General features: G+C 72.3%; 45 protein-coding genes, 2 tRNA genes and 2 pseudogenes (1 of these 49 running past the window's edge). 20 read left to right on the forward strand and 29 right to left on the reverse strand.

Annotated features, from left to right (window positions below; genetic code table 11):
- On the forward strand, window positions 1–949 hold the 3' portion of the coding sequence (locus ACFZB9_RS08075; protein WP_391444738.1) for a glycosyltransferase. 266 nt of this gene lie to the left of the window's left edge; the window shows 949 of its 1215 coding nt (coding positions 267–1215); its start codon lies off the left edge, out of view; it ends in the stop codon at window positions 947–949.
- A 136-nt stretch (window positions 950–1085) separates the two neighbouring features.
- On the opposite strand, the gene ACFZB9_RS08080 is transcribed toward ACFZB9_RS08075, so the two are convergent.
- Window positions 1086–2012 (reverse strand): SURF1 family protein, encoded by a 927-nt coding sequence (locus tag ACFZB9_RS08080; RefSeq protein WP_391444740.1) that lies wholly within the window; start codon window positions 2010–2012, stop codon window positions 1086–1088.
- 110 nt (window positions 2013–2122) lie between these two features.
- Entirely contained in the window at window positions 2123–2704 is a 582-nt protein-coding gene (locus ACFZB9_RS08085; protein WP_391444742.1) for a TetR/AcrR family transcriptional regulator, read from the reverse strand.
- A 131-nt stretch (window positions 2705–2835) separates the two neighbouring features.
- On the opposite strand from ACFZB9_RS08085, the gene ACFZB9_RS08090 reads away from it, so the two are divergent.
- Window positions 2836–3987 carry a serine hydrolase domain-containing protein gene (locus ACFZB9_RS08090; RefSeq protein WP_391444744.1) on the forward strand — a complete coding sequence of 384 codons (1152 nt, stop codon included), beginning with the start codon at window positions 2836–2838 and terminating at the stop codon, window positions 3985–3987.
- A gap of 323 nt (window positions 3988–4310) precedes the next feature.
- Here ACFZB9_RS08090 and ACFZB9_RS08095 read toward each other — a convergent pair.
- Window positions 4311–4399: transfer RNA gene (locus ACFZB9_RS08095), tRNA-Gln, on the reverse strand.
- 264 nt (window positions 4400–4663) lie between these two features.
- Here ACFZB9_RS08095 and ACFZB9_RS08100 point away from each other — a divergent pair.
- Together ACFZB9_RS08100 and ACFZB9_RS08105 are read left to right on the forward strand one after the other, a co-directional pair.
- Window positions 4664–5029, forward strand: a complete 366-nt coding sequence (locus tag ACFZB9_RS08100) for a hypothetical protein (protein WP_391444746.1) — start codon at window positions 4664–4666, stop codon at window positions 5027–5029.
- A 154-nt stretch (window positions 5030–5183) separates the two neighbouring features.
- Window positions 5184–5705, forward strand: a complete 522-nt coding sequence (locus ACFZB9_RS08105; protein ID WP_391444748.1) for a hypothetical protein — start codon at window positions 5184–5186, stop codon at window positions 5703–5705.
- A 141-nt stretch (window positions 5706–5846) separates the two neighbouring features.
- On the opposite strand, the gene ACFZB9_RS08110 is transcribed toward ACFZB9_RS08105, so the two are convergent.
- From ACFZB9_RS08110 to ACFZB9_RS08140, 7 genes and pseudogenes are all read right to left on the reverse strand, one after another.
- The gene (locus ACFZB9_RS08110; RefSeq protein WP_391444750.1) at window positions 5847–7199 is read right to left on the reverse strand and encodes a DUF4157 domain-containing protein; all 1353 of its coding nucleotides are present in this window, start codon (window positions 7197–7199) and stop codon (window positions 5847–5849) included.
- A 411-nt stretch (window positions 7200–7610) separates the two neighbouring features.
- Entirely contained in the window at window positions 7611–8216 is a 606-nt protein-coding gene (locus ACFZB9_RS08115) for an SGNH/GDSL hydrolase family protein (RefSeq protein ID WP_391444752.1), read from the reverse strand.
- 291 nt (window positions 8217–8507) lie between these two features.
- Window positions 8508–9014: a hypothetical protein gene (locus tag ACFZB9_RS08120; protein ID WP_391444754.1), complete on the reverse strand. Its 507-nt coding sequence runs from the start codon at window positions 9012–9014 to the stop codon at window positions 8508–8510.
- A gap of 37 nt (window positions 9015–9051) precedes the next feature.
- Window positions 9052–11055 (reverse strand): annotated as a pseudogene (locus ACFZB9_RS08125) (galactose oxidase-like domain-containing protein); the annotation flags it as partial.
- A gap of 180 nt (window positions 11056–11235) precedes the next feature.
- Window positions 11236–12840: an ArnT family glycosyltransferase gene (locus ACFZB9_RS08130; RefSeq protein ID WP_391444756.1), complete on the reverse strand. Its 1605-nt coding sequence runs from the start codon at window positions 12838–12840 to the stop codon at window positions 11236–11238.
- A gap of 158 nt (window positions 12841–12998) precedes the next feature.
- Window positions 12999–14189 (reverse strand): glycosyltransferase, encoded by a 1191-nt coding sequence (locus tag ACFZB9_RS08135; RefSeq protein WP_391444758.1) that lies wholly within the window; start codon window positions 14187–14189, stop codon window positions 12999–13001.
- 324 nt (window positions 14190–14513) lie between these two features.
- Window positions 14514–15383, reverse strand: a complete 870-nt coding sequence (locus ACFZB9_RS08140; protein WP_391444760.1) for an SDR family NAD(P)-dependent oxidoreductase — start codon at window positions 15381–15383, stop codon at window positions 14514–14516.
- A 58-nt stretch (window positions 15384–15441) separates the two neighbouring features.
- Here ACFZB9_RS08140 and ACFZB9_RS08145 point away from each other — a divergent pair, with 58 nt between their 5' ends.
- A complete protein-coding gene (locus ACFZB9_RS08145) occupies window positions 15442–16116 on the forward strand; it encodes a TetR family transcriptional regulator (protein WP_391444762.1) in 675 nt (224 codons plus the stop codon).
- A gap of 79 nt (window positions 16117–16195) precedes the next feature.
- Complete coding sequence (locus tag ACFZB9_RS08150; protein WP_391444764.1) at window positions 16196–16960, forward strand: YqjF family protein; 765 nt, start codon at window positions 16196–16198, stop codon at window positions 16958–16960.
- Between the two features lie 74 nt (window positions 16961–17034).
- On the opposite strand, the gene ACFZB9_RS08155 is transcribed toward ACFZB9_RS08150, so the two are convergent.
- Window positions 17035–17823, reverse strand: coding sequence for a hypothetical protein (locus ACFZB9_RS08155; RefSeq protein ID WP_391444766.1), 789 nt, complete (start codon window positions 17821–17823; stop codon window positions 17035–17037).
- Window positions 17807–19036, reverse strand: a complete 1230-nt coding sequence (locus ACFZB9_RS08160) for a hypothetical protein (RefSeq protein WP_391444768.1) — start codon at window positions 19034–19036, stop codon at window positions 17807–17809. Before ACFZB9_RS08160 ends, ACFZB9_RS08155 begins: the two co-directional genes overlap by 17 nt.
- A 385-nt stretch (window positions 19037–19421) precedes the next feature.
- Here ACFZB9_RS08160 and ACFZB9_RS08165 point away from each other — a divergent pair, with 385 nt between their 5' ends.
- The gene (locus tag ACFZB9_RS08165) at window positions 19422–20969 is read left to right on the forward strand and encodes a Na+/H+ antiporter (protein ID WP_391445187.1); all 1548 of its coding nucleotides are present in this window, start codon (window positions 19422–19424) and stop codon (window positions 20967–20969) included.
- Window positions 20970–21143: 174 nt separating this feature from the next.
- Here the strand turns inward: ACFZB9_RS08165 and ACFZB9_RS08170 are convergent, their stop codons facing one another.
- A complete protein-coding gene (locus tag ACFZB9_RS08170; RefSeq protein WP_391444770.1) occupies window positions 21144–21335 on the reverse strand; it encodes a thiomuracin/GE37468 family thiazolyl RiPP peptide in 192 nt (63 codons plus the stop codon).
- Between the two features lie 244 nt (window positions 21336–21579).
- Between ACFZB9_RS08170 and ACFZB9_RS08175 the strand changes: the two genes are divergently transcribed.
- The 8 genes from ACFZB9_RS08175 to ACFZB9_RS08210 are packed head-to-tail and all read left to right on the forward strand — an operon-like array spanning window position 21580 to window position 34068.
- Window positions 21580–22608: a hypothetical protein gene (locus tag ACFZB9_RS08175; protein ID WP_391444772.1), complete on the forward strand. Its 1029-nt coding sequence runs from the start codon at window positions 21580–21582 to the stop codon at window positions 22606–22608.
- Complete coding sequence (locus tag ACFZB9_RS08180; RefSeq protein ID WP_391444774.1) at window positions 22605–24032, forward strand: hypothetical protein; 1428 nt, start codon at window positions 22605–22607, stop codon at window positions 24030–24032. The genes ACFZB9_RS08175 and ACFZB9_RS08180 overlap by 4 nt, the downstream gene beginning before the upstream one ends.
- Window positions 24032–26938: a hypothetical protein gene (locus tag ACFZB9_RS08185; protein ID WP_391444776.1), complete on the forward strand. Its 2907-nt coding sequence runs from the start codon at window positions 24032–24034 to the stop codon at window positions 26936–26938. Before ACFZB9_RS08180 ends, ACFZB9_RS08185 begins: the two co-directional genes overlap by 1 nt.
- A complete protein-coding gene (locus ACFZB9_RS08190) occupies window positions 26932–27915 on the forward strand; it encodes a lantibiotic dehydratase C-terminal domain-containing protein (RefSeq protein ID WP_391444777.1) in 984 nt (327 codons plus the stop codon). Before ACFZB9_RS08185 ends, ACFZB9_RS08190 begins: the two co-directional genes overlap by 7 nt.
- A 19-nt stretch (window positions 27916–27934) precedes the next feature.
- On the forward strand, window positions 27935–29128 hold the full coding sequence (locus tag ACFZB9_RS08195; RefSeq protein WP_391444779.1) for a thiopeptide maturation pyridine synthase: 1194 nt from the start codon (window positions 27935–27937) through the stop codon (window positions 29126–29128).
- Window positions 29125–30504, forward strand: coding sequence for a nitroreductase family protein (locus tag ACFZB9_RS08200; protein ID WP_391444781.1), 1380 nt, complete (start codon window positions 29125–29127; stop codon window positions 30502–30504). Before ACFZB9_RS08195 ends, ACFZB9_RS08200 begins: the two co-directional genes overlap by 4 nt.
- Window positions 30501–31985: a hypothetical protein gene (locus tag ACFZB9_RS08205; protein WP_391444783.1), complete on the forward strand. Its 1485-nt coding sequence runs from the start codon at window positions 30501–30503 to the stop codon at window positions 31983–31985. Before ACFZB9_RS08200 ends, ACFZB9_RS08205 begins: the two co-directional genes overlap by 4 nt.
- Window positions 31978–34068: a TOMM precursor leader peptide-binding protein gene (locus tag ACFZB9_RS08210; protein ID WP_391444785.1), complete on the forward strand. Its 2091-nt coding sequence runs from the start codon at window positions 31978–31980 to the stop codon at window positions 34066–34068. The genes ACFZB9_RS08205 and ACFZB9_RS08210 overlap by 8 nt, the downstream gene beginning before the upstream one ends.
- 61 nt (window positions 34069–34129) lie before the next feature.
- Here ACFZB9_RS08210 and ACFZB9_RS08215 read toward each other — a convergent pair whose 3' ends face one another.
- Entirely contained in the window at window positions 34130–35581 is a 1452-nt protein-coding gene (locus tag ACFZB9_RS08215; protein ID WP_391445188.1) for an amidase, read from the reverse strand.
- 556 nt (window positions 35582–36137) lie between these two features.
- Between ACFZB9_RS08215 and ACFZB9_RS08220 the strand changes: the two genes are divergently transcribed.
- Window positions 36138–36695, forward strand: a complete 558-nt coding sequence (locus ACFZB9_RS08220; protein WP_391444787.1) for a GNAT family N-acetyltransferase — start codon at window positions 36138–36140, stop codon at window positions 36693–36695.
- A gap of 258 nt (window positions 36696–36953) precedes the next feature.
- On the opposite strand, the pseudogene ACFZB9_RS08225 reads toward ACFZB9_RS08220, so the two are convergent.
- The 3 genes and pseudogenes from ACFZB9_RS08225 to ACFZB9_RS08235 form a co-directional block, all read right to left on the reverse strand.
- A pseudogene (locus ACFZB9_RS08225) lies at window positions 36954–37298 on the reverse strand (dienelactone hydrolase family protein); the annotation flags it as partial.
- A gap of 275 nt (window positions 37299–37573) precedes the next feature.
- Window positions 37574–37662: transfer RNA gene (locus tag ACFZB9_RS08230), tRNA-Gln, on the reverse strand.
- 177 nt (window positions 37663–37839) lie between these two features.
- Window positions 37840–38841, reverse strand: a complete 1002-nt coding sequence (locus tag ACFZB9_RS08235) for an NUDIX hydrolase (protein ID WP_391444789.1) — start codon at window positions 38839–38841, stop codon at window positions 37840–37842.
- A gap of 190 nt (window positions 38842–39031) precedes the next feature.
- Here ACFZB9_RS08235 and ACFZB9_RS08240 point away from each other — a divergent pair, with 190 nt between their 5' ends.
- Genes ACFZB9_RS08240 through ACFZB9_RS08250 form a run of 3 tightly spaced genes read left to right on the forward strand, consistent with a single transcriptional unit; the run spans window position 39032 to window position 43292 of the window.
- Entirely contained in the window at window positions 39032–39319 is a 288-nt protein-coding gene (locus tag ACFZB9_RS08240; protein WP_391444790.1) for a hypothetical protein, read from the forward strand.
- Window positions 39316–41934: an AAA family ATPase gene (locus tag ACFZB9_RS08245; protein WP_391444792.1), complete on the forward strand. Its 2619-nt coding sequence runs from the start codon at window positions 39316–39318 to the stop codon at window positions 41932–41934. The genes ACFZB9_RS08240 and ACFZB9_RS08245 overlap by 4 nt, the downstream gene beginning before the upstream one ends.
- Window positions 41931–43292, forward strand: a complete 1362-nt coding sequence (locus ACFZB9_RS08250) for a protein kinase (protein ID WP_391444794.1) — start codon at window positions 41931–41933, stop codon at window positions 43290–43292. The genes ACFZB9_RS08245 and ACFZB9_RS08250 overlap by 4 nt, the downstream gene beginning before the upstream one ends.
- A 79-nt stretch (window positions 43293–43371) precedes the next feature.
- Here ACFZB9_RS08250 and ACFZB9_RS08255 read toward each other — a convergent pair whose 3' ends face one another.
- From ACFZB9_RS08255 to ACFZB9_RS08270, 4 genes are all read right to left on the reverse strand, one after another.
- Window positions 43372–43587: a carotenoid oxygenase family protein gene (locus ACFZB9_RS08255; protein WP_391444796.1), complete on the reverse strand. Its 216-nt coding sequence runs from the start codon at window positions 43585–43587 to the stop codon at window positions 43372–43374.
- A 12-nt stretch (window positions 43588–43599) separates the two neighbouring features.
- Entirely contained in the window at window positions 43600–44580 is a 981-nt protein-coding gene (locus ACFZB9_RS08260; RefSeq protein ID WP_391444797.1) for an alpha/beta fold hydrolase, read from the reverse strand.
- Window positions 44581–44758: 178 nt separating this feature from the next.
- Window positions 44759–47368 carry a collagenase gene (locus ACFZB9_RS08265; RefSeq protein ID WP_391444799.1) on the reverse strand — a complete coding sequence of 870 codons (2610 nt, stop codon included), beginning with the start codon at window positions 47366–47368 and terminating at the stop codon, window positions 44759–44761.
- Window positions 47369–47509: 141 nt separating this feature from the next.
- On the reverse strand, window positions 47510–48466 hold the full coding sequence (locus tag ACFZB9_RS08270) for a LysR family transcriptional regulator (protein WP_391444801.1): 957 nt from the start codon (window positions 48464–48466) through the stop codon (window positions 47510–47512).
- 175 nt (window positions 48467–48641) lie between these two features.
- Between ACFZB9_RS08270 and ACFZB9_RS08275 the strand changes: the two genes are divergently transcribed.
- The gene (locus ACFZB9_RS08275) at window positions 48642–50267 is read left to right on the forward strand and encodes an alpha/beta hydrolase (protein WP_391444803.1); all 1626 of its coding nucleotides are present in this window, start codon (window positions 48642–48644) and stop codon (window positions 50265–50267) included.
- A 96-nt stretch (window positions 50268–50363) separates the two neighbouring features.
- Here ACFZB9_RS08275 and ACFZB9_RS08280 read toward each other — a convergent pair whose 3' ends face one another.
- The 8 genes from ACFZB9_RS08280 to ACFZB9_RS08315 form a co-directional block, all read right to left on the reverse strand.
- Window positions 50364–50912: a methyltransferase family protein gene (locus ACFZB9_RS08280; protein ID WP_391444804.1), complete on the reverse strand. Its 549-nt coding sequence runs from the start codon at window positions 50910–50912 to the stop codon at window positions 50364–50366.
- Window positions 50913–51042: 130 nt separating this feature from the next.
- On the reverse strand, window positions 51043–51807 hold the full coding sequence (locus tag ACFZB9_RS08285) for a class I SAM-dependent methyltransferase (protein ID WP_391444806.1): 765 nt from the start codon (window positions 51805–51807) through the stop codon (window positions 51043–51045).
- A 94-nt stretch (window positions 51808–51901) separates the two neighbouring features.
- Entirely contained in the window at window positions 51902–52330 is a 429-nt protein-coding gene (locus ACFZB9_RS08290; protein WP_391444808.1) for a Fur family transcriptional regulator, read from the reverse strand.
- A gap of 96 nt (window positions 52331–52426) precedes the next feature.
- Complete coding sequence (locus ACFZB9_RS08295; RefSeq protein WP_391444810.1) at window positions 52427–53392, reverse strand: metal ABC transporter solute-binding protein, Zn/Mn family; 966 nt, start codon at window positions 53390–53392, stop codon at window positions 52427–52429.
- Window positions 53393–53647: 255 nt separating this feature from the next.
- Window positions 53648–53818, reverse strand: coding sequence for a 50S ribosomal protein L32 (rpmF, locus tag ACFZB9_RS08300; protein WP_391444812.1), 171 nt, complete (start codon window positions 53816–53818; stop codon window positions 53648–53650).
- 108 nt (window positions 53819–53926) lie between these two features.
- Entirely contained in the window at window positions 53927–55174 is a 1248-nt protein-coding gene (locus ACFZB9_RS08305; RefSeq protein WP_391444814.1) for a GTP-binding protein, read from the reverse strand.
- Window positions 55171–55434: a 30S ribosomal protein S18 gene (rpsR, locus tag ACFZB9_RS08310; RefSeq protein ID WP_391444816.1), complete on the reverse strand. Its 264-nt coding sequence runs from the start codon at window positions 55432–55434 to the stop codon at window positions 55171–55173. Before rpsR ends, ACFZB9_RS08305 begins: the two co-directional genes overlap by 4 nt.
- Before the next feature lie 36 nt (window positions 55435–55470).
- Window positions 55471–56682, reverse strand: a complete 1212-nt coding sequence (locus ACFZB9_RS08315) for a CobW family GTP-binding protein (RefSeq protein WP_391444817.1) — start codon at window positions 56680–56682, stop codon at window positions 55471–55473.
- Window positions 56683–56766 lie beyond the last annotated feature (84 nt).

Here is a 56766-nt window from a genome sequence, read left to right on the forward strand (position 1 = left end):
GGAGGCCGTCGCGGGCGGAGCCGACCTGCTGCTCACCGCCTTCGGCCCGTCGGCGCTCAGCCAGGCGGCAGGGGATGCGTTCGGCGTACCGGTGGTCGGCACCTACCTCGCCCCTGCCTTCGCCACCAGGGAGTTCCCGCTGGTCGGCGGCCGGGGCGCCGAGGACCTGGGGCCGGAGGGCAATCTCGCCGCCGGCCAGGCGCTGCTGAGGGACGGGGAGGCACTTGTCGCGGGCGTCGCGACCCGGCTGCGCGACCGCCTCGGCCTGCCCACCACGATCGCCTCGCCGCTGCTGGGGCGTACCCGGCCGGTCCTGCACGGTTTCAGTCCCCTGGTGGTGCCGCGCCCGGCGGACTGGCCCTCGGGGGTCGATGTGGCCGGCTACTGGTGGCCTGCCCGGCCGCAGGGCTGGCAGCCCCCGGCCGACGTCGTCGACTTCCTCCAGGCCGGTCCGGCTCCGGTGTTCATCGGCTTCGGCAGCATGGCACCGGGCGAGGGCGAACGGCTCGGCGAACTGGTGGCCGCAGCGGTGCGGCGGGCGGGTGTGCGCGCCGTGGTGCAGGCGGGCTGGGCCGGGTTGGGAGGAACGGGCGACGACATCCTGGCCGTCGGCGACCTGCCCCATGACTGGCTCTTCCCCCGGATGGCCGCCGTCGTCCACCATGCCGGGGCCGGCACCAGCGGAGCCGGCCTGCGGGCCGGGGTCCCCGCCGTACCGGTGCCCGTGATGGCCGACCAGCCGTTCTGGGCGGCCCGCCTGCACCATCTGGGCGTCGCCCCTCGGGTGCTGCCGTTCTCCGACCTCACCGCGGAGCACCTCGCCACCGCGATCACGGCCACCCGGGCGGAGACCGTCCGACGCCGGGCCGCCGACCTGGCCCGGCAGTTGGCGGCCGAGGACGGCGCCGCTCCGGTACTCGCGCTCATCGACGAAGGATTCGGGCGTTAGCGGAGCGGCCCCGAGCGTCCGGCGTCCCGCCGTCCCCGGCAGCGGGAAGACCTTGGGCGCGGGTACGCCGAGGCCCTGTGGCGGCACGGGTGGGGTGCCGGCACAGGGCCTCGGTGTGTGGCCGGCGCGGGTGCGGCTAGCGCGGGGCGGGGTCCGGCTCGGCGGCCGGGACCGGGGCCTCGTCGGTGTCCGGGGCGCGGTCCCGGTCGGTGTCGGGGCCGAGGCCGGGGCCGTCCGTCGGATCGTCCGGGGTCGGGCCGGCCGCGGCGGCGGCTTCGTCGGCGGCCTGCTTCTCGCGGGCCTCGCGGATGTCGCGGCGGAGCAGGACGACCCAGCCGGTCGGGATCAGCGCGGCGAACAGCCACCACTGGACCGCGTACGGCAGGTGGACGCCCTGGCCGACCACCGCGTCGTCGTTGGTGGTGGTGACGTTGGGCGACGGCACGTGCTCGGCCTCGTCGGCGGCCGGCGGGGTGGGGCTGGTGGAGACCAGCTCCAGGTAGCCCGCGACCACCGGCTGCTTCAGGCGCGTGGCCTGCTCGCCACTGTTGATCCGCATGAACATCCGGGCCGGCAGGCCGCTGAGCTCGCGGCGGAAGGTCTCGTCGGGCCGCAGCCGGCCGGTCACGGTCAGCTCGCCGGAGGGGGCCGGTGGCACCGCCGGGTAGCTGGTGGCGTCGCCCGGCGAGGCGACCCAGCCGCGGTTGACCAGCACCAGGTCGCCCGAGCCGGTGACCAGCGGGGTGATCAGGTAGTAGCCGACCGTGTCACCGGCGGCATCGGTGCGCTGGCGGACCACGAACTCGCCCGCCGTGTCGTAGTGCCCGGTCGCGGTGACCGGGTGGTACGTCTCCGCGGTGGGCACGGTCCCGCCCGGGTGCGAGATGACGTCCATCGCGACCGGTGGCGCCTTCATCGCGGTGGAGGTCACGGCGTTCTGCCGGTTGGTCTGCTCGTAGCGGTGGTACTGCCACCGCCCGAGCAGGACCATCGCCGGGATGATCGCGAAGAAGACGAGGGTCAGGGCCACCCAGCGCCGGGTCATGAGGATACGGAACAGCACCGGGTGACCGTATCTCGCTTTACCTCTCCGTCACGCACCGGCCCCGACACCGTGTACCGCACCGGCCCCGACTCGGCGTACCGCACCGGTGATGCGGGGAGCCGGAGTGCCTATCGTCGTTCGGCACCCGGCTCTCGGGCGGGCAGGCCGCGGAGAAGCGTGTCGAGGAACAGGTCGAAGCGGGGTGTGCTGTCGCCGAGGTCGAGGGGGTGTTCCTGGACGGCGAGCCAGCCGGCGGTGGAGGTGATGAAGATGTACCAGCTCTGCTCGGCCAGGTCCGGGGGGACTCCGGCGTCGGTGAAGGCGGTGATGACGCTGCCGCGGAGCCGCCCGAAGGTGCGGGTGGTGTGGCGGTGCGGTCGCGAGATGCGGGTGGCGTAGCCGGGCAGGGCCAGGAACTGGTCGTGCATGCCCCAGGCGAGGTGCGCGAGCCAGGGCCGCCAGTCACCGTCGGGTGGGCCCTCGGCGGGAAGGATGCGCTCGACCATGACCTCGTTGATGGTGTCGAACAGCTCGTCGCGGTTCTTGACCCAGCGGTAGAGCGCGGCGTGGGTGACCCCGAGGCGGGCGGCGAGCTCCCGCATGGTCAGGGTGTCGAGGTTCCCGGCCGAGATGGCGGCGTCGACGATTTGCTCGCGGCTGATCTGCGCGGGGCGTCCCCGGCGTGAACGGGTTGTCGGGGCATCGGCCATGGCCAGGACTATACGGATCCGGCCGGCCGGATCTCGCTGCGACCATTTAAGTGACCAATGGTAACTAATGCTGCTACGCTCGAAATCGACCCGAGAAAGCACCTGGCGCACTGGAACCGGAGGAAGCGATCATGGACACAAACATGGTGCAAGGTACGGTGGTTGACGGGTTCGAGCCCGTGCGCGAGGAGTTCGCCGCGGTCGCGGCCGAAGAGGGCGGCGACTACGCGGCGCAGCTCGTGGCCTACCGGCACGGGGAGCGGGTCGTCGACCTGTGGACGGGCCCTGCGGTCACCGCGGATTCACTGTTCGGCGCGTACTCCGCCTCCAAGGGCGCCACACATCTGGTCGTCGCCTCGCTCGTCCAGGACGGCGTACTGGACCTGGAGCGGACGGTCGGCCACTACTGGCCGCAGTTCGCGGTCGAGGGCAAGGGGGACCTGATGCTGCGCGACCTGCTGGCGCACCGGGCCGGCCTGGTCGGCGCGGACGCGGGGTTCACGATCGAGGAACTCGCCGACGACCGGATCGTCGCCGAGCGCCTCGGTGCGCAGCGCCCGTACTGGCGGCCGGGCACCGCGTTCGGTTACCACGCGCTGGTCATGGGGGCGCTCAGCGGCGAGGTGGTGCGCCGCGCCACCGGGCGCAGCGTCCAGGAGCTGTTCACCGAGCGCGTGCGCGACGCGTACGGAGTCGACTTCCACCTCGGACTGCCGCAGGAGCAGGAGTCCCGGTTCCTCAGTGCCCTGCCGATGCTGGCGACTCCCGAGCGGGTGGCCGCGCTGGCGGCGTCCGCGAGCAGCCCGAACAGCCTGTCCGGCATCGCCTTCAACCGCAATCACCCGCAGAACCCAGGGGTGTGGGAGCTGCCGAACTTCCAGCTGGTCCGGGCCTTGGGAACGGCCTCGTTCGGTGGGGTGGCCTCGGCACGCGGTCTGGCCCGGATGTACGCGGTCACGATCGGTTCGGTGGACGGCGCGGCCCCGCTGCTCAAGCCGGAGACCCTCGCGATGGCCGGGCAGATCCAGTCCGTCGGCCACGACGTGGTCCTCGGTGCGCAGAAGGCGTTCACCATCGGGTTCCACGCCACCTCCGAGTACTACCCCCAGCTCGGTCAGGGCTCGTTCGGCCACAGCGGCGCGGGCGGCCAGCAGGCCTTCGCCGACCCGCGCCACGGCATCGCCTACGGGTACACCCGTCGGCGCACTCCTTTCCCCGCCGCCGCCGGACCGGAGAACGACCGCCTGATCCGCGCCCTGTACGGGGCCGCCGCCGCACGCTGACTGTCCGCTGCTCACGGCCCACTGCTGACGGCCCACTACGGACGGCCCACCCGCCACAACCTCGGCGCGACCTACCGGCAGGCCAAACGCACCAACGACGCCATGACGGCACTCGAAGCCCTCAACACATTCAGGCGCGACCAGCCTTCGAGTTCGACGCGCAACCCGAAGCCGCCGAGAGCTACCGACAACGCGCTACCCGCAACGGCTTCCGCATATGAAGGCAGGCCACGGCCGGCACAGCAGCACCGACGCCTCAACGCCACTGGCTCCACGCCGTGACACGAGCTGTGGTCGGCGCACGCCCGAGTAATGCTGCCAGGCGGAGAAGGCAGGATTCGAACCTGCGTGGGCTTGCGCCCGACCGGGACCAGAGCCCCGGTCCCCGATCAACCACTCCGGGCACCTCTCCTCGGGACCGACCCGCCTCGCTTGCTGCGGTCCGTCCCTGTGCCACCAACTGTCGCCCACCATCCTGACCCGACGCTGACCCGCACCTGACGCCCGGCACGGTCGGACAGCTCCACTCCAACGACGGCGTCCTCCGTGACGCACGCGAGCTCCACATCGAGTACTGCGGCCAGTGGGACTCATGATCCGACAGACAGGACCCCACCGAGGGTCCGGAACGAGCGGTCAGCCGGCAGTGACGACGGACGCTGGTGATGTTCGGGCTGTGGCACCGTACGAGGAGGCCGATGTCATCTTCCACGGCGGTGAGATCGTGCCCGTCACCGCTGACGCCCGGCAGTCCACTGCCGGCCCCGAGGTGGTGGCCGTCAAGGACGGTGTCATCGTCCACGTCAGCGGCCACCGCCGGCTCCAAGGCCGCCAGCGCGGTCACCAGCTCCCCTGCCACCGCGGCGGCCTGCCGCAACGTGACGGTCCGCTCGACCGGTCCGGCGTGCGTCGCCACCCGGGCCAGCACGCGTGCGGCGCGCTGCGCCTCGGATTCGACCCGTGGGCCGAGCGCGGGGACGGGCCGCCCACCTCGGGACTCACGGAAGACCGCGACAGCAGGATGACCGGCGACCGGCGATGAGCCCATGGTTGAAGTACTCTGCCAGGGACACGCCAAACGAAACCTGCCGAACAGGCGAAGGAGGGCGGCAGCGGGTCGCCGGGGATCTGCCGCTCGAAGCAGCGACCGGGCCCCGCCCGTCCGATCCGGACCACGACAGTGACATCATGCGCCGGTGTTCTATCCAGACCTCACGCCGTACAGCTATGCGAACCACGGCCGGGACTCCTTCACCGACATGACGACCGGCTACCGGTCCGTCAGCTTCACCGCCCCCTACCAGCGGACCAACATCGGCTGGCTCGACGCGAAGGAGCCCTGGCCCGCCGGATCAGTCCCGGCGGCCTTCGCCGAGAAGCTGCAGGCCGTCCTTGCGGTCCAGGCCGTCAACGAGTGCCTCGGCCATCACGACTGCGACCTCTGCCCGGACGACCCACCGGCGGACCGGCAGACCTGGCGGCGGCCGGGCCACCTCCGCGCGTGCAGTGGAACCGGTGAGATCCGGGTGCCGGCGCAACCGGGAGGATCCGCCTTCGCCGCCCCGAGGCTGATCGGGCACTACGTGCTGGACCACGGCTACCGGCCCCCGCAGGAGTTCATCGACGCGGTGCTGGCCTTCGACCTGGACTGTCCCGCGGAGCCCGGGTGGGCCCGGTTCCCCTGGATACCGTCGGACGCGGAGGTCTCCGACGGGTGAGCCCGGGCCGGGGCTTGAGAGTGGTGGGCTCGCACGGTGAGGTGCCGCGCACAGGGCGTCCGAGCCGGCTCGGCTGACCTGACGGCGAACGCCGTGCGGGGGTGTCCGAGCGTGTCCGAAACCCGGCCCACGATCCGGGCGCTACACGGCCGGGTTGACCGGCTGTGGCACCGCCGCCGGGACGAGGTCCTGCGGCCGGGCCGGGTTGAGCGCGACAGTGAGCGGGTCGGTGCCGTGGAAGTACTGCTGCTGCCAGAACCCGTGGAAGGAGCGGCCCTCGTTGCCGACCGTGTAGATGCGGGCGGAGGCGGTGCTGTTGCCGGGCGCGGACCACACCTCAAGGGTCACGCAGTCGTTGCCGTCCCGGCCGACCACGGCGGCGGCGTGGTACGGGCTCATCTCCTCGTCCTCCGGGGTGTGCTGGGCGAGGATCACGAACGCCTGGCCCGCCTGCGGGGAGGCCGCGTGGTTGGACGGGCCCACGAAGCGGCGGGCCTGGGCGATGTTGGCCCCCTCCGACCGGCCGAACTTCTCCGAGCGGCTGCCCGCGCCCCACTGCACCTCGATGCGGCTGTGCTCGCTCGCCCCGGAGGCCAGCTCCCCGGCCCGGTTGTTGATCAGCTCCTCGGCGGCGTGCAGGCAGTCCTTCAGGACGAACCGGCCGATCTGGTACGGCTCGTACACCGCCCCGTTCACCTGCTGGGCCTGGAGGTTCTGCACCTGGCGCAGCACCGGCGCGACAAACTCGCCCTGCCGGATCCAGACCGTGGGGCCGTCGACGGTGACCGCGTACCTGCCGCTCTCCGAGACCCTCAGCCCACTGGCCGCGTCGTCCGCGTAGCGCTGCACATCGTTGGTCCGCCGGGCAACGGCGGTCTCGGTGGAGCGGGTGCGTGGGGCGGGGAGGCGGGCGGGGGCCGCTGCGGACATCACCCGGTGGGCGTTGGCCTCGGCAGCGCGCTCGAAGGCGTCCATGGGGTCGGAGACCCGCAGGCCGGAGCCGTTGTCCGTGCCCGCGACCTGCCCCGAGCGCTGCTGGACGACATGGGTGAGCTCGTGCGCGAGGGTGTGCTTGTCGCCGCCGCCCGCCCCGATCACGACATGGCTGCCCGAGGTGTAGGCGCGGGCGCCGATCTCGCTCGCGGAGCGCTGGGCAGCCGGGCCGGAGTGCACCCGTACATCGCTGAAGTCGGCGCCGCCGAAGCGGGATTCCATCTCGCCGCGCAGCCGCTCGTCCAACGGGCGGCCGGGAGAGCGCAGCACCTCGTGCACGCCGGAGGCGCGCTGCACCGGCCGGCCGTGACCGTCCGGGACCGGTACGCCGGTCTGTTCGCCGACCTGTTCGTCGCGTGAGCGCGCGATCCTGCGGGCGACCACGGCATTGCCCACCGTACGCTGCAGGCCCAGCAGTTGGCCGGCCGCGGCCGGGTGCTGCGCCCGGACCGTCGTGCTCTGCGCCGTCTCGGTCCTGTCCGTCTGCCTCTGCGCGCGCATGACGCCCCTTCCGGGAAGTCGTGGACATAGTCCCGTCCACTATGACCCACCCGCTCCCGGCGCGGAAGGGCGTTGACCGCGAAGGGGATTGACGGAGCGCAGGTGACGCGTCCGCCCCGCCCGCGTGGTGCTGTGCGGGCGGGGCGGAGCCGTACAGTTACCGGCGCGAGCCGATCACCACATCAGGTTGCAGCGTTGGTGGCGGTGTCGGCGTTCACCGTGAGCTGGACCGAACGGGTGTCGTTCCAGGCTGCGTTCAGTCTTTCGCCCAGGGACGACCTACCGGTCAGCGGGCTTGCTCGGGCAACTCTGCCCGCTCCGGGGGCGGCTCGGCAATATCCACAGCGATGGGAGAAGCCGTCACCCCTGGCCGCCTCACCGTGCGCGGGCTCTTCACCCCCGATGTCAGTCTCAGATGTCGGTGAGTTCGCCCAGGCCCAGGGTGCGAAGCGTGTGGTCGGCCATGTGCCGGTGGCCGACGGCGTTGGGGTGTGCGGGGTCGTCGAGCCACGGGATGGGGTCGCTGTCGGAGAAGCGGGCCAGCCAGTACGCCTCGTGGTCCACGAGCAGGGCGCCGGTGTCCGCGGCGATCTCGCGCACGGCCTGGCAGTAGGCGGGCAGTTCGGCCCGGGCGGCGCGGCCGGCCAGGCTGACCAGGACGGGCGTGTGCAGCACGATCTGTGCGCCACCGGCCCTGGCGATGATCGCACTCATCGACTCGCGGAATTCGGCGAGGCCCGCCAGTCCGGCGCGGGCGTCATTGGTGCCCAGCGAGATGGACAGGACGTCGGGGTCGAACCGGCCGATGAGGTGGTCGTAGGCGGCCAGGACGTCCTTGGCGCGCCAGGCAGACACGCCAGTGTTGACGACGATGTCGGTCAGCCGGTCGAGCTGCCAGCGGACCCGCTCGTGGACGTGCTCCACCCAGCCCCGGGCGCCGTGGGTGTGCAGGACCGCCTGGGTGATGCTGTCACCGGTCATGACCCAGGTCATCGGCCCGCTGGAGAGTTCGACCATGTGACTATCACCCTAAGAGTTCCGTGTCCGACTGCGACGTTCTGCACAACAACGAGAAGTTGATCATATGAACCGCTGCTCCGGTAGTGTCGCCGAGCCGCTCGGCTGGCCCTCGGCTGGTCCTCGGCTGGTCCCAACTCGCCCGACGCATCGCCTGACGCCCCGCCAGGCCGTCACGGCGAGGGGTGCCCCCGGCGACAACGCCCGGGGGCACCCCTCGTCCGGTTCGGGATCGCGACCGGCCCAGCCGCCAGCCCAGCCGCCGGCCCAGCCGCCGACTCAGCCGCCGACTCAGCCGCCGGCTCCCGCATCTCCGGGGTCGCAGGCGGTGCCGTCGTGGTTGGTGTCCAGTGAGAGCCGGTCGCGGCCGTGCACGGCCAGCGGCGGGTAGCCGTGCGCGAGCAGCCAGCGGCAGCCGGCGCCCGGGGCGGTGCCTGCCGCGGCCGGGAAGGTCCACGGGACGCAGACGTTGATGTCGCCGTAGGCGTGGTCGCAGCCGTCGGCGGTGGCCGGGACGGGCGTGCTGTCGGCCTGCGGGGGCGGCTGCTTCGCCGGGTCGTTCAGGCCCTGGGCGAAGTTCATGACGTGCGGGGCGGGCCGCTGCTGCGGCCCCTGTTGCTGGGCCGCACCCGCCGGCGCGGCACCGGTCAGCACCGTGCCCGACGGCGCCGGGTGGGACCGGGCGGTGGTGGCGGGCAGCGTCAGGGCCAGGGTCAGTCCTGCGGCGGCGGTGCCCAACGCCGCCAGCGCGACGGTCAGCGGGCCGGCGGCGCGGCGGCGCGGGGTCCTGGTGGTCACACGGTTCTCCTTTCCGTGAGAGGGGGTGGCGTCACATCAGGTGGATCCACTGCGCGACCGACGGCACGCCGTTCGCGTTGACCGCGAAGAGCATGTAGTACCCGGGCGGCGCGAGGTTGGGGTTGCTGGTCACGTTGAGGTTGACGCTGCCGTCCCCGTTGACGCTCAGCGGCAGGTCGACGAAGCGCTGGTTGGGGTCGGAGGAGTGCGTGACGGCGGCCGGGCGGATCAGCTCGGCGCGCACGATCGGCGCGTCCACCGTGATGTGCTGGCTGGACCCGTAGGACCACATGGTGTTGGCGACGCCGGTGATCTGCGGGCGGGCGCCGTGGTAGAGGTAGGGCGGAGTGTAGAGCGAGACGTGCATGTCGAAGCTGCCGTTGCCCGGGTTGTCGCCCACCGTCATCACCCGGCCGTCGGGCAGCAGGAAGGACGCGGAGTGGTAGGTCCGCGGGATCGGGTCGGTGGCCATCGCGGGCGTGAAGGTGTTGGTGGCCGGGTCGAACATGGAGGCCTCGAAGACCGGGTCGGCCCGGTTGTGCAGGCCGCCGTTGGTCTCGAAGACCTGGCCGTTGGGGAGCAGCACGGTGGAGACGTACATCTTGCCCTGGGCTCCGGTCTCCATGCTGCCGTCGCTCATCGTGCCCTGCGGCAGCAGCGGGCCGGGGGTGTAGGCGGGGCTGGCGGCCTTGAGGTCGATGATGTCGGTCTGCCGCCCGGCGTCCACGTTGGTGACGATGTTGCCGCCGCCCACGGTGAGCACGCGCTGGTCCTGGGCGGGCGGGAGCAGGACGCTCATCGACTGGTCGCGGGTGTCCTTGCTCTGCAGCCCGGGGACGTCGGTGATGGTGTTGGCGTTGTAGTCGTAGATCGAGGCGCCGCTGCCGGGGGTGCCGTTGCCGAAGACGTGGCTGCCGGTGTAGAAGAGCCGCCCGTCCTGCATCAGCACCATCGAGGGGTACAGGCCCCAGAAGTTCCAGCTCTGGTGCACCTTCCAGGTCGGCTGCCAGGCCTGTGCGGCGGTGGAGTACAGCTCGGTGGTGACGCTGCCGCTGGAGTCGCCGCGCAGGCCGCCGAAGCTGATGATGTCGCCGTCGCCCATCTCGGTGGCCGAGGGGTACCAGTGCCCGTCGTTCATGTCGTTGGTGCGGGTGTAGGTCTGGGTCGCCGGGTCGAAGACGTACCCGGTGTTGAGCCCCTCGTAGCCGTGGCTGGCGTCGGCGGCCGGGTAGGACTTGGTGCCGCCCACGATCAGCACCCGGCCGTCGGGCAGTTGGACGTGGCCGGAGCAGAACATGTCGGCGGGCGTGGGGATCTGGGTGAACGTGCCGCTGGACGGGTCGTAGACGGCCGAGGTGAAGGTGCCGGCGGCGAAGGCCATCGGGTCGTTGCCGGAGCCGGCCATCAGCAGCACCTTGCCGTTGTGCAGCACGATGGCGTGCATGCTGCGCACCGGGTTCAGGAACGGCATCACCTGCCAGGAGCCGGCGGTGCAGGCGCTGCCGGCCGTGCAGGCGGTGCCGGTGGCCGGGACGGTGGCGTCCTCCATGGTGTAGTCGTCGGTGGTCAGTGTGCCGTTGCCGTAGACGGTGACGCCCCAGCTGATCTGGTCGGTGTGCGGCGGGATGGCGGGGGTGCGCACGGTGGTGTGCGTGTAGGCCGTGGTGACCGGCAGGGTCTCCAGGTCGGTCCAGTACTGCCAGCCGCCGCCGACGTCGTGGCGGAACGCGGTGACCACGGTGTTCGGGGTCGTGGTGGTGTACCAGAGCCCGAGGTCGTACTGGTGGTTCGGGGTCACCGAGGGCGCGCAGGACGGGTTCTCCACCATCATGGCCTTGCGATCGCCGGTGGTGACGCCCGCGACGGTGATCCGCATGGCGTGGGTGCCGCTGTGCGCGTCGGAGGTGACGGAGTAGTCGACGGTGCCGTTGCCCCAGCCGGACTGCTCCCAGCAGACCGGGAACCCGTTGGCGTCCAGCGTTTCGAGTCCGGGGTCGACCAGCAGGTTGGCGCCGGCGAAGGCGGGCTGGGCGCCGAGCATCAGCGCCAGCAGCGCCAGCACCGCGACGTGGACCGGCACGGAGGACCGGGATCGGGACCGGGATCGGGGTGTACGTGTCGCGGGAGAGTGGGTCACGGGAGGGTGGGTCACAGGCAGGCTCCTCCGGGGGGCGGGGGCGGTCGGGGGCGGCTGGTTTTCCCAGGGCTCGAAGGACGGGCCTCAGGGCGAGGCGTCCTTGACGATCCGTCGGATCTCGATCCGGTCCGCCGCCGAGTCGCCGAAGGAGGCGAGGACGGTGGAGTGGGCGAGGGCCGCGCGGACGGTGGGCAGGTCCCCCGGGTCCTGGCGCAGGGTGGGGGTCGAGACGATGTAGTCGAGGCTGCGCCAGCCCTGCGGCAGGGTGCGCGCGACCGCCGGGTCGAGATCGACCTTGTAGAACCAGATCACCCCGGTGCCGGGTTCGAAACCGTCGCGGACCAGGTCCAGCCAGAGGGCGTCGTCCACGGTGATCCGGGTGTGCGCCGGGTCGGGGACGTTGGCGCGGATCCAGCGGGCGGCGGCGTCGTAGGGGGCGTTGGCGTCGGCGGTGAGCGCGGTGCGGTCGCCGGCGTACCAGCGCGGCACCGTCCAGCCGGCCGCGAGCGCGGCGGCCAGTACCACGACGGCCCAGCGCACCGGGCGCAGGCCGACCCGCGGGAGGGCGTGCAGCGCCAGGCGCACGCCCAGGTGGGCTGCGCCCGCCAGCGTGAGCGCCAGGAAGGGCAGCGCCTGGATCACGTACATCGCCGGCAGGTAGCCGGCACCCGGCCGCAGCACCACCACGGCCAGCAGCAGGACGGCCAGCGCGGGGGCACGCAGCCGGCGCGAGCAGAGCAGCGGCAGGGTGACGGCCAGGCCGCCGAGGATCAGCACCCGGTCGTAGTAGAGCCAGGAGTCCAGCACCCGGTGGGATCCCGTTCCGGGGGTCAGCATCGAGCCGGAGCCCGCGCGTTGGAGCTGGAAGAGCAGCCCGCCGAGCAGCGAGACGTGGCCCGGGCCCGGTATCAGCTCGCCCTTGAGGAGGGCGTACAGCGGGTAGCCCAGGCCCACCAGGGCCAGCGCGGTGCCGAAGCCGACCAGTGAGAACTTGCGGGTGGTCCGGTCGCAGTGCTGCCACAGCAGGAGCGCGACCGCGGGCAGCACCACCGCGACGGTCTCCTTGGAGAGCACCGCGACCCCGGCGCACAGGCCCGCGGCGACGTGGTGCCACAGGTGTTTGCGCGGGGAGGCGGCGAGCACGAAGGCGGCGAGCATCCAGAGCACCGCGAAGTTGTCCAGGAACAGTTCGCGCTGCAGACCGACCGCCAGCGGGCTGAGGCCGAACAGCAGCACGGCGAGCGCGGCGGACCAGCGGGGCAGGCCGAGCCGGCGGGCCAGCAGGTGGAGCAGCAGGGCGCTGACGGCGGTGACCGGCAGCATCGCGATCCGCAGCTCGGCGGTGAAGACGTGTTCCGGCGAGGCGAACAGGCCCGGCAGCCAGGAGAGCACGGCCAACTGCATCCAGCCGAGCGGCGGGTGGTCGTACCAGTAGGTGTAGGGAGCGAGCCCGTGGTGGTGCTGGACGGCCCAGGCCTGGGCGAGGTAGGTCCCCTCGTCGTCGCTGACGGCGGGGAATCCGGCGATGTTGCAGGCCTGCACCGCGAGGACGGCGGCCGTGACGGCGAGGGCGAGCGGGCCGTCGGGGCCCAGTCGGCGCAGCGAGCGCAGCGGGCGCTTCAGGAGGGGGGGCCGGATCTCCGGTGGGGTGATCGGCGCGCGGGAGGCCGTGCCCACAAGCGCGGTCAAGGGTTCTTCCTTCTCGACGGGTGGCCGACGGGCGGAAAGTGGTTCGAAAGGCCTGGGGCGACATCGTTCGACCCCGGATGATCGGGCGCGCGGACGATCTGCCGTACCCGCACCGTGGGAATTCCGGGGGCCGGCGACGGCGGATTTCTCCGCGGGAGTCAGCCCAGATGCGCGCCGACGTGTCTGGTCAACTCCCAGGCGTGCTGCCCGCGGTGCTCGCGCCAGACGGCGCGCAGCGCCGCCCCCGCCAGCACCACCTGGTAGAGCGGTCCGCCGGCGATCAGCTTGACGTAGTGCGTGGGGCGCACCCGCAGGCCGTACTGCACGCCGAAGTCGTGCAGGGCGACGGCCTCGAAGGCGAAGGTGGCCAGCGCGGGGACGGCCGGGACGAAGGAGAACATGGCCACCGAGACCGGCAGCTTGACGGTCAGCGCGAGCAGCAGGTCGATCGGGATCACCACGCCGGAGAAGGCCTGCAGGAAGGGCGTGGTGAGGGTCCAGCGGGCCAGCAGCCGCTGGCGCATCGAGGGCAGCCGCTGCCAGTCCTTCTTGCGGTAGACCTGCAGGAAGCCCTGGTTCCACCGGGTGCGCTGCTTGAGCAGGCTGTAGAGGGTGTCCGGGGTCTCCTCGCGGGTCACCATCGAGGAGTCGTAGGCGACCACCACCTTGGCACCCTGGCTGGACAGCCGCACGCCCAGGTCACAGTCCTCGGCCAGGCAGTTCTGGTCCCAGCCGCCGGCCGCGCGCAACACCTCGGTGCGGACGAAGACGGTGTTGCCGCCGAGCGGGATGAAGCCCTGGCTGGCGTGCAGGTGCAGCCGGCTGCGGAACCAGAAGAAGTACTCCAGGCAGTTGCGCAGGCTGTACCAGCTGGAGTGGAAGTTGATCAGCTGGACGCCGCCCTGCACCACCTGCGCGCCGCTGGCCCGGAAGGCGTGGTCGACGTGGCGGAGCAGCTCGGGGTGGACCTGGTCCTCGGCGTCGAAGACGCCCACCACCTCGCCCCGGCAGTACGGGAGGGCGGTGTTCAGCGCCTTCGGCTTGTTCTTGACCACGTGGGTGTCGGTGATCACCCGTACCCGGCCCGGCGCGTGCTCGGCCATCCGGGCCGCCACCTGCGCGGTCAGCGGGTCGTCGTGGCCGACGATGACGATGATCTCGTAGGCGGTGTGGCTGGATTCCAGCAGCCGTTTGACCGTGTGCTCCAGCACCTCCTGCTCGTGGCGGGCGGGCACCAGTAACGAGAATTCGAGGCCGCAGACGCCGTCCGCGGCGCCGAAACTCGTGCCGGCCAGCGTCTCCGGCGTTCGCCAGGCGTGCAGCATCCACCAGAGGGTCAGTGCCGCCATCCAGAACAGGATCCCGGATATCGCGATCATGAATAAGGAACTCAGCACCTTTCCCCCGTTCGCCACCCGGCATCCGCCGACGCCCACCCCGGACGTGCCCTGCTCTCATGGAGATTAAATACCCTTGACCATGGTTTGGTGGCGAGTTCCACAAATATTGTCCGGTTACCTACAGGTGGCCGCTACGCTGCGGCGGCGAAGGGCGGATCGCCCTCACCCGGGCCGCAGTTGAGGGCCCCCGTCGTGGCCCGGTGACCCGGGCACCCCCTTGCCCCGCGCCCCGCCGGCGTGCGGTGCGCGGGGCGCGGGGCTGCGGCCGGCTGGTCAGTGGGCGGGGTCGGGCGGGAACGGCGCGGGGTAGGGCTCGGAGAAGTCCGCCGAGCGGGCGACCTCGCGCCAGGTCGAGTCGTCCTGGAGGAGCCGGCGGTCCATGGCGATGGCGGCTTCGACCGCACCCACCCCCAGCGGCAGGTGGTGCGGGATGTCGCCCCGCTTGGCCATCCGCACCAGGATCTCGGCGGCGCGCACGGGGTCGCCGGCGGGGCCCTCGCTGTTCTGCCGCAGCCGGGCGTTGACGGCGCCGACCGTCTCGGCATAGGCGTCCGGGATGTCGCGGACGGTCATCGAGGGTCCGGCCCAGTCGGTGCGGAACCCGCTGGGCTCGACCACCAGGACCTTGATGCCGAAGGGGGCCAGCTCGGCGCGCAGCACCCGGCTGAACCCGTCGATGGCGAACTTGGCGGCCTGGTAGGAGGCGATGCCGGGGGAACCGCCGACCCTGCCGCCCACCGAGGAGAACTGCATGACCAGCCCGCTCTTCTGCTCGCGCAGCAGCGGGATCGCGGCCTTGGTGACGTTGTAGACGCCCCAGAAGTTCGTCTCGAACTGCGCGCGGAAGTCGCTCTCCTCGGTGGTCTCGATCGGCGAGACGTTGGCGTAGCCGGCGTTGTTCACCAGGACGTCGATGCGGCCGAAGTGCTGCCGCGCCTCGACCAGGGCCGTGCGGGCGGCCTCGGGGTCGGTCACGTCGAGGGCGATCGGGCGGATCCGGGCGCCGAAGCGCTCGGTCAGGTCGGCCAGTTGCTCGGGCCGCCGGGCGGTCGCGGCCACCGAGTCGCCCGCTTCGAGGGCCGCGTTGACGAGGGCGCGGCCGAAGCCGCGCGAGGAACCAGTGATGAACCAGGTCTGCTGCATGTACTTAGCAAAACACCGTTGCGCTAATAACGCAACAGCGTTCCGCTACTATCGTGGGATGAACGCCTCGGAGTTCCAGCGCGCCCGTTCGCCCGAGGCCAAGCGCCTGCGCGAAGCCTCGATCCTGGAGGCCGCCCGGGCACTCGGCCGCGAGCAGGGCATCCGGAGCATCACGCTGACGGACATCGCGGCGGCCGTGGGCATGCACAAGTCGGCCCTGCTGCGCTACTTCGAGACGCGCGAGGAGATCTTCCTGCTGCTGACCGCCGAGGGCTGGCAGGAGTGGTCGCAGGCGCTCACCGCGCGCCTGCGGGCGGACCCCGATCCGGGCCCGGCGGGCGTGGCGCAGGCATTCGCGGCGACCCTCGCCGCCCGCGGGCTCTTCTGCGACCTGCTCGCCCACGCGCCGCTCAACCTGGAGCGCAACGTCTCACTGGACGTGGTGCGCGATTTCAAGCTCGCCACGCTCGCCGCCCGCGGGCCGATCGTCGCCGCCGTCCGCGAGCTGCTGCCCGCCCTCGACGAGCAGCACGTCGGCGACCTGATCGCGACCGCCGTCGCACTGGCCGGGGCCCTGTGGCAGATCGCGACACCGCCCGCGGAGGTCGCCGCGCTGTACCGCAGCGACCCCCGCCTCGCCCACGCCGTCGTCGAGGTCGAACCCCGCCTGGCCCGGATCCTGACCGCGACGATCACCGGGATGGCCGAGCGGCGGGCCGAGCCGTGCGCCTGACCGGCGACGCCCCCGGCGGCGCGCGCTGTGGGCAGGGGCACCCGGGTCGGGGGGCGGCCGGGTGTGCGATGCTGCTTCGATGTCGCTCGTCCCTGCCCCTGCGGAGCCGATAACACCGGACCCCGTGCGCGAGGTGCCGGACACCCTGCTCACCCAGTCCTGGCTCGACCTGTCGTTCCTGCACTGGGCCGCCGACCCCGCCGACGTGGCGCCGCTGCTGCCGGCCGGGACCGTGCCCGACACCCGTGAAGGGCTCACCTACATCGGCCTGGTGGCGTTCCGGATGTACCGGGTGGGCTGGTTCAAGGTCCCCGGGATCCCGTACCTCGGCACCTTCCCGGAGACCAATGTGCGGCTCTACTCGGTGGACCGGCACGGTCGGCGCGGCGTGGCGTTCCGCTCGCTGGAGGCGTCCCGGCTGCTGCCGGTGGCGGTGGCGCGCGGCGCCTTCCGACTGCCCTACATGTGGGCGAAGATGGCGATCCACCGCGAGGGGGACACCATCGGCTACACCAGCGTCCGGCGCTGGCCCGGCCCGCGTGGCGCGAGCTCGCGGATCGCGGTGCGGATCGGCGAGCGGATCGAGGAGCCGACCGGGCTCGAACACTTCCTGACCGCCCGTTGGGGCATGCACAACGCCTTCTTCGGCCGGCCGGTGTACCTGCCCAACACCCACCCGCGCTGGCCGCTGCACCGGGCCGAACTCCTGCACTGCGAGGACGACCTGGTGAGCGCCGCCGGGCTGCCGGCGCCGGTGGGGCCGCCGGTGAGCGTGCTGTACTCCCCCGGTGTGCCGGTCCGATTCGGCCGCCCGGCCCGCTCGGGCGGCCTGCCCACACCCTGAGCCCCGAGCGCTGAGCGCTGAGCGCTGAGCCCCGAGCGCCAGGCGTCCGGAGGGTTGTGCAAAAGCCCTTGAGGTCAGACGGGCGGCATCAGATCGCTCTCGCTGATGGTGTACGTCAGCAGGGGGTAGCTGAAGTCCGTTTCATTGTTCTCACGGCGCCGTAGCCGGTAGAACTCGCGCCGCTGCTCGTCGTCGGCCGACATGAGGCGCGCACCCTGCCGGAGGTATACCTGTCCGTCGCGAAACCGAACGAATGTTTTTGACGTTCGAAAGGTTACGCCCAACCATTGGTTGTCCGCCGTCCGGACGCGCTTGTCCAATACGATTCTGTGCCTGAGCCGCCGATTCGAGTCGACAGAAAACGCGACGATACTGTTGTGGGCAAGAGGGATCTCGAACTTCTCGCCGCCGGACCCCTCTGATTCGAGGGACTCCTTTGATTCGAAGATCAGCTTCCTCGGCGGGCTCGCTTCGGGGTGTTGGTAGCAGGAGAAGACGGCGATAAACGACTCGTCGGCCAGATCGAGGGCCTGGTCGGAATGGCTGCCCATGGTTGTGTAAGCGTTCGTGTAGCTCTCGATGAGCGCGTTGTTGAAGCCGACCGAGAGCGCCGCACGTTCTTGAACCTGTTGCGCCAGCCGTTCGTGCACCGCACGGAAACGCTGCGTCGGGCTGCTGTACCGAGTGGTAGTACGTACGAGAGGCGCATCACCCGCCTCGTCGGTCTTCGTGAGCACGGCGCCTTGCCGGCCTTTTCCTACGTCCTCCAGACGAGCCGATGCGGACAGCTCCGCAAAGAGATTCTCCTCGGTCGGAAGAGTGCACGAGAGGATCTCGTCCGAGATCCTAGACCCGGGGGGCAAGGTAGTCTCCCGTGTTCATACTGAAGAGAAGTTCGTCGCCGTAGTCAATGAAGGACGAGGCCTTGTTCTCCTCGGCGTACAACCTGCGCAGCTCGTTCATGCCGGCCGGCGTGGGTGGCCCCAGCTCCACCAGATCTCCGGCCACTTTGAGGAACGTGTGGCCGTTCTTGTGAACGGCTTCGGCGCTCGAACAACGCACCACGTATCCCAGCCGGGTCGGGAGCAACTCGGCGTCCAACGCTGCGGGCCGGACTTCGTGCGTATACAAGCGGTTGGTGGACAGCGGCATGAAGAACACGGAGCCGGGGTGGAGTGTCAGGGTGAACTGCGGGGGGAGCGCGACCCCGTCGGGTTCTCCGGTCCGCTCCTTGAGGCGGAAGTGAAGTTTGGTCAGCCCGCTGGCACCCTTCACGCCGTAGTCGAAGGCGTCCTCGGCCAGGGGCTGCAGCTGGTCGAGCCGGTCATAGAAGGTGCAGAAGGCCATGATGCCATTGACGGGCATGTCCTTGGTCTTGTCGGCATGAGCCGAGATCTTGGCCTTGGACTGCTTGCGCTCGGCCGTGGCAAGGGAGTTGTGGTACACCTGGGCGAGGACGTGATTCAGCGGTGCCTGGTTCCGGAAGACCGCGGCGGCCTCGCGGTTCAGAGCCTCGACGATGCGCGTGTCGGTCGGTCGAAAGCTCTCGGTCGGCCCCGAGAGATTCGTGGAGCACCGAAGCAGACGGAAATGCAGTTCGTCACCGTCTCGTGTGACGGGCGTCAGATAGATTCCGCTGCGATGGGCCGTTCCAGGCTTGGTGGACTCCGTCAGGGACTGGAACGCGTGCTCCGCACGGATCCGTCCGAAGTGATCGGCGCCGAGTCCGAAAAAGCGGCGGTAGTACACGCCGACGCCGTGTACGCGGACAGGAACCCGGCCGAGATCGACGAGGGTCCAAGGTTCGTCGACGTTCTCGTGGTAACCGTGTGACAGCTCCCGGACCACGAATACCCGGGCAGCCGCATGCAGGTGGCGGCCGCTGATCCCGGTTATGTCGCCACACAGGTAGACGGTCTTCTGCGCGAGGTCGGGCGAACCGGAAGCAAGGGCCTCCGGCGTGATCATGGACCCGAAGAAGTCCCTGATCAAGTCGTTGTCCTGCACCGTCGAAGGCGCAACCAAGATGTTGCCCGTATCCTCGATGCAGGCTTCTGTCAGCTCTGTTGTGTGCATCAAACGGTACCTGCCTTCGCAGATCTCGGCGGATCTCTCAAAACCGTGGACACGGCAAACGGCCCGCACTCTTTCATTTGCGTTGCGAGGCGTAAACGAAAGGAGACGGACCGTTGAACCTTGATGCTCTCACGTGGCCTCGACAGCGGGCAACGGGCTCCGCTGTACGGGCGGGTGTGCGGAACTGCTCGACGAGGTCGTGAGCCGGGCGGACGGCCCGCGGCGATCGGTCCGAGGGCCCCTGTCCAGCCGCTGCGCTGCCGAGCACTGCTAAAGTCCCGATAAAAATTACCATCGGTGTGCCGGGAAGACTGGTCGGCTCGGGGGACGGCTGCTGCGATCGGGCGGCGGCGACCCCGTTCGTCGTGATGGGGTCTTGTCGCAGATGCGCGCCGTGGGGATCGTCCTCTTCCTGGTGGTCCTGGCCACCGCCGTGGCCACCTTCGCCCGGCGCTGGCGCGTACCCGCCCCCTCGCTGCTGGTGCTGGCCGGCCTCGGGGTCGCGCTGATACCGGGTGTGCCCGCGCTGCACATCCCGCCGCAGGCGATCGCGCTGGTCGTGCTGCCGCCCCTGCTGTACGCCTCCGCCGAGGAGTTGTCGCTGCGCGACCTGCGCACGGTCTGGAAGCCGGTCACGATCCTCGCCTTCGGCCTGGTCTTCGTCTCGGCCGCCGCCGTCGGCTTCGCGACGGTCGCGCTCACCGGCCTGCCGCCCGCGATGGCGTTCGTCCTCGGAGCCGTCCTCGCCTCCACCGACCCGGTCGCGGTCACCGCGCTCGGCCGCCGACTCGCCCTGCCGGGGCGGGTCCAGGTCCTGGTGCAGGCGGAGAGCCTGTTCAACGACGCCACCTCGCTGGTGCTGTTCAAGGTCGCCATCGGCATCGCGGTGGCCACGGGTGGCGCGGTGAACCTGCCTGCGGCAGGCGGGGAGTTCCTGCTGCTGGGAGGCGGCGGAAGCCTGATCGGCGCCGCCGTCGCCGGGCTCGGGTGGCTGATCCGCCGCCGCACGACGGACCCGGTGCTGGAAACGGTGATCGCCCTGATCACCCCGTACGCGGCCTACCTGGCGGCGGAGAGCGCGCACACCTCCGGCATCACCTCGGTCGTCGTCGCCGGCGTACTGCTCGGGCGGACCGGCCACCGGCTCACCGACGCCCACATACGCCTCCAACTGCACGCCGTCTACGCGGTGGTGGTGTTCATCCTGGAGAGTGTGGTGTTCAGCATCGTCGGCCTGGAGCTGCCCTCGCTGGTGCGGGGCCTGCCCACGGGCAGCGACTGGTGGCCGTTGCAGGCGCTGGCCCTGGCCGCCGTGCTGATCGCCGTCCGGGTGTTGTCGACCCTGCCGCTGACCCGGGCGGTCAAGCCCGCCCGGGGCCGACTGTCCTGGCGGGTGGCCGGGGTGGTGACCTGGGCCGGGACCCGCGGGGTGATGCCGCTGGCCGCGGCCCTGTCGATCCCACTCCTCGCGAGCAACGGCACCGCGCTGGCCGGGCGCCCCCTGGTGCTGGTCCTGACCACGGCGGTGGTGGTCTTCACCCTGGTCGTCCAGGGATTGAGCCTGGCGGCCGTGGTCAACCGCTCCGGCCTGGCCCTGGAGCCCGAGCACACCGCCCGCGAGGAGGCCGAGGCCCGCGACACCCTCGACCACGCCGCGCTCGACCACGTCGAGCAACTCGCCGCCCTGGAGGCCATGCCCGAGGCCGTGATCGACCGGGTCCGGCGCGGGCTCGGCGCCCGCCTCGACCGCAGCGTCGACGGCCCGGAGCACAGCACGCTCGACGCCACCTACCGCGAGCTGCGCCGCGAACTGATCTCCGTGCAGAACGCCGAACTGCGCCGCCTCTACGACCAGCACCGGATCAGCGACACCACCCGCCGGACGCTCCAGCACGACCTCGACCGCGAGGAGGCGGCACTCGGTCCCCGGTGAGCCCGGATGGATCGGACAGCCGCGCAGTGCCCTCGGGGAGTGCGGCACCGGGTGCGCGGTGGACCGGCGCTCCGGGTCGTGCCCTGATCGCCCTGGCCGGGGCGGGGACGTACTGAGCTCTAAACTGGACCAGCGCGTGCCGGGCGGACTGACCCCGCCCGGCACGCTACCGACTCAGGAACAGCTGCAGTTGCAGCAGTTCGGCGGCGGGGCACAGCAGAAGGACGCGCTGGCCTCGGTCATACCGTGGCCCGCCGTGAGCGACTGGCTCTGCTCGTCGCCGGCCAGCGAGGCCAGGTCAAGCTCCAACGCGAGGTCGGCGACCGCAGCAGCCAACGACGGCGAACCGTGCTTGAACTCGTTCATCAGAACCCTCCTTTTCTTGTGTGACGTGTTGTCAACAACCGGACTCCGTATCGGCGTCCGGTGTCGGACACTAGTTGAGGAATCGGGCTCTGGGAAGGGCATGGACTAGACCATTTTGCTCGGCTAGTCTCGGCTGCAGAGAGGCCATGAGCGGAGAGCTCCGGCCGATGTTCCCGTGCGTACGGGAGCACAATCCCGTACGCACGGGAGCACAATCCCGCCCGCAATCCCGAGGGGAGAGGTGATGAGGCCCAGACTGCTTCCCGACACCCATCTGCTGCCCTCCGATCAGGGCGTGGTGATCCGTGGTCCGAAGCACACGGTGGCGCTTCCGGCGCCCGGTCTCTACCCCTGGCTCGAACGGCTGCGGCCGTTCCTGGACGGCAGCCGCAGCGTCGACGACCTCGTCACGGACCTGCCGCCGCAGACCGCGCAACACGTCCGCACGCTGGTCGAACTGCTGGTACGGGAAGGGTTCGTGCGCGATGCCGGCACCGATCTGCCGCACACGCTGAGCCCGGAGGTCCGGGCCCGGCACGCCGCGCTGATCGACTTCATCGCGCTGCGGTCCAACTCCCCCGAGTACCGTTTCGAGCGCTATCGGAATTGCGCACCCGTGGTGACCGGCTCCGGCCGACTGGCGAGTGCGCTGGTTCTCGCTCTGCTCGCATCGGGAATTGAGCACGTGCGTCTTCTCGTCACGCGAACCGGTGACCGTACCGGACCCGACGTGAATATCGCGCGACTGCGTGAATGCGTCGAGCTCTTGCGTGGCGCGGGCGGATGCTTTCGCTACGAAGAAATATCCGCGGGGGTTTCGGACGGGCTTTCGGAGGAGCTTTCGGAGGGGCTTTCGGAACTGCCCCGGGACACGGGCGTGCTGTTGTTCGGCGCGGACACGTGCGACCGGGAGACCCAGGCAGGGGTTCGCGCGCTGGCTGCGCGCTCGCGAGCCTGGTACGGGCAGGCGGTCGCCACGCGATCACAGGTGCTGATCAGTGCCGTGTCCAGGCTCGACGATACGACAGTCTCCCGGCCGGACCACGGCTCCGAGGACGGGTGTGCCCAGAAGGGCATGGAGCAGCCGAGCCCCTACCTGGGCGGCCCGGTCGCGGCGCTCGCGGCCGACCAGCTCTGCCTGCATCTGCTGCGTCAGATCACGGGGCCGGCGGAGCAGGAGCACGCCGGTGACCAGCCGGCGGCCTCCGGTGCGGCGGTGCTGGAGCTGGCCACCGGGCGCTTCCTGACCACCTCGCCGGTGCGGTCGGCGTGACCGCGATGACCCGCGCCCCGTTCCCGCTGGAGCTGTGGTCGGAGGCGGTCTACTCCCGGCGGTCGATCCCCGCCACGCTCGCCGCGGGTGCGAGCGCCCCCGGTGCGCCCGAAGCCGGCGCGCCCGAAGCCGACGCGCCCGAGCCCGAGCCCGTCGCGCTCCCCGGCGGGCGGCGCATCCCCCTGGCCGCGCCGCCGCTGCGCCTCGGGCCCGCGCACCGGCATCAGCCGGCCGGGGACGCCGGTCTGGCCGACCCGTCCGTCCTCGCCGCGCTGCTGCACTACTCCTGCGGCCTGCTCCAGCACGACCTGACCCCGGGCGGCTGGCCGCTGCACCGCGCCGTGGCCTCCGCGCGCTGCCGCTACCCGAGCGAGCTCTCCCTGATCGTGCCCGCGGCAGCGGGCGGGCACCAGCCGGGCGCGGTGTACCGCTTCGATGCGCTGCACCACCAACTCGTGCTGGTGCACCGGGGCGTGGAGGGTGACGTGGCGGCGGGTGACGCGGTGGAGGGTGACGCGGCGGGCGGGGTTTCGGCGGGCGGCGCTGCGACGGGTCGGGTTTCGGCGGGCGGCGCCGGCTCGGCCCGGTTCCTCGTGATCACCAGCCGGTTCGCCCGGACCGCCCAGCTCTACGGCGACTACGCCCCCCGGCTGTGCGCCCAGGAGGCGGGGATGCTGCTCGGCGCGGTGCACCTGGTCGCCGCCGCGCTCGGGCTGCGCACCCGGCCGGGCGCCGACCGCAAGACCCTGCTCGCGCTCTGCGACGGCTGGATACCGGGTGAGGTCGAGCACCCGATGGGATACCTGGAGATCACCGGCCCCACCACGGCCGAGGCCGCACTGCCGTGGGTCCCGCCGGACACGGCCGCGGTGCTGCGCGCCCGCCACTCCGGCGCCGCGATCTTCGACCCCGAGCCGGTGGCCGCCCCGCAGGCGCTGCTCGACGACCTCGGCGCCGCCCTCGCCACCGCGCCCTTCGCGGACTTCACCTGCCACCTGCTGGTGCGCCAGGTCGCCGACACACCCCCCGGGCACTACGTCCACACCCGCGAGCGTCTGCACCTGCTCCGGGAGGGCGACCCGGTGCCGATGCTCGAACAGATCGGGCAGACCGAGGGACGGGTGTCGCTGAACTTCCGCAGCGTCGCCTGCACCGCCTACCTGGCCGTGCGGCGCGGCACCGCCCTCGCACGGTTCGGCGCGGACGCGTTCCGCCAGGTGCACCTGGCCGCGGGGGCCGCAGCTCACCTGGTGTGCGTGGTCGCGGCGCGCCACGGCCTGACCGCCCGGGTGCACAACGGCTACGACGCCGCCACCGCCGAACGGCTGCTCCAACTGACCCCGGACGAGGAGACCGTCCTGTTCCAGGTGGCGATCGGCGCGGCGAAGCCGGCCGCCGGCTTCCGGCTCCCGGTGGTGTTCTGATGGCAGCCCGCACACCGCGCTCGCTGCCGGCGGACCCCGGGCCGGACCCGGTGGGCGTGCGCCTGGCAGGACTGACCGCCGACGCCCTCGACGGCTCCCGGATCCCGCTGAGCACCGAACTCGCGCTGCGCATCGTCGCGTTGGACCAGGCGATCCGCGCCGACGCCGCCGGGCTCAGCGAAGCGCTGCACGCCCTGATCGCCACCCAACGGGCGCGCCCGTTCAAGTCACGGCTGGTGGGACTGCGCCGGGCCGTGCACCAGGGTGCCCGCATCCGCACCCTGTTGGAGGCGGCGGCGCCACCGGAGGTGATCGGCCCGGAGCTCACCGACCGGATCCACCGCCACGCCGCCCACCGCGACGCCCGCGGCGAGCTCTTCGCGCAGCTGGCACGGGAGTTGCCCGCGGAGACGGGCTCCGCCGCCGCGGCCCTGGGCCGGCTCGCGCAGGACCCCGCGTTCGCGGTCGGCCTCGGCTACGCCAGTCCGGACCTGTACGACGACGTGCTGCGGTGGCTGGACCGCGAGCGCCTCGCACCGGGACGACGACCACTGGACCGGGCGGCCGTGCGGCTGGCGAAGTACGCGGCCAGGGCGGTGGCCAAGCCCAGCCCGCTGACCACCTTCGCCGCCAGCGGCTTCGGCCACTGGACGAGCGACGCGGGAGCAGCGGGGAGCAGGGGGAGCACGGGGAACGGGAGGAACGGGAGGAACGCGGGGAACGGCGTGGACGGCGCGCGGTTCGGTGCGAGCCCGGCGGGGGCGACTGCGGCCGCGGTGCGCCTGGAGAGCACGGTTCGGGCCACCGTGGTCGAGGTCGGCCTGCTCTCGCTCTCCCGGATCGCTGCCGCCCTCGCCCACCTGCCCGACCTCGACACGGCGGTCCGACTGCGCGTCAACCCGTTCGCCACCCTGGTGCCGTCCGCCGGCGGGGACCGGTGGCTCTTCACCGTCCCGGGCCCCTCGGGCGAGGTGCGCTCACTGCCGGCGACCGCGGCGCTCGCCGCGATCCTGGCGGCGGCACGGGAGGCGGGGACCCCGGCCGGCCTGCGTGCGCTGCTCGGTGCTCCCGCCGAAACCGCCGAGACCGCCGGCTCCGTCGGTTCCACCGCGACCCCCGCTGTTGCGGACGGGGCGGGCCGGGCGGACGCCGTGGTGGCGCAGCTCGTCCGGCTCGGCCTGCTGGAGGTCCGCCCCGATCTGCCGGACCAGGGCCTCACCGCGTCGGCGCTGAGCGCCTGGCTCGACAAGCAGGTGCCCGAGCAGGACCGCGGCGAGCGCCTGGCCGGCCTGCTGGACGATCTGCGGGCGATCCGCGACCAGATCGACGCCGCCCGGTCGGCCGCCCCGGCCGAGCACCGCGGCATCGCAACAGCCCTGCACGCGCGCACCGCGGACGCCGCCCGGCGCCTGGGCCTGCTCGGTCCGGCGGAGGAACCGGACCGCGGCACCCGGTACTTCCACCACACCATGGTGACCGGCACCGCGGCCACCCTCGACCGGGAAACCTGGCAGCCGGCCCTCGCCGACCTCGCCCTCGTCCCCAGCCTCCTCGCGCCCTTCGACACCCTCGCCCCGCGGCGCGCGGCGCTCCACCACCACGCCGTGACCGTCCACGGCCCGGGCTTCCGGCGGCCGTTCACCGCGTTCCTGCGGGACTTCGGCACCTGGTGGGCCGACGCGACGACGGACACCCCGACCGAGCGCGACGCGCGGCGGCAGGCCGCACTGCGCCACCTCATCGCGGACACCGCCGAGGACGCCGACGGCACCGTCCGGCTCGCGCCGCAGGCCGTGCGCGCGCTGTGCGGCGACTGGCCCGACCCGCACACCGCCGGCGACCGCCACGCCTACTACGTCCAGGCGCTGCCCGGCGCACCCGCCGGGCTCGGCCTGGTCCTCAACACGGTCACCTGCGGCCACGGCACCGGCCGGACCCGCATCGCCCAGCTGCTCGGCACCCCCCTCGGCGACACTTTCGGCAGCACCTCCGGCACGCCACACGACCTCCCCGGCGCCGCGCCGTACGCCGAGGCACCGCAGTACGCCGAGGCACCGCAGTACGCCGAGTTCGACGCCGCCTTCGGCAGCGCCCTCAACCAGCGGGTACCCGCGACGCCTGACGCGATCGACCTGGACGGCTCGCACGCGGACCGGGCACCCGAGCACCTGCTCCGCCCCGCCGACCTGGAGGTGGTGCACGACCGGCAGGCGCAGCGGCTGCACCTCGTCCACCGCGACACCGGCCGGGTGGTGCGACCCCTGCACCTGGGCCTGCTCGCGACTCCCCTGCTGCCGCTGCCGGCCCGGCTCCTGGTGGAGGCGTTCGGCCAGACCTCCTACGCCTTCTGGTCGGACTGGCCGCAGCTGTGGCGCAGCGATCGGCCGGACCAGGAGCCGACGGCCGACCCCGGCGCGCCGCGGCGGGTGGCCCGGCTCGCCCTCGGCTCGGTGGTGCTGCGCCGGGCGTGCTGGTTCGTCGACCACGGCCAGGCCCCCGCCCGCGCCGCCGGGGAGTCGGACGCGGGATACCTGGTCCGGGTCCACGCGTGGCGCGAGGCGCACGGCCTGCCGCTGCGCTGCTTCCTGCGGACCCTCACCCCGCGGCCCGCCGAGGGATTCGCGGGTCCGGCGCTGCACGACAAGGACCGCAAGCCGGTGTACCTCGACTTCACCCACCCCCACCTGCTGCGCGTCTTCGAACACGCGGCGTCCACCGGGCGGCCGCTGCTGCTCACCGAGGCCCTCCCCGAACTCCAGGACGCCCCCGCGCACCGGGACGGGCGGCGCCATGCGGCCGAGTTCCTGATCGAACTACCGGACGCGACAGCCCCGTTGACTGTGAAGACAACGACAACGACAACGACATCGACTGAGACGACAGAACGGCGACCCGACGCGTGCTGAGCCGAGATCCCGAGGCCCCCTGGGTCAGCGCCCACGTGTTCACCGCCCATCCGCTCGACCTCGTGGTGCGGCGGCTGCTCCCCGCCGCGGTCGAGGACCTGCGGCGACGCGGGCTGGCCGACCGCTCCTTCTTCCTGCGCCACTGGCAGTGCGGCCCGCACCTGCGCCTGCGGGTACGCCTGACGAGTCCGCAGGCCGAGCTCCCGGTGCGCGCGGCACTCGCCGAGCACGCGACGGCGTTCTTCGACGCGCTGCCGCCCTCGCAGCCCATGACGGAGCGTCAGTACCAGGAGATCGCCGAACGGTTCGCCGCGCTGGAGCCGGAGAGCGAGCCCGGCACCCTGGCCACCAACGACACCCTGGCCTTCTTCCCGTACCGGCCCGAGTACGGGAAGTACGGCCACGGCGCCGCGCTGCGGGCCGCGGAGGAGTGCTTCGCGACCTGCAGCGAGCTGGCCACGGCCGCCGTCCTGGCCGACTGGAGCCCGGCCCGGCGCCTCGCGCACTGCTTCGCCCTGCTGGTCGGCAGCCAGGACCCGGGCACCCACCCGGCGACCCGGGCGCCGCAGAGCATGGTCGAGCTGTACCGGCAGCGGCGCGCCACCCTGCTCCCCGTCGCCCGTGCGGCCCGCGCCGCCTCGGCCACGGCGGAGGCAGGCGCAGGTGCAGGCGCAGGCGCCGGTGCAGGCGCAGGCGCGGCCGACGCGGACCCGGTCACCCGCTGGCTCGCCACCCTCCGACGCGCCCAGGACACCGCCCAGGACGCCGCCACCGGCGACGCCACCGGCCGTGCGGTGGCCGCTGCCCGGCTGGCCGGCCACCTGACCCACCTGGCGTGCAACCGCCTGGGCGTGCGGCTCGATCAGGAGGCGACGCTGCGCGGCCTGGCCCAGCTCGCGGCAGCCGAGGCGGCTGCGGGGGCCGAGGAGGCCGGTCACGTCGGCCCCGACCGCAACGACGCCGGTCACAACGACTGAGAAGAACGAGGGACTTGCCATGGCACAGACATCACCGGCGGCCGAACCGCAGTGGCGCGCGGCCCACATCGCGTACTTCGGCGACGGCACCGACGAGTTGATCCTGCGGGCGGTACGGCCGGTGGTCGAGCGCTGCGCCGGCCACGTCCAATCGGTCTACGTGCTACGGCACTGGCGCCGCGGGCCGCATCTGCGGCTGGTCGTCCAGGCCACCTCCGACACCTTCGCCACGCTGGTGGAGCCCGCCGTGGCCGAGCTCGTCGGCGGCTACCTGCGCGCTCACCCGTCCAGCGCGCCGGCGCTCGACGAGACCGCCCTGCTGCCGCTGCACCGCCGGCTCGCCGACGCGGAGCGCGAACCCGGCCCGCTCACCCCGTTCTACCCGGACAACTCGATCAGCTGGGAGGAGCACGACCGCCGGATCGAGGTGCTCGGCTGCCCGGTCGGCGCGGATGAACTCGCCCTGTTCTACGAGCGGACCAACGGGCTGCTCTTCGACCACCTGACGGCCGTCGCGGCCGGCGTCCCGCGCGAGACGCTGGCGCTGCGGCTGATGCTCGCCACCGCGCACACGCTCTGCCGGCACCCGGAGGACGCCTCGATCCGGCGTGGTTTCGTCTCCTTCCGCTCGCACGCCGAGGGCTACCTGAGCACGGCCGGACCGCGGGTCCGCGAGGCCTTCGAGCAGCGGTACGCGGCCAACCGCGAGGTGCTCACCGCGCAGGTCCGCGCCGTGGTCGCCGCCTTCGAACCTGGCGCGGCCGATCCCCAGGCCGATGCGGTTGGCGGTCCCCAGGCCGGTGCGGTTGGCGGTCCCCAGGGCGAGGCGGAGCGCGACTGGGTCGCGGCGATCGACCCGCTGGGCGGCCGGTGGACCGCCCTGTACGAGGCCGGCGAGATCCCCGAGGCTCCGATCCCGGACGACGAGGAGAACGGGATCGGTGACCTGCTCGCCGCCAGCCCGCTGCACCAGGCGGTCGCCGGCAGCGCTACGTACAAGCAGATGATGTACCGGGATCCGCGCTTCCTGCGCTACCGCCTGATGCTCAACTACACCTACCTCCACCTCACCCGGCTCGGCATCCCCGGCCTGACCCGCTACCTGCTCTGCCACCTCGCCGCGAACGCGGTGGAGGAGGTGTACGGCGTCAGCGCCCTTGAGCTGGTGCTGGCCACCGCCGCCAACGACGCCACCCCACAGGCCCACGGATGAGGCCCGCCACCCCGGCGGCGGACCCCGACGCCTACCCGCCACCCGCCGACGCCGACACCGGTGGCACCGCGGCGCGCCGCTACCACGCCCGGTACGGCAGCGTGCTGCCCGCGATCGACCTCACCGCGAGCAACACCCCGCCCAAGGTCCACCCCGGCGCCCACGTCATCCCACTGCCGTTCCCGCCCGGGGCCCCGGCACACGCGAGCGGGCTCGATCCCGCCGCCTCCGAGAGCCTCGACAACCTCGACAACCTCGGCGCACTCCTCGCGCTGCTGTGCGGCGTCACCCGGATCGACTGGACCGGTGCCGGGGTCGGCGCGGGCCGGCCCGTGCCTTCCGGTGGCGGCGCCTACCCCGGGGAGGTGTACGTGGCCACCGCGTTCGGGCTCTGCCACTACCTGCCCGCGGCTCACGCCCTCGAACTCCTCTCCCCCGCCGACCTGCGGGCCGACCTCGTGCGCGCCCTGAGCCGGCCCCCGGCCCACCGGCCGGAGCTGGTCCTGCTGATCACCACCCGGCAGGACGCCAACCTGGCCCGCTACGGACCGTTCGGCCACCGGTTGCAGGCGCTCGACACCGGCGTCCTCACCGGGCAGGCGCTCACCGTGCTGGCAGCGGCGAGCGCCCGGCCGACCGCGCACGTGCTCTTCGCCGAGCGGGCGCTGGGCGGGCTGCTCGGCCTCGACCCCGGGGCGGAGCGCGTCCACGCGGTCGTCACCGCCGACCCGGCCTGCCCGCCCACGCCCACCGCCGAGCTGCTGAACCGCCGTTCGGCCCGGAGCGGCTTCGAACCGGCCCCGGTTCCCGTCGCACAGATCACCGAACTCCTCGACCAGGCCACGGCCCCGCTCCCCCTCGACAGCCCTGACGGCCCCGGCACCCCCGACGGCCCCAACACCCCTGACGCCCCTGACGCCGTCGGCTGCGAGCTGTACCTCGTGGCCGGCCGCGTCACCGGGCTGGAGCCCGGCTGCCACCGGCACGATCCACGGACCCGAAAACTGGTCCCGCTGACCCCCGGCGCAACACCCCGGGCCCTGTTCCCGCCCGGCGGACCGGGCGAGCTGGCCGGCTTCGAAGCCGCCTGTGCCCTGCTCGTGGTCGGCGACCACGAACGGGGCTACCCCGAGCACGGCGACCGCTGGTACCGGATGCTCAACCTGCGCGCCGGCATCCTCGGCCAGCGGATCGGCCTGGCCGCCGCGCGCGTCGGCCTCGGCGCCGGACTCCGCTGCGACTTCGTCAGCACCGAGACCGACCGCCTGCTCGGAACACCCCCGGGCCGCACCGCACTCCTCGCCGTCCTCATCGGCCCGGAGCGCGGCTCCGGCACGCCCACCCACCACCTCCTCTTCCCCGGAGGCCACCGGTGATCTCACCGAACTCCGCCCCCCGCCTGCGCCCGGACGTGTTCGTGGTGCCGAGCGGCAGCGGCACCGCCTACGTCCGATCGAGCCGGGGCACCGACCTGATCGCCACCCCCGGCATCGCCGGCTGGCTCGACCGCCTCACCCCGTTCCTGGACGGCACGCACACGGTGGCGCAACTGCTCGACGGCCTCGACGACACCCGCCGCCCGCTGGTCCTCGGCGTGCTGCAACGCCTGGACGCCCACGGGCTGTTGGAGGATCTGGCCGACCCCGGCCCGGCCCGGCGCGCCGCGGCCCATCCAGAGCTGCGAGTGCTGGTCCTGGCCACCGGGCCGGCCGGCCGCGCGCTGGACAGCGCGCTGCGACTCACCGGCATCCGCACCACCACGCTCGTCACCGACCACGCCGAGGCCCGGGCCGCCGCGACCGCCGGCCGTCACGACGCACTGCTGCTGCTCACCGCGGGCGACGACCCGCTGCGCGTCTCCGAACTCGACGAGCGCTGCCGCGAGCAGGGGCTCTGGTTCGCCGCAGCGGTGAGCGACGCGGACGCCTGGTGGCTCGGCCCGATCCTCGGTCCCGACCCCGCCTCCGACCCCGACCCCGACCCCGGCTCCGGTCCCGGCTCCGGCTCCGGCTCCGATCCTGGCCCCGGCCGCACCGAGGGCGGCTGGCTGGGCAGTTGGCTGCGCGTGCACGGCAGCACGCCCGGCGGCTACGCCCACCACGCCACCGAGGGCGTCGAGGTGGCCGCCGCCCTGCTCGCCCACCACTTCCAGCAGGCCTTCCTCGCCCAGGACCCCACGACGTCCGCCGACCGCCTCGTCCGCCTCGATCCGGCCACCCTCACCACGACGCACCACCGCTACCGGCCTCACCCCGCGTCCCGCCCGGCGGCGCCGGAGAGCGAGGCCGCGTTCCTCGCCAAGATCGAGGCCCTGCGCGGCGGTCCGGCCGTCGAGCCCGAGGAGTTCTCCCGGCGGGCCGCGCTCTGCATCGACCCGCGCAGCGGGCTGCTCGCCGAGCTCGACGAGGGCGGGCTGCCGCAGTTTCCCCGGCACGGCTCCTCCGCCCTGGTCCGTGACCCGCACACCGGCCGGGCCGAGCACCGCGTCCACGCCACCGGACCGGACTTCGCCGCGGCCCGCCTCCGGACGGCACGACGCGCCCTGGAGCACTACGCCCACCTGGCCGCGGATCCCCGGCGGTACGTCCCGACGCCCGACGGGCCGGCCCTCTGGGCCTGGTCCCCGGAGCACCGGACGGCCCACCTGGTGCCGGCGGCCGCCGTCCACGAACGCGGCCGGCCCGCGGTGCGCGGCCTCGGCTCCGGCGTCACCTTCGACGAGGCGGTGGCGGCGGCCCGCAGCAGCCTGCCCGCGCCGGCCCGCGTCCGTACCGTCCTGATCGTCCCGCTCGACCACGACCCGGCCGCCACCGAGGTCCTGCCCTACCTCGTGAAAGCCGTGAGCTCCGTTGACTGAGACCCTTCTGCCGACCGGCACCCAGCTGCGGCACGACGGCGGCCTGCTCGGCCTGGCCCTGGCCCGGCGGCTCGGCGAAGCGCCGCAACAGCAGTCGCAGTCGCAGCCGCAGTCGCAACCGCAGCCCGGCATCCTCCTGTTGGCAGCCGACACGTCCGACGCCGGGTCAGCGCTGCTTGCCACGGCCCGTGCCGACGCGGCGCCGGGCCGGCTGCCCGTCATCGCCGAGCTCGACCGCGTGGTCATCGGCCCGCTGGTCCGGCCCGGCGTCCCCGGGTGCGACCTCTGCCTCGCCGCCCGCCGCGCCGGGGCGCGCGCGGACGCGGCCGAGGACGCCGCCCTGCACGCGGCCTACGGCGCCCGGCTCACCGGCAACGTCTCCCCGCTGCTCACCCCGCTCGCCGCCGACCTCGCCGCCTCCCTGACGCTTCATCAGCTCACCGCCGGGCTCACCCCAGGACTCGCCACCGGGCTCACCGCCGGGCAGCCCACAGCGCGTGTCGTCACCGTGCTCCGGCTGGCCGACCTGCAGCTCAGCCGCCACACCTTCCTGCCCGATCCGCACTGCCCGCACTGCGGGACCCTGCCCGAGGACTCCCCGGCCGACGCCGTGATCCCCCGCGTCGCGCGTCCCAAGCCGGACCCCGCCGTCCTGCGGGTGCGCGACCTGCGCGCCGAGACGGCCGCACTCGAAGCCCGCTACGCCGACGACGAGACCGGCGTCATCAAGGGCCTGCACACCCGCGGGCTGCACACACTGCCCTTCGCCGAGGCCAAGGTCGGCCCGCCCGAGTCGGTCGACGGCGGCTACGGGCGCGCCCTCGACTTCGGCACCGCCAAGATGACCGCGATCGCCGAGGCCCTGGAGCGGCTCGGTGGTGGCCGCCCGGGCGGCCACCACACCGCGGTACGGGCGAGCTACCGCGACCTCGCCGCCCAGGACCCCGCGGGCGTCCTGGACCCGGCGAGCGCGGGCAGCCACGAGCCGCACCGCTACCAGCAGCCCGGCTTCCCCTTCCAGCCGTACCACCCCGAGCTGGTCATGCCCTGGGTCTGGGGCTACTCGCTCACCCGCGAGCACCCGGTCCTCGTCCCCGAGAGCCTCGCCTACTACCGCCTGGGCCGGCACACCCCGGGGACCCGCCCCTTCGTCTCCGAGATCTCCAACGGCTGTGCGCTCGGCGGGTGCGTGGAGGAGGCCGCCCTGTACGGCCTGCTCGAACTCGCCGAGCGCGACGCCTTCCTGCTCACCTGGTACGCCCGGCTGCCGGCCCCCGCCCTCGACCTGCACACCGCGCGCGACCGCCGGATCGGCCTGCTCGCCGACCGGATCCGCGAGCGCACCGGCTACCGCGTCGAGGTCTTCGACGTGACCGGTGCGGAGGGCATCCCCAGCTTCTGGGCCGCGGCCGTCGACGCTTCCCCGGGAACAGGAACGGGAACACGAACGGCAACGGGCACGGGGACTGGGGCTGGGGCTGGGGCTGGGACGGCCGCGGACCACCGCCCCGCCGTGCTGTGTGCGGGCGGCTCCGGGCTCGACCCGGAACGCGGCGTCTTCGGCGCGCTCCACGAACTGGTCACCGCCATCGAGGCCTACCAGCTCATCTACCCGCAGCGCCACGCGGACGCCGCCCGGATGCGCGAGGACGCGGAACAGGTCCGTCTGATGGATGACCACGCGCTCCTGTACTGCGACCCGATCGCCGCCCGCCGCCTCGACTTCCTCCTCGCCCCCGACGGCCAACCGCCCCACGAGCGGCGGGACCTGGGCGATCTCGCCGACCGGTACGCCTGGCCCCGCCACACCGACCTGCGCGCCGACCTGGACGAGTTGGTGAGCCGTTTCGCCACGAGCGGCCTCGAAGCGATCGTCGTCGACCAGACCACCCCGATCCACGCGGCTTCCGGGCTCTCCTGCGTCAAGACCCTGGTCCCCGGCCTGCTGCCGATGACCTTCGGCCACCACCTGCGCCGCATCACCGGCCTCGACCGCGTCCGCAGCGCCCCGCACACCCTCGGCCACACCGACCGGCCGCTCACCCCCGAGGAGGTCAACCCGCACCCGCACCCGTTCCCGTGAGCGCGTGACCGCGCCGAGCGGCGCGGGGCGCGGGGCGCGGGGCGCGGAGCGCGGAGCGGCGCTACTTCGGCACCTGGAAGCCGCCGATCCTCTCTTCGAGCAGCTCGGCCAGCCGCAGCGGGGTGCGGTCCTCGAACATCGGACCGATGAGCTGCACTCCCACCGGCAGGCCCTCGGGGGACCGGCCCGCCGGGACGGCGGTGGCGGGCAAGCCGGGCATGGTGGCCACACCGGCCCAGACGAGCTGGTCGAGGTACGGGTACCCGACACCGTCGATGTCGATCCGGCGCTCCAGCAGATCGGGGTTGTGGTCGTGCGGGAAAGCGGGAGTCGGCGTGATCGGACACACCACGGCGTCGAACTCGGCGAAGAGCTGCCGCCAGCCGTGGCGGTGGAGCTCACGACCGCTGTTCGCCTCGATCCAGTCGCGGTGGCTGAACACCATGCCGCGCAGCCGCGCGGCATCGAGACTCCGGTCGTCTGCGCTCAGTCCGGCGGCGCGGGCCCGCAGCTGCTCGTACGCGTCAACGGGATAGCGGGCAACGGCGCCCGAAAAGTGCAACTGCGTGTAGAGCATCGCGGCTTCGGTCAGATCGGGCAGCAGCGGACTGTGCCGTTCGACGCGGGCGCCGCCGTCGACCAGCGCCTCGGCCACCCGGTCCACGCCCGCCCGCACGGCGGCCCCGGTCGGAATGAGCGGATGCTCGTCGAGGACCAGGACCCGGAAGTCGCACAGCCGTTCGTGGCGCGCGGACGGCAGCGCCAAGTCGTGCGCCACACCGAGCGTCAGCGGGTCCGGTCCGGCCATCACGTCGAGCAGGAGCGTGAGGTCGCGGGCGGTGCGCGCCATCGGACCGACCACCGCGAGGTCGGGTTCGGCCGGGAACGCCGGCGCCTGCGGCGGGACCATGCCGCGGCTCGCCGCCAGCCCGAGCGTCGGCTTGTGGGCGTAGACACCGCAGAAATGTGCGGGGGTGCGCAACGAACCGGCGATGTCGGAGCCGATGGACAGCGCGCCGAATCCGGACGCGAGGGCCGCCGCTGATCCGCCGGAGGATCCACCCGCCGTACGACCGCGGTCCCACGGGTTGTTGGTGGTCCCGTAGATCTCGTTGAAGCTCTGCACATCCTGCAGCCCCAAGGGCACATTCGTCTTGCCGAGCACCACCGCGCCCGCGGACCTGAGCCGCGACACCTGGACCGCGTCCTCGGCCGGCAGGTAGTCCCGGTGGTGTGGGATGCCCCAGGTCGTGGGCAGTCCGGCGATGTTGTAGGACTCCTTGACCGTCACCGGAATGCCGAGCAGCGGCCGGTCCTCACCGCGGGCGCGCGCCTGGTCGGCACCAAGCGCGGCGGCCCGTGCACGGTCGAAGTCCGGCACACAGATCGCGTTGATCGTCCTGTCATCCCGCTCGATGCGGGCGATCGCCTCGTCGGTCAGTTCCACCGACGTCACGTCACCGGCACGCAGGGCAGCCGCGAGTTCTTCGGCCGTCTGAAAGTTCCGTTCCATGAATCCGACGGTAGCGACCTCTCGCGCAGGCCATGAAATGCCGCTCCGCGCAACGGGATAGCTGCATCCATGCTCGTCATGTTCCACTCCGGCCACAACCGGTTCACCCGGCCGCCGCGCTCCCCGACCGCGTCCACGAACAGCTCACCGGCGACACGGTCCCGGATCAGGCCCGGATCGACGCCTGGGCGGCCGCGTGCACCGACGGGCGGATCGCGTCGATGCCGGTCGCGGTCGACACGGACACCCGGCTGGTGCCGGCCGGCGCCCTGAGTCCGCACCGACTGGATCCGTTCGTTCACACCCCACCCGATGGAGGCGGAGTCCGGCTCCTGGCACGGCAGGATCCTGGCCGGCTGGGGCTCCGAACCCGACGACTTCGAGGAATCGCCCGGGGAGTGCTGAGCCGCACCAGAACCATCCCCGATAGCAGGCCACTTGACATCGGGTGACCTGACCTCGGGCGACCTGGCGGACCGCCGCTGCTCGACCGGTCCGGCACCGTCCGGAGAAATCCTGTTGCGGATGCCATCCACCCTGATGCGAGGATCCAGGGATGATCTACACCATCAAGACCGTGCGGCACGAGGACTGGCGCAAGGCCAAGGAGATCCGGCTCGCCGCGCTGCGGGACCCGATCGCCCACCTGGCCTTCCTGGAGACCCTGGAGCAGGCCGTCGCCAGGCCGGATGACGTGTGGCAGGGCCGCGCCGAGGCCTCCGCCGAGGGAACGTCGCTCCGGCAGTTCGTGGCGGAGGGCCAGGGCGGCGAGTGGCTGGGCACGATGACGGCGCGCGTCGAACTGCCCGGCGACGAAACGGTCTTCGGGGAGGCCGCGAAGGCACCGCAGACCCACGTCGTCGGCGTCTTCGTCCAGCCCGCGGCACGCGGTGCCGGCCTCGCCGAGCAGTTGTTCAGCGCCGCCCTGCAGTGGTCCTGGTCGCTCGAAGAGCCCCGCATCGAGCGGGTCCGCCTCCACGTCCACGAGGACAACCCCCGCGCCGAGGCCCTCTACCGCAAGGTCGGCTTCGAGCGCACCGGCCACACCGTCCTCGTGCCCGGCGACACCCCGTTCCATGAGATCGAGCTCGACATCCCACGGAGCCGGAGTTGATCCGGGGGGCGAGACCTTGATGGAGAGGGCCGTCACCGTGCCGGCCGGCACCACACGCAGCACGGTCGCCCTGGTGAGCACGGCCGGCGAATCCGTGTCGGTACCGGTACCGGTACCGGCGATTTGGTAGCAGCCGATCAGCTGGACGCTCCCGCCCGGGTCCGGATCGGGGCGAGGAACGAGGGGCAGGAGGATCCACCCGGCCACCGCGATCGTGCCGGCATCGAACGTTCGTGGTCCGGTTTCCGGGCCGGGGCCTCAGCCGGTGGCCAGGGTGCGGTCGAGGAGAGGGAGCAGGCGGTCCCAATGGCGCTGCAGCGCGGCGGGGTTGAAGGCGTCGGTGTCGGACATGGTGAAGCCGTGGACGGTGCCGGGGTAGATCTCGCAGGTGTGGTCGACACCTGCGGCGTCCAGGGCCCGGTTGAGCTCGCTGATCGACTTGGGTGTCATGTCGCCTTCGGCGAGGCCGAGATGGACCTGGGCGGTGATCTCGGGGAAGAGGCGGTGCGGGCTGTCGGGCGCGCCGGTGACCAGGAAGAAGGGGTGGAATCCGGCGACGGCGGCCACCCGGTCGGGGTGGGCGGCCGCGGTGGGAATGCGCAGCGTCTTGGTGGGCGTGGGTGTGGGTGTGGGCATGAACTCTCCTGTCGGGTTGATGTGTTGCGTCTGTGATCAACACGACGGAGGCGGAGCCCGCGCGGCAGCGCCGGCTCCCCGATCGAACAACGGGCCCACTCCGGCCCGCACGGTGCTCAGCGGAGCACCGGGTCACCAATCCGTGTGTGGCGCAAGGCCGTCCCGGTCGTCATGGCCGCAGAGCATAGCCCACCGGAGATGACCGGTCCACGGGGAGACTGATCGCCACTACCGGCGTCAGGCGGAGAAGGCAGGATTCGAACCTGCGTGGGCTTTCGCCCGACCGGGACCAGAGCCCCGGCCCCCGATCAACCACTCCGGGCACCTCTCCCCGGGACCGACCCGCTCGCTTCGCTGCGGTCCGTCCCTGTGCCACCAACTATCGCCCGCCGCCCTGACCCCACACTGACCCCCGGCTGACCCCGCCCGCTCCCCTCGGGCAACAAGCCGACAGCCATGGCGGTAACTGACGACAGGTCACCTCCAGCTCGGCTGGGCGGGAAGTCCGTCAGGAACGGCTGCGGAGAGCCGCATCCAGATCGCGCAGCAGTTCCCCGACGCGCCCGCCACCGGGAGGTGCCGCGGGGTATCGCCTGAGCACGTCGACGACGGCTGGTGCCGTGCGCCGACGAGCTTGCTCGATCCGCTCAGCGCCGACAGCCCGATCGCCGCCCGCCACGAGTTCGGCCGCTCTCGCCGCGTGGGCCGCTGCCCCGAGGATGTGCTTCACCTGGTGAGCGTCTGCCAGTGGATGCAGGTACGCAGCGGAGGCCGCGCACATCGCTGCTCGCGCCGCATCGCCCGCGCCCGCGGCCGCGGTGTCTGCTTCGCGGGCTGCCTTGTGCGCCGCCCACCCCGTATCGCGCAGTGGCTTCCCGCGTTCGCCACCGCGGGCGAACGTCCATGCGGCGTCGATCGCGTCACGAGGGCGCGAGTCGGCCGGGTGCGCTCTCTCGAAGATCTCCAGGACTTCCTGCGCGCTCTCAGCGGCATATCCGGTGACCTCACGCAGGTCCTGCTTGCTCAGCACGATGCGGACGTGGCCGAGGTCGATCGGCTTCGCCGGCGGGCCGTCGGTCCGCACGGCGGCGAGCAGTTCGGGCAGTTGCGGCGGCCACAGCGGTTCGGCAGCGCTGGACAGGTCATCCGGCGACCACCAGCGCCAACGGAGGATCTTGTCCGCGGCGTGCGCGGCAGCCAGGTCACCGACCGGGTCACGATGGGGGCCACGTGCGAGGAAGATGTGTTCGTGCTGCCGTACCGGGACGCCGGCCCTGGTGAAGTCGTGTTCCCACAGGCACAGCACGGTGCCGTCGAGCTGGATGTCGCTCCAGCCGGTCTCCTCGTGGAGTTCGCGCTCGGCGGCTTGCCGTGGTGTCTCGCCCGGCTCCATGCCACCGCCCGGCATCGCCCAGTGGACGCCGACTTCCTCGTTGTCGTACCGGAACAGGAACACCGCCCCGGCCGGGTCCAGCACCGCGACTCTGGCTGCTCGTCTGGGTATCCGCATCGGCTCACCCTGCCAGAGCGCGACTCCGCCGTCGACACGGGAAGCCGCCGGGGCGGATCGGCCCCGGAGGTGGCGGGACGCCGAGGTCAGGCCGAACTCCCGGTGAACGGCGGGGAAAACGATCTGTCGTAGCGGCTGGAGCTTGCATACTGGAGGGGAACAAGCGCGCGGACGAACGGGGAGGCGTCGGTTGCAGGCCAGCAGGGGTGGGGGCACGGGGGCGGGGGCGGCGTCGCGGTGGGAGGCCGGCGATGTCGTCGTTGTCGGCTATGTCGTCGATGTCGTCGAAGGCCGCTATGAGGTCCTGCGTGTGCACGAGCAGGGTGGGATGGGGCTCGTGCACCGGGTGCGGCATCGCGGGTGGGGCATCGACCTGGCGGTCAAGAGTCCCCGCCCTGAGCTGCTGCGCGACGATCGGGCCCGGGAGCGGTCCGTCGCGCAGGCCGAGTGCACCGGCGAGCGGGAGGGGAGGCTGTGACGGTCTTCGCCGACAGCGTCGTGCTCGCCCTGGCTGTGGCACGGCAGGAGGCGCGGGCGGGTGGTGCCACCCAGATCGGACCGGACCACCTGCTGCTGGGGCTGGCCGTCCTGTCCCGCTCCGACCTCACGGAGCTGCTCGACCGGCAGCACCTTGACTCCGAGGGGCGGAAGGCACTCGCCCACGACCTGCTGCGGACGCAGCGGCGGTTCCTGCTCGCAGGCGTCGACGCCCGCCAGTTCCGCCGCCGTCTGCGCACCCTCTTGGGCCTGAGCGAGCGCGTCGACCTCGTCGAGCGAGGCGAGCGAGGCGCTCGCGCCGGGGCCACACCTCGCCGGACGCAGGCGGCCCGTGAGGTCTTCGCGCGGGCGGCCGAACTGGCGGAAGCGGCCGAGGCGGACGAAGCGGATGAAGCCGCCGAAGGGACCGCCGGCGCGCACGTCACCACGGTGCATCTGCTGCAGGCGGTCCTGGAGCGGATCAGCTCGGCCGCCCGCGCGCTGTTCGCCGAATTCGGCGTCGAGGACCCGCTCGTGGCGCTCTTCCCGCAGGCTCCCGGGAGCGGACCGCAACCGGCCGAGCCCCGCCCCGCAGCCCGACCCGCAGCTCCTGCGGACGACGCCGACAACGCGCCCGCCAGGGAGGCGGCAGCCGGGAAGGCCCCCGCCCGGGAGGCGGCAGCCGCCCACCCGACGCCGCTGCTGGACCGGTTCGGCCGCGACCTGACCGCGCTGGCGCGGGCCGGAGGGCTACCGGAACTCATCGGCCGCGAGAGTCAACTCCGCACGCTGGCACGGACCCTGATCCGCCGGCACAAGCCCAACTCCGTCCTGGTCGGCGAAGCCGGTGTCGGCAAGACCAGCCTCGTGGAGGAACTCGCCCGGTGGCTCGCCTCCCGCCGCGCCCCGGAGGGTCTGGCCGGGGCTCGGGTGGTGGAGCTCTCCATGGCCGCGCTGGTCGCCGGCACCAAGTACCGGGGCGAGTTCGAGGAGCGGCTGCAGACCGTCCTGGCGGAGGCCTGCGGAGGCGGGGTGATCCTGTTCATCGACGAGGTCCACACGGTGCTCGGCGCCGGGGGCCACGGCGCCAGCGACGCGGCCAACATCCTCAAGCCGGCGCTGGCCCGCGGTGAGCTGCGCTGCATCGGAGCGACGACCCCGGCCGAGTACCGGCGGAGCATCGAGAAGGACCCGGCCCTGCAGCGCCGCTTCGAGGTGATCTGGCTGGAGGAGCCCACCCGATCGGAGGCCATCGCCATCGTCCGCGGGGCCGCGCGCTCGCTCGCCGACCACCACGACGTCACCATCGAGCCGGCGGCGGTGACGGCCGCCGTGGACCTCACCATCCGCTACCTGCCCGAACAGCGCCTGCCCGACAAGGCGATCGACGTCCTGGACCAGGCCTGTGCCGCGGCGCGGATCCGAACGCTCGCGCCCGAGGCGCCGGCCGATCGCCCCGTCCCCGACGGCGGGTCACGGGTCGGGCCCGCCCAGGTGAGCGCCGTGGTCGCCCGGCGGGCGAAGCTGCCCCTGGAGAAGGTCGGCGCCGACGAGGTGCAGCGACTGCTCCACATGGAGGAGGAGCTGCGCACCCGGGTCATCGGGCAGGACGCCGCCGTCGCCGCCGTCGCCGCGGCGGTCCGCACCGCGCGCAGCGGACTCGCCGACCCGCGACGCCCGCTGGGTGTCTTCCTCTTCGCCGGTCCCACGGGCACCGGCAAGACCGAACTGGCAAAGGCCCTGGCGGAGTTCCTGTTCGGCGACGAGCGGCGTCTGATCCGCATCGACATGTCCGAGTACAAGGAGCGGTATTCGATCAGCCGGTTGCTCGGCGCACCGCCCGGCTACCTCGGCCACGACCGGGACGGGCAGCTCAGCGGCCCGCTGCGCGACCACCCGCACAGCGTCGTCCTGTTCGACGAGGTGGAGAAGGCACATCCCGAGGTCCTCGACCTGTTCCTGCAGATCTTCGACGAGGGCACCCTGACCGACTCCCACGGGCGCCGGGTGCCGTTCAACGACGCCGTGGTGATCCTCACCTCCAACCTCGGCGCCGCACCGCCCCGCGAACCCGACCGGCGCACCCTCGGCTTCACTCCGGCGGCACCGCCACCGCGGGCCCCGGCTGCGGTACCGAGCCCAACCCCCGCCGCAACCCCGGCTCCGGCCCCAACCCCAGCAGCACCGCAGGACCCCGCAGGACACGAGCGGGTCCTGGCGGCGCTGCGCGAGCGGCTGCGGCCCGAACTGCTGGGCCGCATCCGCCAGGTCGTCGTCTTCGATCCACTCGACGACGCGGCGACGACCCGGATCCTCGACAAGGTCATCGGCCAGGTGCAGGCGCGGCTCACCGACCGCTCCCTCGCGCTGGCCCTCTCCCCCGCCGCCCGCGAGCTGCTGCTGCGCCACGGCCGTGCGAGCGGCCGAGCCGGCGCACGCGGTCTCGAACAGGCCGTCGACCGGCTCCTGGTCCAGCCGCTCGGCCGCGCGCTGCTGGCCGACGAGCGCCTCACCCCGGGCGCGACCGTCCGGGTGGACAGGACGGGCGACACCCTGACCTTCACCGTCGCGCCCGCGACGGCGATCCGAACGGATGAGGAGAGCTCCGCCCGATGACCCGACCGGCCTCCGTGACGCTCACCGTCGTCAAAGGGCAGCTCGAACCCGCCGAGTTCGTCTTCGAGGAGCGGACGACCTGCCTGATCGGCCGAGCGAGCGACTGCCGCCCGAAGCTGCCGAGCGACGCCCACCACGACACCGTCTCCCGCCACCACTGCCTGCTGGACATCAACCCGCCCGACGCCTGCGTGCGGGACTTCGGCAGCCGCAACGGCACCTACCTGAACAACCGGAAGATCGGGCAGCGGGAGGAGCACCAGACCCCGGAGGAGGGCGCCGCCACCGCCTTCCCCGAGCACACCCTCAGCGACGGCGACGAGATCAGGATCGGCGACACCGTCTTCCGGGTGAGTATCCGGGCCGAACAGGGCAGCCCCTCGGTGCTGCGCTGCGTCCAGTGCGGACGCGAGGACAGCGCGGAGCTCAACGCCCGCGCGGGCGAGCACCTCTGCGCGAACTGCCGCACCGATCCGCAGGCCGCGGCCGAACTCCTGCTCGACCTCGCGCGCTCATCCGACCCCGCGCTCGCCGGGATCACCGGCTACACCCTGCTGCGCGAGCTGGGCCGCGGCGGCATGGGCGCCGTCTACCTGGCACGGCAGCAGGCCACCGGACGCGAGGTGGCGCTGAAGGTGATGCTGCCGAAGGTCGCCACCAACCAGGTCGCCCGGGCCCGCTTCCTGCGCGAGGTGGTCATCACCCAGGACCTGCGGCACCCCAACATCGCCACCCTCCACGACGCGGGCTTCGCCGGCGGGACGTTCTACCTGACCACCGAGTTCTGCCCGGATGGCAGCCTCGACCAACTCGTGGCGCGCCGCGGCGGCCGCCTGCCCGTCGACGAGGCGGTCCGGCTCTTCGCCCAGGCGCTGGAGGGCCTCGCCCACGCGCACGACCGCTCCGTCGTCCACCGCGACCTCAGCCCCGCCAACATCCTGCTGCACCGGGAGGCCGACGGCAGCCTGACCGCGAAGATCAGCGACTTCGGCATCGCCAAGGCCTTCGACATGGCCGGCCTCAGCGGGCTGACCCTCACCGGAGCCACGGCCGGCAAACCCAGCTTCGTGCCGCGCCAGCAGATCGTCGACTTCCGCCAGGCCACCCCCGCCATGGACCTGTGGTCCCTCGCCGCCAGCCTCTACTGGACGCTGACGGGCCGGGTCCCCCGCGAATTCCCGGCGAAGCAGGACCCCTGGCTGGCCGTGCTCCGCTCCCCCGCGGTGCCCATCCGCGAGCGGGCCCCGGAACTGCCCGGCCCACTGGCCGAGGTGATCGACCGGGCGCTCACCGAGCAGCCCCGGATCGGCTTCGAGCACGCCGCCGAGCTGCGCCGCGCGCTGCTGGCCGCGGTGTGATCCGCGGAGCTCGCCGAGGGACCGACAGGCGGACAGGCCTGATGCCCTTCCCGGCCGTCGGGAAGGGCATCGGAACACCTCAGGAGTGGTCGGGGACCCAGGAGCCGTGGATACCTGCGGTCACCCGCCGGGGCAGGTGGACGGTGGCGATCCGGTCGAGGCCGGAGGCGTCGAGGACCAGCGGCTGGGAGGCGTCCTGCTTGAGGTCGGAAACGACGGTGAGCAGGTGGCCGTCGTCCTCGCGGGTGGCTCCGGCGGCGGCGCGGTCGCCGGGCCGGACGCACCGGTCAGCCACCACGAACCCTGTTCAGGACGGTAGGGAGGCGAGCCAGTCGGTCAGTTGCCGGTTGACCTCGGCGGGGCGTTCCTGCTGGATCCAGTGGCCGCAGCCGTCGAGGAGGTGGGAGGAGCGCAGGCCGGGCAGGGTGGCGGGGTGGGCCGCGATCGCGTCGGCCAGCCAGGTGGTCGAGGCATCGCGGCTGCCGCCGATGAACAGGGCGGGCTGGGTGACGGGGGCACCGTCGAAGTCGGCGAGGTCCTCCCAGTCCCGGTCCATGTTCCGGTAGCGGGCCAGCGCCCCGGTCAGGCCGGTTCGCTCGAACTCCCCCGCGTAGACGTCGAGTTCCGCCTCGCTGAGCCAGCCGGGCCGGCGTCCGGCGGGAAAGCGGTCACGCAGTGTCCCGCCACGGCTGACGAAGTGCGGATCGGGTTCGCCGGCCGCCGGCATGGTGTCGGCGGACAGCGCGGCGTAGAAGCCCGCGAGCCAGCCGCGCACGTCGGGTTCGATCTCGGCCTCGGCCCGGCCCGGCTCCTGGAAGTAGGAGACGTAGAACTCCTCGTCGCCGCCCAGCTGCGCGAAGACCTCGCTGGGCCTCGGTCCACCCCGCGGCAGGTACGGAACGCTCAGCAGCCCCACCGCGCGGAAGACATCCGGCCTGAGCAGGGCGGAGTTGGCGGCGATGGTCGAGCCCCAGTCGTGGCCGACGATCACGGCGGACCGCTCCCCCAGGGCGTGCACCACCGCGGCGTTGTCCTCGACCAGGTCGAGCATCCGGTACGCGGCCGTATCCTCGGGCTTGGCGGAACGCCCGTACCCGCGCACGTCGATGGCGACCGCGCGGTACCCGGCCGCGGCCAGTACGGGCAGCTGGTGGCGCCAGGAGTACCAGGACTCCGGGAACCCGTGCACCAGCAGGACCAGCGGCCCGGTGCCCTGCTCCACCAGGTGGATCCGGCCGGCCGGCGAGGGGACCAGCCGGTGGGTGACGCCCGTGGTCTGCGGTGACATGAGTCCTCCTGGGTTCTCGCTCTGCCGTGCGGCCGGTCCGGGCCGGTGACGCGCCGTTCGCCGGCTCGCTGCCGATCCGGCTCGCTGCCCATGATGGTGCGCGCGGGGCACGGCGAGCGAGACTTGTTGCCAGTTCGGCAAGTGGAGCCCAGGAGGGCTCAGAGGGTCCGCCAGCGGCTCAGTACTGCGTGGTCACGGTGACTCCGCTGAACGTGGTGTCGGCGTACAGGCTGAGGTACCGGTAGCCCGCGGTCGTGTTGGTGACGGTGAGGCTCTGGGCGGTGCCGGAGTCGGTCGACTCGGCGGTGTAGGTGGTGTTGGTGGCCCAGGTGGTGGGGTCGTAGTACAGGTAGGCGGTCCCGGTGCCGCCGGTCGTGGTGACCTTGAGCGTGGTCGTCCCGGCCGGCAGGTAGATCCACAGGTAGTCCAGGTTCCCCGCCGTCGCGGACTGGTTCGCCCGGGAGCAGTTCTGGTCCATCTGCTGGGGGTTGGCGGCCGTGCAGGCGCTGACGGCGCCGACGGCCACCGGCTGGGAGGTGCTGGACGTCTTCCCGTTGCTGTCGGTCACGGTGAGCGTGACGCTGTAGGTTCCGGCCGCGGTGTAGCTGTGCGAGGGGTTCTGGGTGGTGGTGGTCGCCCCGTCACCGAAGGTCCAGGACCAGCCGGTGATGCTGCCGCTGCCCGACTCGGTGGAACGGTCGGTGAATTGGGCGCTCAGCCCGGTGAGTGCCGCACCGAAGGCGGCTGTCGGCGTTCCCGACGTGCTGCCGCCCGCGATGGAGTCGAGCCAGGTGTTGAAGTCGGCGTCGTAGCGGGTGCCGATGGTGGTGGCGTAGTAGTCGTAGGCGGCGGTGTAGTTGCCGACCCGGAAGTCGCCCAGGATCGTCTGCAGGTCGGCGGGGTGCTGTTCGAGCATGTAGCGCACCGCCAGGTAGCTCCAGGGGAAGACCCGGTCGTCGTTGCTGTTGGCGTAGGTGGTCTGCCACAGGGTGCTCAGGGGGTAGGTGTGCTGTCCGGCGTCGGTCACCGCGTCGGTGTCGGGCAGGCCCCGGTAGCTGTAGGTGAGGTAGCCGGAAATGCCCTCGATCCACCAGATGTTGGGCTCCGTCTCCATCTGCTCCCAGGTGCCCATGGTGTCGTAGCGCGCGTCCAGGAAGTGCGTGTACTCGTAGTTGAGGTTCCAGATGTTGTCCGTGTAGCCGTCGGGGCCGGGGTCCTGGTAGAGGATGGAGTAGTCCTGGTTGCCCGGCGTGGACGGGGTGCCGTACAGGGTGATGCCGCCGTTGTCCGTGGTGACGCCGTAGATCACCGGCGCGTAGATCTCGTAGTCGAGGGAGCTGGCGAACACGACGATGTTGTCCGTGTCGTTGTACTGGTTGGGGATCGGGCCGTTGTCCTTGACCACACCCTGGAAGTACGCGTCCTGGCCCGCGAGTTCGGTGCAGGCCGCGTCGAGCTGGGCGGCGCTGAGCGACTGAGCCAGGATGGTGATCTCGGTGTTGCAGGGGTGCGTGGTCGGCAGTGCCGCCGCGGTCGCCTGGGCCGCCAGGTTGCAGACGCCGTAGTACGAGCAGTCGGCCGCGTCGAATCCGTCGGCCTGCTGCGCGACGTCGATCCACAGCGCGGCGGTCGGGCCGGAGATCGCCGAGGCCTGCAACAGGCCCAGCATCAGCGGCCGCACCTTGGCCTGGAGCGCGGGGAACTGGACATAGGTGGCGAGGTCGTTGCCGGCGTCGGCGACCATGAACGTGTTGTTCCCGCCGAGCATGGCGGTGTGGCCGAGTGCGTAGCCGGAGAGCGTGTCGATGACGCTCGGGTCCGCGGTCAGCGCGGTGACGAAGGCGGGGTTGTACTGTCCGCGCCACAGCGGGTTGTAGACGTCGTAGACGGCGGCGTCCATGCTGCTGTAGGCGTCCCAGGAGCTGCTGTACGCGGTGAGGATCCGCTGGTAGACGCTCAGGTAGTCGCCCTGCAGGTTCGCGCTGTCGGTGAGGATCACGGCATCGCCCAGCACGTCGCCGTTGTCCGCCGAGACGTCGGTGCTCCGCGCGTCGGCGAAGAAGGCGGCGAGGGCGCTCTGGACGTCCGTCGACAGGGTCGCGTCGTAGGAGCCGACATCGGTCGGGTCGTTGTACTGGACGTAGTATCCGGCGCGCAGGTACAGGATGAGCTGCCAGATGCCGGCCGAGTCGTTCCCCGCGTAGTTGGAGGCCAGGCTCTGGTAGGCCTGGGCGACGGGGATCAGCTGTGCTTCCTTGAACACCTCCTGCGCGTTGCTGCCGGTGATCGTGAACAGCGAGTTGATGCAGCCGGTGGTCGAGTTCTCGATGTAGGAGGCCAGCGCCGAGCCGGTCAGGGCGCCGAAGTCGGCGGGGGTGCAGGACTGCGCGGCAGCGGGCTTCGTCGCCTTCGGGAGCTTCGTGGTCTGCGTGGTCTTCGGGGGCTGCGGGTTCGCCGGGGTCTGCGCGGCGGTGGGGCGGCGCGGCGGGAGCTGGGCGGCGCCGAGCCGGCCGTACTGGACGGCGGCCGCGTCGGTCCCGCCGACGACGGCCCCCATGGGCGCGGGCCGGGCCGGGTGCTGCGAACCGCTGACGCGCGGGAGGGGGGTCGTCGAACCGGTCGCGGCGAAAGCCGGCGCGGTCGACAGACCGATGAGCATGGCGAGTGTCGCGGTGCCCGCCGCCAGGAACGTGGGCAGGCGCTCGGACAGGCGCTCGGGCAGGCGCTCGGGCAGGATTCCGGTCGGGATTCCGGTCGGGATTCCGGGCAGGATGGATCGATGGCGCATCGCTGCTCCTTCGGTGGCGATGTCCGCTTCACGAATCGTGCGGGAAACGTGTGACGCACCGTCTCACCGCGTGACCGCCCGAACAATGCGGACAGGAACAGCGATTGAAATGTCCTTGCCACAACATCCGTGGCCGTGCCTTTACGGAAACGTCCCGCGGCTGGTGCGCGCCGCCCAGGCCTGAAGGTGCGGCGCCCGCGCGATCAGATCGCGGTAGGAGGCGGAGGCCGAGCCGAGGAGCGCGGCCACGACCTCCTCGGCGACGGTCTCCTTGCGCCAGGCCAGCAGGTAGCGGCACCACAGGGGCGTACCGATCAGGGGCTTGACGATGACGCTGGGGATCGGCCGGATCGTCGCCTGCACCAGCGAGACGCCGAGACCCTCGGCGATCATGCTCAGCAACTGCAGCCGGTCGCCGAGGAATTCGTGCGCCACCACCGGGGCGAACCCGGCCGCCTCGCAGGCCGCGTAGAAGACGCCCGGCCAGCCGGCGCCGTCGTCGGGGGTGAGGAACCAGGGGTCCTCGGCCAGGTCGGCGAGCGCGACCTCCGCGCGGTGCCTGAGCCGGTGGCCCGCGGGCAGCGCGACGAACGAGGGCTCGGTGACGATCCCGCGATGCTCGACGGCGCCGGAGTGCCGCAGTTCCAGCCCCGGGTAGTCCACCCCGATCGCGGCGTCGAGGCCGCCCCGCTCCAGGAGTTGGACCATCTGGGAGGAGGCGTAGACGCTGCTCACGGTCAGGGTCAGATCGGGCAGCTCGGTGCGCACCCGCCCGACCATGCCGGACAGGATCGGGGAGTTGGTGGCGGCCAGCCGCAGCACCGGTCGTGGCGCCGCGTCCGCGGCCGGTCGCCGTCCGACGGCCTCGGCCCGGGCCAGCACGTCGCGGGCCCGGGCGACGACCTCCACGCCGTACCGGGTCGGCCGCACGCCCACCGTGCTGCGTTCGAACAGCGGCTCGCCGAAGTGGAGTTCGATCCGGCGCAGCTGCGTGCTCATCGCCTGCTGCGAGCACCCGAGCCGGGCGGCGGCCCGCCCCATGCTCCCCGCGTCCGCGATCGCGCACAGTGCCCGTAGGTGTCGAAGCTCCAGCTCCATCCGCGCTCCCCGGCGTCCTCGCTGTGGCTCGAGTGGTCGACTCGCATGGTAGCCGGGGGCGTTGCGGGACGGGATGGTGACGGCTGCGACGCCGTGAACGCCCATGGGGCAACGGATTGATAACGGATAGTCGGCTGACTGGAGGTGATATTGCACATGTCACATGATGCTTCTCATGAGAAAACTGATCGCCCTGATCTCGGCGGCCGCAGCTGTCGCCGCCCTCGGGGGAGCCTCGACGGGCGTCACGCCCGCCTCCGCCTCCGCACCCTCGGCCGCGGCGGAGGACACCGGGCAGGGCAAGCTCGTCTGGAGCTCCTGCAACGACGCCACCACCCCCGCGCTGCAGTGCGCGATGCTCGACGTACCGCTGGACTACGCGCACCCCAACGGCACCAAGATCAAGATCAAGGTGAACCGGCTGCCGGCGACCGCGCCCAAGGACAAGCAGCAGGGGCCGATCCTGCTGAACCCCGGCGGGCCCGGCGACTCCGGCCTGTGGATGCCCGCGTACATCGCCGGCCAGGTCCCCAAGGACGTCGCCTCGACCTACGACTGGATCGGCTTCGACCCGCGCGGCACCAACGCCAGCGACCCCCATGTCACCTGCGACGCGCACTACTTCGACGGCGAGCGGCCCGACTACCAGGTCAGCCAGGGCACTTCACAGGCGTGGCTGGAGAAGTCGGCCACCTACGCGGCCGACTGCGCCGCGAAGTGGAGCTGGATCCTGCCGCACATGACCACGGTCGACAACGCGCGCGACATGGACAGCATCAGGCGCGCCCTCGGTGCCCAGCAGATCAACTTCTACGGCGGCTCCTGGGGCACCTCACTGGGCTCGACCTACGGCCAGCTGTTCCCCTCGCACGTCCGCCGGATGGTGCTGGACAGCATCGTCGGCCCGAGCATCAGCTGGTACGACCACAACATCCTGCAGGACAAGGAACACCAGCGCCGCTTCGACGCGTTCGCGGCCTGGACCGCCAAGGCCGACTCGACCTACCACCTCGGCACCGACGCGGCCACCGTGGAGAAGGAGTACAACCAGGTCGAGGCCGCGTTGCGCACCGATCCGGTGGACGCCGCACCGGCCCCGGGCAAGATCGGACCGGCCGAGTTCGAGGACACCTTCTACGGCGGCGGCTACAACTTCCTGCGCTGGCCGCGGATGGCGACCGTGCTGTCGGCCTACCTCACCAAGCACGACACCCGCCCGCTGAACATCGCCTACAACCTGTACGCGGCCCCGGGCCCGGACGACGGCACGTTCCCGGCGTACAACGCCGTCCAGTGCTCCGAGAACAACTGGCCGCGCGACTGGAACTTCTGGCAGCAGGACCAGGCCAAGGTCAACGCCGTCGCCCCCTTCTACACCTACAACAACATGTGGTACAACGCCGCTTGCATGTTCTGGCCCTCCCAGGGCGACCCGGCCGGGCGGCTGAAGATCACCGGCAAGGGCCTGCCACCGGTCCTGCTCTTCCAGGCCACCGAGGATCCGGCCACGCCCTACCAGGGCGGCATCGCCATGCACCAGGCGCTGCCCGGCTCCAAGCTGGTCGTCCAGACCGGCGGCAGCTTCCACGAGATCCTCTTCCACGGCGACGCCTGCCTGGACGACACCTTCACCGCCTACCTGCGGGACGGCAGCCTGCCCACCGGCAAGGGCCTCATCGCCAAGACCTGCGCCCCCGAGCCCGACCCCGCCCCGGTGTACGTGAACCCGCCCACCAGCACCGAGAAGGCCCAGGCCACCCTCCCGGCCACCGACCCCGAAGCCGTTCACGGCGACCTGTAGAGCGGCGGCCCGCACGGCACCTGCGGGCCCAGGGCCCAGCACCTGCGGTCCCGGGGCCGCTGCCACGCCGGCAGCGGCCCCGGGACCGCCCCGCTGTCAGAGGACGAACGGGATCAGCATCTTGGTCGACCGCTGGTACTCCGGGTACGCGTCGGGGAAGCGCTCCGTCAGGTAGCGCTCCTCCATCACGGCGCTGTAGACGAAATATCCGCCGAGCACCGCGGCCGGCACCAGCCAGTACAGGCTGACCGCGACCCCCGTGCCGATCATCGCGAGCAGGACCCCGGAGTAGATGGGGTGACGGATGGTCCGGTACGGGCCGGTCGTCACCAGCTCCGGATCGGCCTTGTGGGTCATGGGCATGCCCCAGTTGCGGCCGATGTTCAGCCTGGCCCAGACGGCCAGCGCCAGTCCCAGCAGGAACAGGACCAGGCCGACGCCCTCCAGCCACGGATCGCGGTTGACCCCGAGGCCCCGCAGCGCCCGGGTGCGCAGCACCACCACGGCGGCGATCAGGATCACCAACCGGACGAGCGCACCGCGACGCCACGCGACGGTCCCCTGTTTCACGCCGAAGGAGGCCAGCAGCCAGTAGACCCAGAACAGGGCCCAGCCGACCAGGATGACACCGCCGACGACCTTCATGAGCCCCTGCTCCCGGCTGCTCGGACCTTCTCCCCCCAGCGTAGGCGTTGCCCGGCGCCGTGGGGCCTGCCCGCCGGACACCGCTGCCCCGCCGGGGTTCGTGTCGGCGCACCGCCACCCGGGGCTCGCGTCAGCGCACCGCCACCAGCACGCAGCTGTCGCCACAGCGCCACACCGTTCCGACCTCCCGGAACCCGCCCTCCCTCAGCAACTGCTCGTGCTCGCGCACCGAGAGCCCGTTGCCCTCGCCGCTCGCGGGGGCCGGCCGCAGCTCGCGGGCCGCCAGCAGCTCGGCGAACTCGGGGACCCGGCGCACCTCGGCCCACCAACGCGCCCAGTCCTCACCGCCGCCGGTGCCCTGGCGCTGCTCGCGGGCACGGCCGACGGCGGCGGTGAGGCGAGCGAGGACGGGGTCGGCCGGCGCGAGGTGATCGCCGTTGACCAGGACGCCACCGGGCCGCAGCACGGCGGCCAGCTCGCGGTAGATCTCCCGCAGCCGTGCCGGCTCCGGGTAGTGCAGGGCCGTGGTGGAGACGACCGCGTCCACCGGCCCGTCCAGCTCCAGGTCCAGCTCGGCGAGCCAGCCGTCCTCGCCGATCAGTACCTCGACGTAGCGGGCGGCGTCCGGCGCGTGGGTGCGGCCGAGTTCCAGCAGCAGCGGGTCGACGTCCACCGCGAGGATCCGTGCCCGCGGCAGGCGGGCGGCGATCCGGTGGGCGAGCGAGCCGGGGCCGCTGCCGAGGTCCACGACCAAGGGCTCCGCCTGCCCCTGGGTCACCGACTCGACCACGTCGGCGATCACCGTGAACCGCTCCTCGCGGTCCACCGCGTACCGCTCCTGCTGACGCTCCCAGCGACGCACCCAGGTCTCCGCCAGCGCCGTACCGACACCCATGTACCACTCCTCGACTCGCCGAAGCGGGCTCTTCGGGCTCCTATCCTAGCGTCCATATGGAAACGAAAACCGTTTTGAATAGTCGCCCGCGCGTTCACCCCTCGCCGTCCGCCGCCAGGCAGTCGGCGCAGACGCCGGCCAGTTCCACCGTGTGCTGGACCTGCGCGAAGCCCGAGGTGCGGGCGACCTCGTCGGCCCAGGCCTCGACCGGACCGGAGTCCACCGGCACGCTGCTCCCGCAGTGGCGGCAGATCAGGTAGTGCCGGTGGTCCTCGTCCGGGCGGTAGCGGAAGAGCTTCTCGCCGTTGACGTCGCGGACCACGTCGGCCCGGCCGGCCGTGGCGAGTGCGGTGAGCGTGCGGTAGACCGTGCTCAGCCCCACCCGCGATCCGACCGCGAGCAGGCCGGCGTGGAGCAGTTGGGCGCTGACGAACTCCCCGCGGCCGGCCAGCGCCCGCAGGACCTCGGTGCGCTGTGGCGTCGGCCGCCCGATCAGCCCGACCTCGCCGCCTCGGTCCTTCATCCCCTCCCCCGGGTGCGCCATCGGGATCAGCCCGCCGCCGCGATCAGCCCGGTCACCGGCCGGGCGGCGGGTCGGCCCGCTCCAGCGGGCGGGTACTCATGTGCCCGTCGCCTGCTTCAGCGCGGCCTCGATCCCCTGCAGCTCCTTGACCTGCCAGTCCTGAAAGGTGGCGCTGGCCGGGGCGAGGGTCTCGGTGACCTCGGCCACCGGGATGCCCTGCGCCTTGGCCGCGTTGACCTGGGCCACCACGTCCGGGTCGGAGTTCTGGGTGTTGAAGACGTAGATCTTGATCGCCTTGGTCGCGATCTGCTGGTCGATGGTCGACTTGTCGGCCGCGGTCGGGTCGGTGCCCTCGCTCTCGGCGTCCAGGAACGTCTCCGGGGTGAGCATCTTCAGGCCCACGCTCTGCGCGAGCGGCGTCACGATCGACTCCGAGGCACCGATCGGGGTGCCCGCGTACTTCGCCTTGATGTCCGACTCCAGCTGGCTGTACGGCGCCAGCACTTGGGTGAGGAAGGTCTGCTTCTGGGTGTCGAAGTAGGCCGCGTCGGCCGGGTCTATCTTCTTGTAGTCGGCGGTGATCCGGTCGATCACCTTGTCCACGCTGTCGTGCGAGTACCACTGGTGCGGGTTGTCACCCTCCTTCAGCCCCACCAGGTCGCCGACCTTCAGCGCGGTGCGGCTCGTCGCCGGGTTGGCGGCCAGCAGCTTGTCCGACCAGGCGTCGTAGCCGATCCCGTTGGTGATCGCGTAGTCCGCGCCGGCGATCGTGCGGCCGTCGGCCGCGGTCGGCTCGTAGGAGTGCGGGTCGGTGTCCGGGTTGGTGATGATGCTCGTCACCTTCACGTGGGAGCCGCCGAGCTGGGTGGCGATGCTGCCCCAGAAGTTCTCCGCGGCCACCACCTGGATCACCTTGGAGCCGGCCGCCGAGCCGGCCGAACTCGTCTTCGCCGTCGAGGCGGTGGAGCAGGCGCTGGTGGCGGTGAGCGCGGCAACGGCCGTTGCGCCGAGCAGCAGGCGAGCGGGGTGTCTGCGGACGGTGCGGGGAAGGACGGAGCGCATGATGCGGGTACTCCTCTGAGACCTGCGGGCCCTGCGACAGGGCCCGCCTCGACTGGACGGCAGTACGCTAGTCGGTAATGATTTTCAAAACCAGCCCGATCGTCGCCGAGATGAAAACCATTACCGAATCTTGATCCTGGTCAGGAGCACCTCACGGCTGCTCAGGCCACGTACGTGTACCCGGTGATGGCAGACCGCTGCCCGGGTCCCCGCACGGCGGCGGAGGACCCGGACAGCGGTTCGCGCGGGGCGGGCCTACGGCTTCGGCGTCAGCAGGCCCCGCTCGTAGGCGCGGACCAGGTTGCGCGGCACCAGGTGCTCGCGGCCCTCGACGGTGATCGGGACCAGCTGGGGCGCGCTCGCCTTCCACTGGGCGCGGCGGTGCCGGGTGTTGCTGCGGGAGGTCTTGCGCTTGGGTACGGCCATGGCGGGGCTCTCCTGTTCGTTCGGCGGTGGGCGGTGGGCGGTGCTCGGGCGGCGGGCTGTGCGTCGGCGCGGGCTGTGCGTCGGCGCGGGCTGTGCGTGGGCAGTGGGCTATGCGTGAGCGTGGGCGTGAACGTGGAGGCTGTCCTGGAGCGCGTACTCGTCCCACGCCGGGAACGGGTTCTCGAAGGCCGTCCAGCGGGCCGGGCCGGCCGCCTGCTCCACGTCGTCGAGCAGGCAGCCGGTGAGCGCGGCGCGCAGGGCGTCCTGGCGCAGGCCGGTGCCGATGAAGACCAGCTCCTGGCCGCTGTGCACCTGCTCCTCCCCGAGGCCGGTCAGGGCCGAGGCGTCGGTCAGACCGGCGACCTGGCGCGGGGCGGTCGGTGCGGCGCGCATGCCGGAGGGCTCGAAGCGGGCGACCGAACCGGCCTGGGACCACAGCCCGGTGACGGCCGGTCGGGAGGCCAGCCAGAAGAACCCCTTCGAGCGCAGCACCGTGCCGAACTCCCCCGCGTCGAGCCGTTCGCTCACCAGTGCCCAGAGCCGGCCGGGGTGGAAAGGCCGCTCGGCACGGAAGACCAGGCTGGTGATGCCGTACTCCTCGGTCTCCGGCACATGGTCACCGTTGAGTTCGGCCACCCAGCCCGGAGCCTCCTGGGCCTTCGTCAGGTCGAAGAGCCCGGTACCCAGCAGGTCAGCGGGTGCGACCCGCCCGCCGGTCGCCCGCACGATCCGGGCCGCGGGATTGAGCCGGCTGAGGGTGGCGGCCAGGCGGTCCGCCTCCTCGGCGCTGACCAGGTCGGTCTTGTTGAGGACCAGGACGTCGGCGAACTCCACCTGGTCCATCAGCAGGTCGCTGACGGTGCGCTCGTCGTCCTCGTACTGGTCGAGCCCACGGGCCGTCAGCTCGTCTCCCCCGCGCAGCTCGGGCAGGAAGTTGGCCGCGTCCACCACCGTGACCATGGTGTCCAGCCGGGCGACGTCGCCGAGCGTGGCACCGTCGTCGCGGGCGAAGGCGAAGGTGGCCGCGACCGGCATCGGCTCGGAGATGCCGCTGGACTCGATCAGCAGGTAGTCGAAGCGGCCGGCCCGGGCGAGGCGGTCCACCTCCTCCAGCAGATCGTCGCGCAGGGTGCAGCAGATGCAGCCGTTGGTCATCTCGACCAGCCGCTCCTCGGTCCGGGAGAGCGCTCCCCCACCCTCACGGACCAGGGCGGCGTCGATGTTGATCTCGCTCATGTCGTTGACGATCACCGCGACCCGCAGGCCGTCCCGGTTGTTCAGCAGGTGGTTGAGCAGCGTGGTCTTGCCCGCGCCGAGGAAGCCGGACAGCACGGTGACCGGGAGTCGCCCGCTCACCGGCCGGCCTTCGCGGCGGCCGTGGCGCCGGAGACGTACGGCAGCAGGGCCATCTCGCGGGCGTTCTTGATCGCGCGAGCCATCGCGCGCTGCTGCTGGACGGTGAGCCGGGTGACCCGGCGGCTGCGGATCTTGCCGCGGTCGGAGATGAACTTGCGCAGGAGGCTGGTGTCCTTGTAGTCGATGTAGGTGATCCGCGCCTCGTGCAGAGGGTTGGGGCGCGGCTTGCGGTCCCGGCGGGCGGGGGCGATCTTGACCATGGGCTTTCCTTGCTCCGGTGCGGAGTTGGCGGTGTGTCAGGCGACGGGGTCGAGGAGTTCCTCGAAGGCGTCCGGCAGGGACTTCCAGCCCGGCTCGCCGTCCGCGAGCTCGGCGTCGGTGAGCAGGCAGGAGTCGAGCAGGCCGGTGATCCCGTCCACGTCCAACCCCTCGGCGGTGAAGATGAGTTGCTGCACCCGGTCGCCGTGCACGGCATCCCAGTCCAGCGCCGCGGCGGCCCGGCGGGAGGGCGGGTAGAGCTCCCAGGCCGCATCCGGCAGGGTGGCCAGCCAGGGGCCGCACTCCTCCACCGCCAGGTTGGCGCCGGCCGCGTCCCAGGCCAGCATCAGCTCGGGACGGTTGGCGAGCCAGAAGCGTCCCCGGCTGCGCTGGGCGGCCGGGACCAGCTCGTCGAGCGCCTCGTACAGCCGCTCGGGGTGCAGCGGCCGGCGCCGCTCCCAGACCAGCGTGGCCACGCCCGCCTCGTCGGCGGCCTGCGGCAGCAGGGCCAGCGCCGGGTTGACCCGGTCCCGGGCGGCCGCCACGTCGAAGCCCGTGAGCGCCGCGCCGACCAGCGCCCCGCTGCCCAGCCGGACGAAGCGAGCGGTCGGGTGGAGCTGGCGCAGCATCGCCAGTCCGGCCTGCGCCTCGGCGCTGCCGACCGCCGCCGGGGAGTGCGCGACGGCGAGCACACTCGCGTACTCGACCTGGTGGGAGAGGGCCTCGGCCACGGTCCGGTCGTCCTCGGCGCAGGTGTGCAGGCCGTGCTCGAAGAGCTGGTCCGCGACCGAGAGCTCCGGGATGATCCGCAGCGGGTCCACGGCGGTGACCACCGCGACCACCTTCACCGCCTCGTGCATGCAGCGGCCGCAGGCCTCGCCGCCCGCGATCACCTCCACCAGGGGATGCGGGTCGCTACCGCCCCAGAGCTCCACCACGGCGAGCCGGTGACTGCCCGCATCCGCGATCCGCAGCAGCTCGGGCAGCAGGTCCTCGCGCAGTGCGCAGCACGGGCAGTCGTTGGTGAGCGGCACGTGAGCCTCGCCCAGCGAGCCCGAGGTGTCCCGGACCTGGCGGTGCACCCGGCCGTCGACGGCCCAGGTCAGGTCGTGGTGCAGGACGACAGCGCCCTCATGGTGTTCGAGCAGTTCCAGGACCGCCTGGCGGCGCGCGGCCTCGTGCAGGCCACCGACCACCACCACGGGCAACAGGCCGGATTCGGGCACCGGTTCTTCCTCTCTCAGGATCATCGGGATCAGGGGGATCGGGGGGATCAGGTGGATCGGAGGGGATCACGGGGATCACGGGGATCAGGGGGATCAGGGGGCGCGCCC

Origin of the sequence: Kitasatospora sp. NPDC008050 (genome assembly GCF_042957465.1) — a bacterium.
Lineage (GTDB): Bacteria > Actinomycetota > Actinomycetes > Streptomycetales > Streptomycetaceae > Kitasatospora.

Coding starts and splice junctions, on each gene's coding strand:
- ACFZB9_RS08085 (WP_391444742.1), bottom strand. CDS start 2,704: ATGGCCGATGCCCCGACAACCCGTTCACGCCGGGGACGCCCCGCGCAG.
- ACFZB9_RS08090 (WP_391444744.1), top strand. CDS start 2,836: ATGGACACAAACATGGTGCAAGGTACGGTGGTTGACGGGTTCGAGCCC.
- ACFZB9_RS08110 (WP_391444750.1), bottom strand. CDS start 7,199: ATGCGCGCGCAGAGGCAGACGGACAGGACCGAGACGGCGCAGAGCACG.
- ACFZB9_RS08115 (WP_391444752.1), bottom strand. CDS start 8,216: ATGGTCGAACTCTCCAGCGGGCCGATGACCTGGGTCATGACCGGTGAC.
- ACFZB9_RS08135 (WP_391444758.1), bottom strand. CDS start 14,189: ATGGCGGCACTGACCCTCTGGTGGATGCTGCACGCCTGGCGAACGCCG.
- ACFZB9_RS08140 (WP_391444760.1), bottom strand. CDS start 15,383: ATGCAGCAGACCTGGTTCATCACTGGTTCCTCGCGCGGCTTCGGCCGC.
- ACFZB9_RS08145 (WP_391444762.1), top strand. CDS start 15,442: ATGAACGCCTCGGAGTTCCAGCGCGCCCGTTCGCCCGAGGCCAAGCGC.
- ACFZB9_RS08150 (WP_391444764.1), top strand. CDS start 16,196: ATGTCGCTCGTCCCTGCCCCTGCGGAGCCGATAACACCGGACCCCGTG.
- ACFZB9_RS08160 (WP_391444768.1), bottom strand. CDS start 19,036: ATGCACACAACAGAGCTGACAGAAGCCTGCATCGAGGATACGGGCAAC.
- ACFZB9_RS08165 (WP_391445187.1), top strand. CDS start 19,422: ATGCGCGCCGTGGGGATCGTCCTCTTCCTGGTGGTCCTGGCCACCGCC.
- ACFZB9_RS08170 (WP_391444770.1), bottom strand. CDS start 21,335: ATGAACGAGTTCAAGCACGGTTCGCCGTCGTTGGCTGCTGCGGTCGCC.
- ACFZB9_RS08175 (WP_391444772.1), top strand. CDS start 21,580: ATGAGGCCCAGACTGCTTCCCGACACCCATCTGCTGCCCTCCGATCAG.
- ACFZB9_RS08185 (WP_391444776.1), top strand. CDS start 24,032: ATGGCAGCCCGCACACCGCGCTCGCTGCCGGCGGACCCCGGGCCGGAC.
- ACFZB9_RS08195 (WP_391444779.1), top strand. CDS start 27,935: ATGGCACAGACATCACCGGCGGCCGAACCGCAGTGGCGCGCGGCCCAC.
- ACFZB9_RS08200 (WP_391444781.1), top strand. CDS start 29,125: ATGAGGCCCGCCACCCCGGCGGCGGACCCCGACGCCTACCCGCCACCC.
- ACFZB9_RS08215 (WP_391445188.1), bottom strand. CDS start 35,581: ATGGAACGGAACTTTCAGACGGCCGAAGAACTCGCGGCTGCCCTGCGT.
- ACFZB9_RS08220 (WP_391444787.1), top strand. CDS start 36,138: ATGATCTACACCATCAAGACCGTGCGGCACGAGGACTGGCGCAAGGCC.
- ACFZB9_RS08235 (WP_391444789.1), bottom strand. CDS start 38,841: ATGCGGATACCCAGACGAGCAGCCAGAGTCGCGGTGCTGGACCCGGCC.
- ACFZB9_RS08250 (WP_391444794.1), top strand. CDS start 41,931: ATGACCCGACCGGCCTCCGTGACGCTCACCGTCGTCAAAGGGCAGCTC.
- ACFZB9_RS08260 (WP_391444797.1), bottom strand. CDS start 44,580: ATGTCACCGCAGACCACGGGCGTCACCCACCGGCTGGTCCCCTCGCCG.
- ACFZB9_RS08265 (WP_391444799.1), bottom strand. CDS start 47,368: ATGCGCCATCGATCCATCCTGCCCGGAATCCCGACCGGAATCCCGACC.
- ACFZB9_RS08270 (WP_391444801.1), bottom strand. CDS start 48,466: ATGGAGCTGGAGCTTCGACACCTACGGGCACTGTGCGCGATCGCGGAC.
- ACFZB9_RS08275 (WP_391444803.1), top strand. CDS start 48,642: ATGAGAAAACTGATCGCCCTGATCTCGGCGGCCGCAGCTGTCGCCGCC.
- ACFZB9_RS08280 (WP_391444804.1), bottom strand. CDS start 50,912: ATGAAGGTCGTCGGCGGTGTCATCCTGGTCGGCTGGGCCCTGTTCTGG.
- ACFZB9_RS08285 (WP_391444806.1), bottom strand. CDS start 51,807: ATGGGTGTCGGTACGGCGCTGGCGGAGACCTGGGTGCGTCGCTGGGAG.
- ACFZB9_RS08290 (WP_391444808.1), bottom strand. CDS start 52,330: ATGAAGGACCGAGGCGGCGAGGTCGGGCTGATCGGGCGGCCGACGCCA.
- ACFZB9_RS08295 (WP_391444810.1), bottom strand. CDS start 53,392: ATGCGCTCCGTCCTTCCCCGCACCGTCCGCAGACACCCCGCTCGCCTG.
- rpmF (WP_391444812.1), bottom strand. CDS start 53,818: ATGGCCGTACCCAAGCGCAAGACCTCCCGCAGCAACACCCGGCACCGC.
- rpsR (WP_391444816.1), bottom strand. CDS start 55,434: ATGGTCAAGATCGCCCCCGCCCGCCGGGACCGCAAGCCGCGCCCCAAC.
- ACFZB9_RS08315 (WP_391444817.1), bottom strand. CDS start 56,682: ATGATCCTGAGAGAGGAAGAACCGGTGCCCGAATCCGGCCTGTTGCCC.